Below are 56,227 nucleotides of genomic sequence, written 5' to 3' on the forward strand. Positions count from 1 at the left end.
CGACCTCACCACTCCCCCGCGCAGCGCGACGCCCGCGCGTCCGGCCGACCTCATGGCACTCCTCACGGCCTCCGTGACCGACACCCACGCCCCTCCCGGCGATGCCCCCGCCGAGCGGCCGGCAGCTCCCCGGCGCGGTCGGGAGCCAGGCCGTCGCTGATGATGGAGGCCACCAGCGACGGCCGCGACCGGTCAGGCGACGGGGGTGTAGCGCCGCGAGGCGGTCGACCTGGCGGTCGCCGTAGGCCGACCTTCCCGGCCGCGGTCCACGACCTCACCAGGCAGTGCGAGGCGGACACCCGCGGCGTGCTTGCGGCCTCGTGTGAACAGGCCTTCGGTCCGCACGCCGCCCCGGCACCTGGTCGCGTTCACCGCGCCGCAAGTAGCCCAGCGGATCAGGGACGAACGCCGCGGCCCCGAAGCGGGGCGGCCGTGCTGTAGGTAGGCGTGGCGCTGGTCGTGGCGGAGTCATTCCTTCAAGTGTGGCGAGGCGGCTCCAGCCTCCACGTACAGGGCTCGGAGGTCGTCGGCGAGGCCGGCGTGGTCATGCGGGTCGATGTCCAGGGCGTGGCCCATGGGGCCGAACAGGTCGTGCACGAGCTGCCTTGACGATCTTCGTGACGGTCTCGGCACTACCAAGTGAGGTTTTCTCAGAGAAATGATCTTGCGAACTAGCCTGTCGCGGTGGACGGAATCACACCCCTGACGGGATGGCGAACGGGTCATACCCCTCGGGCATGAAACAGCCGTAGTCCTGCAGTGGTTGCGGATCGTTCAGCACGATGCGCTTCCATTCGCCCGCAGGTGAGAGTCCGTCTGGGCGGTCCAGAACTCGTTGGCCCGGGAGTCCGGCGGACGCTGGTGCGTCGGCTGCGAGTCGACCGAAGCGGTCCAGCAGAGCCCACACAGCGTCGTAGACATCACGGATTTCCTCGGCTGCCCTCTCCTCGGTGATTTCAGGGGAGGCTTCGCGGTACGCCGCGCGGGCCGAAGCGACAAAGCGCTCCGGATCGACGATCACCACGTCCTGGCGCATCCGAACGCTGATCGTCATACCCGGCGTCGGGGCTGGCATCTCATCCACCGGCCCACGGTACTGCGTCGGAAGCACGACCAACCGCGGATTCTCCCTTGTGCACGGCCAGCAGGGCACGCCCCGGCTGTGAGATCCACTGGCATTCGGTTCAAACGCAGACACCGAGCCATCTTGACCGGTACGGATCGGACGGGACCTGGCGGCGGACGGGCGTGAATCCCCTGGCAGGACAAGTCCGCCAAGATCATGTCCGTAGCAACCGGAGGCTGCTCGTTGATCACCTATGTCGCCACGCTCGACGTCCCGCGCCACGTGGCGGAGTTCCTCGCTCGCCTGCTGGAAACCCACCGGCGCCAGATCGGAACTCCCAGACGCTCCCGGGCGCTGGGATCGTTTCGGCAGGCCGTGCTGGTGCTGCGCTGGTTCCGCGACCGCGGCTGTGTGAACTGCTTGGACCGCGACGCCGGTGTCTCCCAGGCCACCGGCTACCGCTACCTGCACGAAGGCATCGACGTCCTCGCCGACCAGGCACCTGACCTGCACGAAGTCCTGATCCAGTGTCAGCTCGAGGGCATGGCACATGTGATCCTTGACGGCACGCTCGTCAAGTCGGACCGCCTCGCGGGCGTCCGCGAGAACGGAAACGACCTGTGGCTCAGCCAGAAGCACAAGGCGTTCGGCGGCAACAACCAGTTCCTGTCGGCCCCCGATGGCACGCCGCTTTGGGTCTCCGGCGTCGAACCGGGCTCCACCCCGGACATCACCGCCGCCCGCATCCATGCCCTGCCCGCGCTCTACCAAGCCGCCGCCCGAGGCCTGCCGACACTCACGGACAAGGGCTACATCGGTGCGGGCATCGGCACCATGTGCCCGTCCGCCGTCCCAAGGGCCAGTCCGAGCAAGCACTTCACACCGACACCCGGACCACGAACACCCTGATCAGAGACCTGCGCGCCCTCGGCGAGCACGCTGCCGCCGAGCTCAAGGAACGCTGGCGCGCACTCAAGCACGTCACGCTCAGCCCGACCCGCATCGGCGACATCGCCCGCGCCGCCCTCGTCCTCAACGGGCAATGGAAGTGATCTTCATTGCGAAAACCTCACTGACTGGACCCGGCGAATCACTGAACTGCGGTTTCACTGTTCGATGCCGCGTTCGATGCCAAGATCGTGAGATTGTGCCGCCAAATCTGAGACAGATGTAGGTTCTCAATTGCGGCATGGTCTCCGTCTCACGGACGTGTCATTTCCTCGGACGTCGGCCACGGTCCTCCCCGCCCGACGCCGTGTAGATCCACTCCAAAGACGTTCTCAGCCCAGCACGAGCCACCGGATGGCCAGGCGGTCGACGTCAAGCGCTTCTTCCTTTGTGATCGGCTCACGCCCGGTCGCCTTGCGCAGGAAGCGAAGCTGCCCCCAGCCCAGCTTCTCCAGCGCCACCAGGCCATCCGGGTCGAGGAGGAGATCCTGCACCAGATCTGCGGCCTGGGAAGTCAGCCACGGCTCGCGTCCCAAGGCGTCGGCCAGGTCCAGGCCGTGCAGGGCGACCTCAACCACCCGCGTCAGCAGGAACTCCGACAGGAGCATCGGATCGCCATGCCTGGTGCAAACCGCACGCCCTTCCGGCTCAGCCCGGCATAGTCGGTCCACACGCTGCCAAGTGGCTTTGAAATCCTCGACGAGTGCGGTGCCACTCAGTTGCTCGGCAGCATGAGCCTGGGCCAGAGCGATCCGAGCCGCGTTGGTTTCCGGAGCGAAACGGTCGTCGGGCCGGTAGTACTCCGCTGCCGAGACCTCGGCACGAGTCGGTGCCGGTGCGGTCAGCATGTCGGGAAGCCAGGCAATCACCATCCGAACGTGCGCCAGCAAGTCGCTCACTTTCCACGGTTCACACCGTGTTGGCAGACGCCACTCGGCCTCCGAGACCTCGGTCATCGCCTGCGCGAGTTGCCCGGCCTCAAGGCGAAACGCTTCAACTACCCGGTCCCGGTTCATGCCGAATCCAGTTCTTTGGGCCCGTAGTGGGCGGCATCCGCTCCTGTCATCATGGCCCAGTAACGGTCTCCGTATGACCAGTGCCACCACTCTGTGGGGTAGTTGACCAGGCCAGCAGCGGTAAGCGCCGTGCCCAGGATGTCTCGATTGGAGCGGGCCTGGTCGCTGATGTTGTCGGCCTGCGTGTAACAGGCGCCCGCGCTCTCCTCAGGAGTCGCGTTCATGCGGGTGCCCATGTCGAGTTCACGGCCGTCTGTGTCTGCGAGCGTCAAGTCAACGGCGGCGCCGGCGCTGTGGGGTGCGATCTCAGGCGGAGATACGTAGCGGCTGGCTGCCGAGCGGACCTGCTCAACGGACCAGTCCGGGTGATCGGCCCGCAGTTGATCTCCGTATTCGTCGAAGTAGTGACGTTGCAGGGACGGCGGGCGATACCCCTCGACGAACAGCAACCGTATTCCTTGAGGCAGTTGCGCCTGGGCCTTGAGGAGTCGGTCGAGCACTCCTTGCCGCAGGTGGGCGAAGGCGCCTGCGGGGTCCCGCCACTTTCGTTCGTCGACCAGCACAGAGTTGTCCCGTCGTACATCGACGAGCCGTTCACCACACTCCTGAACAGGCACGGCGGCAACCCTCGCGTCGGACATCAACACGATCTCAGTCATGACGCGATCATCTCGTGACCTTGTGCCTCCATAGCTCTCTTCCCGTCACTCTCCGAGGAAGGACTCTCGGCCTGCGACTTCGGGACCTCCCCCTGAGTGGTGGACACGCCGATACTGGATCTGCTTGATCCGGAGGAAGCGAGAAGACCGCCGATGGCTATGAAGGACTACTCGGACGAGTTCAAGGCCGATGCCGTGGCCCTGTACGAGTCCACGCCCGGGGCGACGTACAAGAGCATCGCCGCTGACCTGGGCGTCAACCGGGCGACCCTGCGGGAGTGAGTGCTGCTACGCCGCCGCACGCAACGAAGCCGACCACCACGCCATCGCCTGCGAACGCACCATCGAGGCGATGGTCAGGCAGCAGCCCATCCGGGGGCGTCCAGCCAGGCCGGAATGTCGTCGGGGAAGGCCGCGTCGAACGCGGCGCGGCGCCCGCGGCGGCGCCCTGGGGACCGAAAGAGGCTGGTGCCCCCCTTGACGGCAACCGACGAAAAACCGAGCCGCTTCCCTCACAATACGCGAACGATCATTACGCTACGTATCTCTGCCATGGCGAACCCTGGGGCCCCTGTGACACAGATCCGGATTGCCACGTTCAACCTGGAGAACTTCGACGAGACCGCGCCGACCGCGCATCCGTCACGGGCTGAACGCATCACGCTGATGAAACCGCAGATCAGTCGACTGCGCGCTGATATCGCCTGCTTCCAGGAAGTCCACGGCCAAGAGCGCCCCGGCCAGCCTCGTGCGCTGCTGACGCTGAAAGAGCTGCTCGCGGGGACCAACCTGGACGGCGCTGCCCTGATCAGCACCAAACCCGCAAACGACGCGGTCTTCGACGTGCGCAATCTGGTCGTGGCCACCCACCTGCCGGTCATCAAGCCCCAACAGATGAAGAACGAGCTGGTCGCCGCCCCCGCAACCAGCGGCTCACCGCCGCACCCCCCGACGCGGAGCCCGTCCCGATCGGTATCGAGCGGCCCATCCTGCACGCGCAGATCGACATCGACCACGCCGAGCCCGGCCGCCTGCTGCACGTCATCACCGTGCACCTGAAGTCCAAGATCCCCAGCACGATCCCCGGCCAGGTGATCGACCCCAAGAAGGGCATCTGGCGCACCGCGGATGCCTGGGCCGAAGGCAGCTTCCTGTCGTCCATGAAGCCCATGAGCCAGGCCCTGGAAGCCAGACGACTCATCGACCAGATCCTCGACGACGATCCGGACGCGCGCATCATCGTCGCCGGCGACTTCAACGCCGAGCCCGACGAAGTCCCGGTCCTGGCGATCTGCGGAAATATCGAGGACACCAACAACGGCAACCTCGCCACCCGGGTTCTGGTCCCCATCGAACACACCATCCCCAACGAGGCCCGCTACACCCTCTTCCACACGGCCGCGGCCAGACGCTCGACCACATGCTCGTCACACGCAACCTCCTGGCCCACTACCGCGGCTCAGAGATCCACAACGAAGTCCTCCACGACGACTCCCTCGCCTTCGCCACGGACGACAAGTACCCCGAGTCCGACTACGCCCCCGTCGTCGCCACCTTCGACTTCGACTGACCCCACCGGCCGTCAAGCCACCAGCCCGGACCGCGCCGGCCGGACAAGTCGTGCCGACCCGCAGGCACCTCACCCCCGGCCGACAGACGAGCGGCACGGGGGTAGGCCGGCGGTCCGCCATGTCGTGTCGCCGGCCGTGGTCGACACGGAATGTGCACGGGGTGCGACAGCACCGAGCCTTCCTCGCGGGCCCGAGGGTTTGGCAGTGGCTTTTGGTGTAGTGGCTCTGTGTACGGGATGGAGTTGGGGCGGTGGCGTTCGCGGGGTCGGCCGGTGGGGGTGAGTCCATGTCCTCTCCCCAGGCGGCGCCGGAGTCCGAGCGACGGTCCTGGGCGCCGCTGCTGGCGGTGTGCGCGGGATATTTCATGGTGATCCTGGATGTGACGGTCATCAACGTCGCCGTGCCGGTGATCGGCCGGGAACTGTCGGCATCGCTCACCGGCGTCCAGTGGATCACCGACGGATACACCCTGGTCTTCGCCGGGTTCCTGTTGACCGGTGGCGCGCTGGGCGACCGGCTGGGCAACCGGCGGGTCTTCTGCTCGGGCGTAGCGGTGTTCACTGCGTCTTCGGCCGCGTGCGCGCTCGCGCCGAGCGCCCCTTTCCTGGTTGTGGCCCGGCTGGTGGAGGGGCTCGGGGCGGCGCTGATCGTGCCTGGTTCCCTGGCCCTGCTCCAGCAGGCCTATCCGGCGACGGCCGCACGTGCGCGGGCCTTCGGGCTGTGGGGTTCGATGGCGGGCATCGCGGCCTCTGCCGGGCCGCTGCTGGGCGGGCTGCTCGTCTCCACGGTGGGTTGGCGCTGGGTGTTTCTCATCAACCTGCCTGTCGGTGTGGCCTGCCTGGTGCTGACGCTGCGGCATGTGGCACGCTCGCCCCGGCGGGCCACCCGTGCCCTGGACTGGCCGGCACAGTGCGCGGTCGTCGCGGCGGTGGCGCTGCTGACCGCGGCGCTCAACGAGGCCGGGCGGCGGGGCTGGTCCGATGGGGCTGTTCTCGCCGGGATGGGTCTGGCCGTGCTGGCCGGCGCGGCGTTCGTGGTGCGCGAGCGGCTGGCCCGCTCTCCCGTCCTTCCGCTGAACCTGCTGCGTTCTCGTGCGATGAGGGGCGGATCCGTCATCGGCCTGCTGTTCAACTTCGGCTTCTACGGCATGGTGTTCACCGCCAGCCTGGAATTCCAGCACCAGCGCGGCTACAGCGCCCTCGGCACCGGGCTGGCGCTGTTCCCGGCGGTGGCGATGACCATGTTCGCCTCCGTCTTGTCCGGACGGCTGAGCCGACGCACCGGCGACCGTCTCCTGGTGACCTCCGGCATGCTCCTGGCCGCCGTGGGACTGGCCGGCTGGGCCGCGGCGGGAGCCGACCCCGCCTACGCGCTGCTGGTGGCCCCGATGATGGCGGCGGGATTCGGTACCTCCTTCGCCCTCACCGGCTCGACCGCCACCGTGATGGGTGCCGCGCCCCCGGAGTACTCGGGAGCCGCCTCCGCCCTGTTCAACACCGCCCGCCAGATCGGCAGCGCCACCGGCGTCGCGCTCGGCGGCAGCCTGCTCGCCACGGCCACCGACTACAGCACCGGCCTGCGCACGAGCATGGCCATCGGCGCGCTCGCCTACCTGAGTGCCGCAGGCCTCGCGTGGCGGTGCGTGCCGGCGAAACCGAGCGGGTGAACCCGGAGCCGAGCTGCGGCCCCGGGCGCCGCCCCTCACCGGCTGGTGCGGGCCAGTCGCACCCGAGCCAGACAGCGCCGGCAGAGGCGGCGGCAAGAGCCAGGCCCGTGACGCGCATGGCGCCCACCGCGCCATCGACCGGCAGACGAGCTGATGTGGCCGCGTTTCATCGAACGGGTGGCTTCGTACGAGTCCATTGGCCCCACCTGAGCGAGGATCGCGTTGGGTGTCGTCCGCCGGTTCAACCGCCTGCGGTCGTAATCAGGGCGCTGTCGTTCTGGGCTCGCTGATACACATGTGCGATGGCAGGCGACGATTCCGGTGCGTTTCAAGCAGGGCAGTCGGGGCTCATCGTGAGGGTCCCCGAGGCAGAACCTGTTGTTCGAGCGTGGCGTGACCGGCTGGACCCCTCAGCCCGTGCGGGTGTTCCGGCCCATGTCACCGTCCTCTTCCCGTTTCTCGACGAGAGCCGCATCGAGGACGGTGCTTGTGCTGCCATCGGAGAAGTGATCGGGCGTCACCGGCCCTTCGAGGTCCGGTTCGAGCGCTGCGGGCGATTCCCGGGGATCTTGTATCTCGTCCCCGAACCGGACCTCCCGTTCCGTCGGCTCACCGAGGCGATCGCGGACCGGTGGCCGCAGACCCCGCCGTTCGGCGGGCAGTTCGACGAGATCGTCCCGCATCTGACCATTGCCCAGGGGCAAGACGATGCCGTGCTGGAGGAGGCCGAAGCCGACCTTCGCGGTCGGCTTCCCGTCACTGGCCGTGTGTCGTCGGTCGATCTGATAATCCACGACGGAACCAGGTGGCAGCAGCGGGCGTCGTTCGCGCTCCGGTGATTCCTCTGTTGGTCATCTGCTGGACCTCTTTCCGGAAGCTCTCGGGATCGGCACCCCGCCGAACGCCCGGAACGTGGCGTCCAGACACGCCGCCACGGTCGGCAGCGTCTTGTCCATGACCGGGATCACCACCCGGAAGCGGGACCAGGCCAGCCACGCGCACCGCAACGAGGTACGACGTGAGCCGATGCGCGGCCCCTCGCCCCAGTCCCATTGCGCCCAGAGCCCGGGCTCGGCCACCCACGGGCGGTGGACGCGGCGGTGGCCCAGGCGCCAGGATTTCTCGACGGCAGCCACCGCCCGCCGGGCGGCTCGTGGTACGCGTCGCAGCTGTTCGTGACACCCCTGTTGCCGGAACTGTGGGCTCCGTCACGGCCGTTGCGATTTCCTGCTGATGGACTCGGCAGATGGCACTCGTCCTCGTGCTCGTCCTCCCGGCCGGGCTGATCTCTTTCTGCGCCCTCGTCGGCTATGGCCTCGGCACCCTCGGCCGGGTGGGACTCCGTCGTGCCGACCGTCAGAGGTGGCTCCGAAGCAGCGCCGCTCTCCTGGGGGCCGTCGCGGCGGCCTTCTATGCGTGGGGCCTACTCCACGTCGCCGGATCGGTCCTGGACGCGGAAGACGGTGGCACTGACTCGTCCCCGCTTCGGCCCTGTCGGACCCCCGGGCAGTGGGAGCGAGCCTTGAGCGTCGTCGACTACACCGTGGACTACCTGCCCCTCCGGTTCGTCTGTGAGACGAAGGACGGCGGGACCTATGCCGCCGAGTCCGTTCCGGGTTACGTCAACCCGGCCGTGTTGGGCTTTGCTCTGGCCACCGCGGTATCTCTCGGAGCTGCAGCCTTCGAATCAGAGCGTCCCGGCGGAAGCGGGCCGGCCGTGTGAGCCGGGGTGCCCGGCCGAACCCCCGCGACATCCACCGTCAGGGCCAGGCAGCCAGCCCGTGGGACAATGCGACGCTCAGCAGACCAAGTGACGCGCTCACAGGCCAACTGAGGCGCTCCGACCACACACAACTCCGAGCGGCCGCGGGTCCGTGCCGGGCCGTCCTGGCCCTGGGGAAGCCCGGCACGCCCGGGCGGTCAGCCGTGGTAGTTGATGTAGCCGTTGCCGTCCGCGTCGTTGGCACGCTTGGTGTAGGAGCGCACGTCGGCCCGTGACCCGTTGGGCTTGATGAAGTAGATGGTGTCCTTGTCGTTGTTCCAGATGAAGTTGCAGTTCTGGCGGTAGACGACGTTGCCGGAGTCGGAGTCGGTGCCGCGGCCGCCGCGCAGCTTCACGTAGTCGCCGGGCTCGAGCTTGTGGCTGGCGGTGAAGGTGAACTTGTTGCCCGCGGCGTCCTTGACTACGTAGCCCTTGAGGTTCACCGTCGCCGTGCGCGAGTAGTTCTTGATCGTCAGGTACTCGTTCTTGGTGTTGCCGCCCGAGCACCGGTTGGAGTCGCTGCCCGGGGCGTCGTACTGCACCCCTTTGATCTTCAGCGCGGACGAGTACTCGGTGGCCTGGGCCGGACCGGCAGCCAACACCGCGAGCACGCCGGCTGCAGCGGCCGCAGACAGGGCGTGTGGCATACGTATGGACATGAAGAATTCCCCCCTCAATGGTGCGATTGGAGCGCCTGGAGCATACCGAAAGTGAACACCGCGTGCTCCTGATGTGCCCATAGCGTGAAGGCCCGTGCGGGCCGGACTGTTCGGCAGGCCGTCCGGCGAGTGCGAGGCTCCGACGCAGCGGGCGAGCCGTTCACCCGCAAGGCGTAGAAGCGGAACCGGGCCCTGGCCACAGGAGCAAGAGCTCGGCAGAGGTTCCGTCCCTCTTGGCTCCCAGGGTTACGAGCGGGGTCCGGCAGTTCGTCCCGGGACGATGTGGGGCGGAGGGTGGGCAGGGCTCGACGGGCTTGCTGCGGAGCTGGTCCTGGGAAGCGATATGCGCCCAAAGGTTATGGAACAAGCTGAACCCCATCACTGGGCGCAGATCATGTTGATGGGCCGTGGGCAGCTGCTTCTGACCTGCAGGCTGTCGGGCTGTTCCTAAGCGAGCCCCCGGCCTCCAGGCAACTCAGTAAGTTCTCCAGCCGAGCTTCCACGATCGTGAACTACGGCTCTGCGTCGGGTAGTTACGGTGGTACGTCTTCCGCGCTTGTTCGGCTGCCGCAGCAAGGAGCCTTCGCTTATGTTCACCCGAGGTTAGTGGGCATGTACACAACAAGAAGGGGGTTTGATGAGTACTGAGGGCGTGGATCAGGTGTTCCAGTCGCTGAGGGCTGGTGATCCGGCGGCCATCGCGGGGTACCGGATCAGTGCTCGGCTGGGCGAGGGCGGCATGGGCACGGTGTACCTGTCCTACACGCCAGGCGGGCGGCCGGTGGCCATCAAGGTGATTCGTCCGGATCTGGTCGGCGACCCGGAGTTCCGCCGCCGCTTCGGGCAGGAGGTGCGGGCCGCGCAGCTCGTGCAGGGCCTGTACACCGCACCGGTCATCGACAGCGACACGGGGGGGGGGAGCGCCCGTGGCTCGCCACGGCCTATGTGGCGGGTCCCCCCTCCAGGCCGCCGTGACCCGGCACGGGCCACTGCCGGTTCCCACCGTGATGCTGGCCGTCGCCGAGGCGCTGCAGGCCATCGACGGCGCGGGCATTGTCCACCGCGACCTCAAGCCGTCCAATGTGCTGCTGGCGGCCGACGGGCCGCGTGTCATCGACTTCGGCATTGCCCGGGCCGCAGACGCCACCTCACTGACCCGCAGCGGCGTCATCGTCGGCACTCCCGCCTTCATGACCCCGAGCAGGCGTCCGGTGCGGCCTGCACGCCTGCCACGGACATCTTCGCCCTCGGTCAGGTCGCCCTCTACGCCGCCACCGGCACCCCGGCCTTCGGCGAGGGCGCCTCGCACGCAAGTACCGGCGCCTGCTGTGGCGGCGCGGCATCCGCCCGGTCATCGCCGAACGTGGCCAGCCCCACGGCTCCGGCCTGGGCATCTTCCGGTACGTCGTGGAAAGAACGATCGCCTGGTTGCACGGCTTTCGCCGCCTGCGCATCCGATGGGAGCGACGCGACGACATCCACGAGGCCTTCCTCGGACTCACCACCTGCCTCATCACGTACCGGCATGTGCGACGCCTTTGTTAGGACCTCTTTAGCCGAAGGACGTCGCCGGTGATGCCGAACTGCTTGGCCTGGTGGTGAAAGGTGTGGGCGAATTCGGCGTCACGCGGCAGTGCCTCGGACGGAATGCAGCCGACGTCCAGGCACACGTCTCCCCCGTACTGCTTCTCGATCACGGCGACGGTCTTGTCACGTTGGGGCGGCGCGGATCGCGGCGACGTACCCGCCGGGGCTGGCGCTGAGGACGACGACGTAGTGCGTGCTCTTGAAGTGCTCCCTTTTCAGGGTGTTCGATGGCGCGCTCGTGGAGCGAGTGATCATGCGGTGCGGTGTTGGGGCGCCAGGGTGGCGCGGATCTGGTTGCGGACGTCGGCGAGGACCGCTTCGTCGCTGCGGTGCAGGTACACGGTGGCGGTGGTGCTGATGTGGATGACCGCGGTGATCACCCGCGCCAGCGTTGCCGCGTCGGCGGCGTCGATGTAGTCGTCGCGGGTGAGCAGGCCGGTGATGCCTTCCTCGAGGCCGGCGGCAAGGGCGAGGCCCGCACGCCGGTAGGGCTCGGTCGGGTCGCCGAAGACGAGTTCGTGCAGGTACGTGCGGCCGTTCTCGGTCTGCTCCCTCACGCACGCCACCACAGGACCGATGAGAGCGACAACTCTCTCGAGCACACCACCCTGCCCGACGGCGGCGTTCGCGGCGGCGAGGCCGTCGTCGATGGCGGCGGCGAACTTCTCGTTCTGCACCATGATCAGCAACTCCGCCTTCGTGGACGCGTACCGGTACAGGGTGCCGATCGCTACGTCGGCCCGGTCGGCGATCTGCCGCGTCGTGACCCCGCTGACTCCGTGTTCGGCGAACTGCTCACGGGCTGCGGTCATGATGCGCTCGCGCTTGTCCTCCTTGGCCCGCTCCCGGCGCCCGACCGGCGTATGACCGCCTCCCATGAACGACCCCCTCCCTTGCGAAAAATTCTGAGTTCACTCATAATTGAGCCTACTCGGATTTGCCGGGTGAGGCGAGACCCCCAACGGTCCGTTGAACTGGCTGATCTCCCTACAAACCTGGGATAACCAGGATGAAGACAAGGAGCGACGCCCCATGAGAGCGTTCGTCGTCGCCAAGTACAAGGCGCCGCTGCAGGTGGCGGACGTTCCCGAGCCCATCGTCGGGGAGCACGACGTACTGGTGCAGGTGGAGGCCGCCGGGCTCAACCCGCTGGACGAGAAGATCCGCACCGGTGAGTTCAAGCAGATCCTGCCCTACAAGCTGCCGCTGATCCTCGGCAACGACGTCGCGGGCACCGTCATCCGCGTCGGGAAGGCAGTTCGCGGCTTCAAGCCCGGAGACGAGGTCTACGCCCGGCCCGACGCCGGCCGCATAGGCACGTTCGCCGAGCGCATCGCCGTCGCGGAGGGCTACCTGGCGCACAAGCCCGCGTCGATCAGCATGCAGGAGGCGGGCTCGCTGCCGCTGGTGGCGCTCACGGCATGGCAGGCGCTGGTGGAGCGCGGAAGGGTGCGTCCCGGGCAGAAGGTTCTCATCCACGCCGGCGCCGGCGGGGTCGGCTCGATCGCGATCCAGCTCGCCAAGCACCTCGGCGCGAGCGTCGCCACGACCGCCAGCGGTTCGAACGCGGACTTCGTGCGCGAGCTGGGTGCGGACACGGTGATCGACTACCGCACCCAGGACTTCGAACACCTCCTGGCCGGCTACGACCTGGTGCTGGACGGCCTCAGCGGGGAGAACCTCGAGAAGTCACTGCGGGTGCTCAAGCCCGGCGGCAAGGCCATTGGGATCGCCGGTCCCCCGGACCCCGCGTTCGCCCTCGAGGCCGGCCTGAATCCACTGCTGCGGCTGGCGATCGCAGGTCTCAGCAGCAAGATCCGCAAGCAGGCGAAGAAGCTTGGCGTGACGTATGAGTTCCTGTTCATGCGCGCCAGTGGCGACCAGCTTCGCCAGATCACCGCCCTCGTCGACGAGGGCGCGTTGCGCCCGGTCGTGGGGAAGGTGTTCGGCTTCGACCAGACCCCGCAGGCGCTGCAGTCCCTGTCCCAGGGCGGCATCCGCGGCAAGGCCGTCATCACCGGCAACAACTGACCCGCCGCGACAGCGACGGGCGACACGAACCACACAAGGAGAAACCATCATGAGCGACAACGGCACCCCGAACGAACCCGTCATCACCTCGTACGCGCAAGCCCCGGCCCGCACCATCAGCGCCGGTGGCACCACCTACGCCTACCGGGAGCTGGGTCCGAAGGGCGGCATCCCCGTCGTCTTCTTCGTCCACCTCGCCGCGACCCTGGACAACTGGGACCCGCGCATCATCGACCCCATAGCGAAGGGCCGTCACGTCATCACCTTCGACAACCGCGGTGTCGGGGCGTCCACGGGCCAGGTACCGGACAGCGTCGAGGCGATGGCCGACGACGCCTACACCTTCATCACGGCGCTCGGGTACGACAAGATCGACGTCTTCTCCTTCTCTCTCGGCGGCATGGTCGCCCAGGCCCTCGTGGTGAAGCACCCGGCGCTCGTCCGCAAGCTCGTCCTCACCGGCACCGGGCCGAAGGGCGGCAAGGACATGGACAAGGTCGCCGGCACCACGTACTGGGACATGCTGCGCGCCGCCCTGACCCGGTCCGACCCCAAGGAGTTCCTGTTCTTCAACCGCAACGCCGCCGGCAAGCCCGCCGCCCGCGCGTTCGTCAACCGCCTCAAGGAGCGCACCGTCGACCGCGACGCGAAAATCAAGGTCAAGGCCTTCCAGACGCAGCTGAAGGCGATCAAGAAGTGGAGCCGCGCCGCCCCCGACAACCTGTCGAAGATCACTCAGCCCACCCTGATAGCCAACGGTGACAACGACCGCATGGTGCCCTCGGTCCTCTCCGACGACCTGCACCAGCGCATCAAGGGCAGTGAGCTGGTCATCTACCCCGACTCCGGTCACGGCGCCATCTTCCAGTTCCACCAGAAGTTCGCCCCCGTCGCGGTCGAGTTTTTCGCCCGCTGACCACCCCGAACACCGGAATCGCACGTTCCTGACCAGAAGGAGAAGGGCAACACCATGAGCATGTCACCGCCTACCGCGCAACTGCGGGTGAAGAAGCATCTCACCTCCTCGATCCTGCTGTGGGTGCGCACCGATCAGCCCCGCCAGACGGGACTGGACTACTGGAAGGGCCCGCATTCAGGGATCATCTCCGCCACCCCGGGCCTGGAGGAGTACCGGCAGATCCACCTTGCCGAGCACAATCCGGGCCTGTGGCCGGTGACCGACGGGGTCGAGACCTCGATCCCCGACAACCGGAAGATCGACGGTGTCGCGGAAGTCACCTTCCAGTCGGCGCTCGCGCCCCTGCACGGACGCAAGCAGACGCAACTGGCCTACGCGGACGAGATCAACGTGTTCCGCCGCACCCTGCTCCACGCCGGCCCGCCGAACTCATCCCGCTGGTACGACGTCGCAGGCCCGGGAGAGACGGTCGGTGCCCGCGCCCTGGTCTACCTCCGCCGCAGAGACGGGGTCGGCGCCGGCGAGTTCCGGAAGTTCGTCAAGACGCAGCTCGTTCCCGCACTCGCCGGCACCGGAGTGCTGAAGGAACTGCGCACGCAGACGTTCCTGCCCTGGGTCGAAAAGCTCTGGGACACCCCGAACGTCGCCCACGACAACCCCCACGACCAGCACTTCCACGCCTCCCTCGTCCTCGGGTTCAACGACACCGCGTCACGGGCCGCCTTCTTCACCAGCGACGTGATCGAGGAACTGTCCAGCCGGCTGACACCGTTCGCCTCCGCGATCCACGCGTACGACGTCACCGCCGCCCTCACCTACGTCAAGAACGGCGACATCCTCCCGCACTACGAAGAGTGAGCAGCGAAGGCGGGAAGCGAGACCGCCGGATCTGCTCACCAGCGACGACTACGACGCCGACACGACACCGCCGAACGCTGGGGCTGGATCATCCGTGCCTTCCCCGACGGACAACTCGACGCATTCGTCGGCACCGTCGTCGCCCGGCTCACGTCCTTCGACCACACCTCACTCGCCTCAGCCAAAGCCCAGATCAACCGGGCATCCCTGCGCCTGGGCGCGGACCTGGTCGCCGCCTCCGGTGAGTTCGCCCGCTTCCTCACCCTGCCCGGGTTCCTCACCCGCGCCGCCGCGCTGCTGATCGGGCTGTTGCTGGGTCGACCGCCGATATCGTCGGCGGCTCGACGAACGCGGCGGTGCACGCCTCCTCGACACCAGTCAGCCGTTCGAATGCCATGGATCGCGGGGTCCCGACGTGAAGAGATCATGTCGGGATCGAAGGACAGGCTCAGGCGTTCGTGCTGCGCAGGTCCGGGTAAAGCGCCTCGACCGGGCCGCTCAGAGCCGCCTTGACCTGTGCGGTCAACTCGTCGGCCAGGACCTCGTATTCGCCGGCCTCGACAGCGTCGTAGACCGTCGTCACGAGCTGGGCCGGCCCCATCTTGGGTCCGTCGGCGTGCGCGGCCATGGGGGTGTCGACGTAGCCCATGTGCACACCTGTCACGTGGACGCCCTTGGGCGCGAGCTCGATGCGCAATGAGTTGGTGGCCGACCACAGTGCGGCCTTGGACGCACTGTAGATGCCGCCGAAGGCGTACCAGCTGGCAACGGAGTGCACGTCGACGAGGACTGACTCCGGCTTGGCAGTGAGGATCGGTGCGAAGGCGCGGGCGAGGAAGACGGGTCCGAAGAAGTTCGTCTCCATGTTCGCCCGGATGTCCGCCTCGGTGACGTCCAGCAGGCTCGCGCTCGGCGGGTTCGCGCCCGCGTTGCTGATGAGCACGGTGACGTCCGCCGCGGCGGTGACGGCCGCGTCGATCGACGCGGGGTCGGTGACATCGAGAGTCAGGGGGACGATGCGTTCATCGTCCCAGGTGCGGGGGGAGCGGGCGGTGGCGTAGACCTTCGTGGCGCCGCGAGCCAGGGCGTCGTGGACGAAGTGGGTGCCGATACCGCCATTGGCGCCGGTGACGAGGACGACTGCTCCATTGAGGGAGGGCATTGGTGTTCCTTCTTTCCAACGGGGTGTGAAGTGCGTGGCTGTGCGCAGATGGAGCAATGGCTCCTCGCCCTGCCGTGGGAGAATGAGCGGAGCCGGATTCGAGCCCACGCGGTAGCGACTATCGTCATAACTGAGTGCAGTCAGATTCTATTCCCGGAGGATACCGTCATGCCTGTCGCCCCCCAGCCGGTCGGACGGCGCGAGCGGAACAAGCAGGACAAGCTCGACCGCATCATCGCTGCCGCCAGCGAGCTGTTCGCCGAACACGGCGTCGATGAGGTCACGACCCAGCAGATCGCCGACGAGGCTGACATAGGCACCGGGACGCTGTTCCTTTACGCCAAGACCAAGGGCGAGCTCCTCCTGCTCGTGCAGAACACCAAGTACGCCGAAGCGCTCGAGCGGGGTCGGGCGGACGCCGAGACCGTCCCAGGCGTGCTCGACGCGGTGCTGGCAATCGTCCGGCCGATCGTGGAATGCAACCGCGCCCAGATCGACAACGGACGCACCTACCTGCGAGAGATGGCCTTCGGCGACCCCGAGGAGCCCCGGCACGGCGAAGCGCTCGCCATCGTCGCGCAGGCCGAGGAGGCCATCGCCGCCGTACTGCACCGAGACGAGCGGGTCACAGAGGGCGATGCCGCGACGCTGGCACACATCGTGTCCGCCGTGATGTTCCTCAGCATGGCGGCGAGCGTGAACATCGCCTTGAGCGTTCAGGAGATCGTGGACGACATCCGGGGGCAGGTCGACGTCCTGCTGCCTCGCTGAAGCGCGGCCCGGCTCGGGTGCCACTGACGCACGTGTCACCAACCGCAAACGGCGATCCGTAAGCAGCAGCACCGCAGCCCAAGGCGTGTGCGTCGCCGGAGCAGGCCCAGAAGCCGCCAATAGCAGGGTCCACGCCGAGCTGAACCGTCCCGGTGGTGTTCCCCGTGCCCCTGCGGCGGTTTCCGTACGCTGGTGGGACGCAGCGTGTCAGCCGCAGTGTTCTTCCGCGGTCACCTCGCTGAGCACCTCTTCCAGGCGGCCGACGGCCTGGGCAACCTGCCATCGTTCAGCCCAGCAGCGGCTCCGACCAGCCTCACCCTGACGCCGGGCCCCTGAGAACCTTGGCCGGTCGGCTACCAGCGGCGTGGGCGCCGGTGAGCGGCGGGAGGTGTGCGCGGTGTGCTGGTGCGGCGCCGTTCGGCCCAGTAGGCAGCCAGGGCAGGGCCGTGCGGAGACGCCGAGCCGTGAACCATCTGGTGTCGGACGATCTTCGTCCAGGCGAATTTCAGCAGGTAGGCGCCGCTGTCGCGGTCGCAGGCAGTCTCGAGCGGAATCCGAGCTGCCGACCGGGCAACATCAGGCGCACCGGGATCTACGTGTTGGGCACCTCTGGCAAGTTCCCCGTGACTGTCAGCCGGTCATCCGGTCATCCGGTTGAGTTTGCGGACGCTCTTGTCGAAGGTCCGGGCGGGGACAATGCGGCGCAGCATCTGTTCCTCCACCACCTCGTCGAAGACGGCCCGTCGCTGCGCGTACAACGTCGGAATAGCCCTCGACCGCATGCTTGCTCGCGACGTAGACGGCCGTGAAGGGGTTGGGGACGAACCCGCCCACGGAGGAGATGTTGATGATGCGTCCGCGTCCCCGGCCGCGCATGTGCGGCAGGACGGCCTTGGTCATGCGCATGAGGCCGAAGACGTTCACCTCGAAGACGGTCTGCGCCTGGACGACGGAGATTTCCTCGGCGGCGCCGTTGGCGCCGATGCCGGCGTTGTTGACCAGGACGTCGATGCGCCCGAACCTCTCGATCACCTACCGAGTCGTCGCTGGTCACGTCGAGGCCGAAGAACGTAACACCGCCGCGAGAAGTGCTCCCCGACGGCTTCCGGCTCGTCCCCACCACGTCACATCCCGCCTCGGCAGGCGCATGCGCTGCCGCCTTGCCGATACCCAGCCGACACCCGGCGGGCACCTCTGGTCGCGATCGGAGGTGCCCCCGCACGCACTTCCAGCCCTGCACGCCTCTTTCCGTGCCCGTCCCGGGACTGTGCCGCCGCCGTCGACAAGAGGCGGGAGAGGGAACGAGCGGGAGACGGACCTCGCCGGCGGCACATGGACCGATTACCGGTTCACCATGTGCCCGCACCGCGACGGCAGGCGCGCTCAGACAGCCTTGAGCTGCCCGCCGTCGATCAGGTAGTCCGCACCCGTGACGCTGGCGGTGGTGTCGGAAAGGAGGAAGGTGATGAGGGACGCGACTTCCTTCGGCTCGACCAAGCGGCCGGTGGTGATGCCGAGAGCTCCGGGTGCCTGCTCGACGAAGGAGGCGATGTCCATACCGAAGGCCGCCGCCACCTGCCCACCGAACTTCTCCGGGCTGTCATAGATGGAGCTGCGCACCAGTCCGGGAGAGACGGTGTTGACGCGCACGCCCTGGGGGCCGAACTCCTCGGCCAGGGTCTTGCCGAGTGCGGTGAGTGCCGCCTTGGCCGTGGAGTAGGCGACGGGGCCGAGACCCGGCAGGTGCGCGACGACCGAGGACACGTTGACGATCGCCCCCTTGCGCTCGATGAGGCTGGGGAGGGCGGACCTGCTGACCCGGACGGTGCTGAGCAGGTTGATGTCGAGAATGGACGTCCACTGCTCGTCGTCGGTGTCGAGGAAACCCTTGACGGCGAGGTCGTCACCACCACCGACGTTGTTGACCAGCAGGTCGATTCCGCCCAGCTCCGTGAGGGCTGCGTCGATCAGGGTGCGCGCCCCCTCGGCGGTACCGAGGTCGGCGCTCACGGTGAGGGCGCCGGTCTCCTTGAGCTCGCTGGTGATCGTGCGGGCGGCACCGAGGACGCGGACGCCTTCTGCTGTCAGCGCCTGGACGGTGGCCAGTCCGATTCCCCGGCTGGCTCCGGTGACGACTGCGGTCTTGTTGGTGAGGTCGAGATTCATGGTCATCCTTTTCTTGAACTGTAGGTACAAAATTTGGCCATGAAGCGGCATGTCCGAATCCATACGTGCAGCAGGAGTCAGAGGTCTGCGGCAGGAGTCAGAGGAGGTCGATGGTGGTGTCGATCACCCTGAGGAGGCGGTCGGGCACCGACTCGACACGGGCCGTGAGCCGCATGCCGTTGACGGTGTTCAGCAGCATGCTGGCGAGGGCCTTCGCATCACGCCCGGCATCGATCTCCCCGGCGCGCTGGCCCTCCTCGATCAGGGCGCGGAAGGCGCCCTCCATGCGGTCGAACATGCCCTGCACCTGCACCGTCACGGATTCGTCCGTGCGGCCGAACTCCATCGCGGCGTTCAGGCCCAGGCAGCCACGGCGGTCGGGGTCGGCGAGGTCTGTCTGCGCGATGAAATGCAACGCCTTGCGCAGCCGCTCCCTCACGGGCCCGGAGCCCTCGAGCACCTCCGTCACGGCCGAGTTCTGCAGGTCCAGATAGCGCCGCAACGCTCGGTCGAACAGTTCGCGTTTACTCCCGAAAGCGTTGTAGAGGCTGCCCTTGCCGATACCCAGGGCGTCGACCAGGCATTGAGGCGTGGTGGCGCCATAGCCCTGACGCCAGAACACCTGCATCGCCTGCTCGACCGCCGCGTCAGGGTCGAACTGCTTGGGCCTTCCCATGGCACAGACCCTAGCACCATTCTGGACCTACGAGTCAAATACCCGTCCGCGCTCGGCCGGGCATGCGAGCGCCTTGGGGCGGTACTACTGAGCCGAGTCGCCGGACCGGAGCGTGAGGGCTCCGACCCACAGCACGCCCGGGTTGATGCGCTCGGGGTGGAGGCTCGTCATCCCCTACGACGTCACCGGCGACAGCCAGCTTCAGGCTGGGCACCCAGAGCACGGTGGTGTCGTCGCTGTCGCTGTGCCCGACCTCGACGGGGATGAGCGTGTGCCCCTCCAGGCTCAGTCCCTCCTCGCCGAGGACCTGCACGTCGACGGGGGCCGTCGGGATCCGGCCGGGGAACTGCCGTCAGAACATCGTGTTGGCGTTGGCGGAGGCCTCCGGCACGTCCTGCGTGGCGTCCCAGTGCTCGACGATCTTTCCGTCCCGCACCCGGAAGAGGTCGATGACCGCCCGCCCGCGCTCGCCCGGTGCGTCGACGTAGTGGCTCTGGACGGCCACCAGATCGCCCTCGGCGACGACCCGCTTGGGCACCACGCTCAGCTGCGGGAACCGCTCGAAGTACGCGCCAAGGCCGGTCTTCACGCCCACCGCGCCGTCGGGGACGTTCGGGCTGTGCTCGTGGTACTCGGTGCCCAGGTACGTGTCGACGGCGGCCAGGTCCTTGCGGACCAGGAGCTGGTCCACGTAGTCGGTCACGATCTTCTTGTTGTACGCAGTGAACCACCGCTGCCCCGGCGCCCCGACCTGCGGACGACTGAGGGTGGAGAACATGTCGTTGCCGTTGGCCGTGGTCGCCGGCACCTCCTGCAGGATGTCCCAGTGCTCGGCGATCCTTCCGTCCTGGAAGCGGAAGATGTCGAAGACGGAGAGCCCGGGGGTGCCGGGGATCAGGGCGCCGTGGGAGTGCAGAAGCACCAGATCGCCCTCGGAGACGACCCGCTTCTCCTCGTACGTGGCGTCCGGGAACTGCTGCTTCCAGGCGGCACCGAAGGCCTTCATGGCCTCGGGGCCGTCGGGGGCCAGCGGGTTGTGCTGGATGTAGTCCGGCCGTACGTGACGGTCGATGACGGCCGTGTCGCCTCCCTCGAACGCGGCCCTGAGAACCTTGACGGCGATCTGCGCCTTCCCGCTCCCCTCCACGGTCAGCACGATCTTGCCGGTGGTACGGCCGGTCTCGCCGAGGGCGTGGGCCTTGGCGGCCTCGGCGAGCGGGAAGGTGGCCTCGATGTGGGCGCGCAGGGCGCCGGTTTCGACGAGGCCGGCGATGGCCTGCATGCCGGCCTGGTCGGCCTCGACGAGGAGGGACTCGTAGCGGATGCCCCGCTCGGCGATCTCCGCCAGCTCGTCGGGGCCGATGGGCACCGGCAGGATCGAGACGAGGGTGCCACCCGGGCGCAGAACGGCGAGGGAGCGGGCGCGGGCTGCGGTGTCCAACGAGATCGGGTCGAGGACGACGTCGATGTCCTTGACGGCCTCCGCGAAGTCGACGGTGCGGTAGTCGATGACCTCGTCCGCTCCGAGGTCACGCAGGAAGTCGTGCTTGGCGGCGCTGGCAGTGCCGATGACGTACGCGCCACGGGACTTGGCGATCTGGACGGCGAGGTGACCGACTCCGCCGGCCGCCGCGTGGATGAGGACGCGCTGCCCGGGCCGGACGTCGGCGGTGTCGACGAGTGCCTGGTAGGCGGTGAGGGAGGCCAGCGGGAGGGCACCGGCCTGGATGTGGTCGATGCCGGCGGGCTTGTGGGCGAAGGAGCGGGCAGGGGCGGTCACGTACTCCGCGTGAGAGCCGACCCCGTAGGGGTAGGGCAGCATGCCGAAGACCTCGTCACCCGGCTTGAACAGGGTGACGCCCATGCCGACGGCCTCGACCACTCCGGAGACGTCCCAGCCCAGGACGAGCGGCAGGCGGTCGATGGTCCGGGGCTGAGCCCGGTTCCACCAGTCGGTCGGGTTGACGCCGGCCGCGCGGACGGCGACCAGGATCTCGCTCAGGCCCGGCACAGGCCTGGGAAGTTCGACCTCCTTGAGTACCTCGGGGGACCCGTGGGTGTCCTGGCGGATGGCGCGCATGGTGGCGGTGTCGGAATTCGTCATGCGCCCAGCGTCGCCGCCTGCCCCCTTCGACACCATGGCATGAATGCCAACTTTCAACGGGATCACGCCATGGCGCATGCGTGCCAAGTCGCCCGCCGAGCGGGCGCGGTCGCGCACGTTGCCCCGGCGAGTCGGCACCGACGACATCAGAAGCGGTCCCGGTCGGGCCGATCGGCCCGCTCGGTGTGGCCGCAGCGCGGACAACGCCGCGAGGTAGGGGCAGCGTCCGCCTCAAGGCACGGCACCCCGGCCTGGCGGACCTGGCTCGGCCAGGTCCTGTCCGAGCCGGCACAACGGCCAGGAGGAGAGGGTGGCCCGCTGATCGCGACGAACCCGTACTCGCTCACGGATCGCCACCGAGTGCCCCGACGGCGATCGCGCGACCGCTGCTCCCCCGCGCTCGGCTTCGCTCGCGCGGGAGGTGCCCCCCATCGCGACGGACACGATCTCCTGTCCCTGCCCGTCACCGGATGCGCCGTCAGGTCGGTGGTGAAGCAGGCACAGGGCTACCGGCCACCCGGGGACGGGCCCTCGACTCCGGGGCCCGGGAGATCGGCCTCGCCAGAGATCTCGCGCCCCGGCGTGATCTCCCCGGAGGCGAGGCGAAAGCCGGTCTGCTCACCGTCGATGAGATGCGGGTCCGAGAGGCAGACACCGGCGGCTCTCACTTTCACGCGTACCCACCCGGAGGCCGCAACTCCGGGTGGGTACCTCCTTGACCAGAACCGGAGCGCGTCGACGCCCAGTCGTGGCACATACGTCGTTGCGCCTTCCGTCGAACGGATCTCGCAACTGGCGAGCCCGGACCGGTCAGATCTTGGTCTTCTCGCGAACCCACGCGCCGATCTGCGCGATTGCGGCGTCGGCCTCCGGAACGCGGCCGGCGCCGAAGACGTACGAGTGCTGGCCACCGGGGACCACCACGGTCGCCGTGTCGATTCCGGCGTCCTTGACGCGGGCAGCGAACTCCCCGTCCTCGCCGGCGAGGATCTCGTACGTTCCCCAGGAGACGAGAGTGGGGGGCAGACCACTCAGGTCCGCCCGGTTCAAGTTGATCCTGGTGTCCGTGAACGCGATGCCCGTGCCGCCGACCCAGGACTCCCGGAAGAACTCCAGGATCCCCTTGCTGAGTATCTTGTCCGTCTCGGCGTTGGTCTCCATGGTCTCGTTGGAGATTTCGAGGTCGCACCAGGGAGAAATCGACACGATGGCACCGGGCAGAGGCTGCTTCTTGTCGCGGAGGCGAAGCGCCAGCGCGACCGCGAGGAACCCACCGATCGAGTGGCCGACCGTGATGATGTTCCCCGGCGCATACCCTTCGGAGAGCAGCCAGTTGAAGGCCGCCTCCACATCGTCCAGCTGGGCCGGGTACTTGTGTTCCGGCGCCCGCCGGAAGTCCACGACCAGTACGGGGGCTCCAGCGGCCTTGGCGATATGGCCTGCGAGCTTCCGGTCGACGAATGCCGACGACACAACGGAACCGCCGGCATGACCGTGCAGGAGGACATGGTCGGTATTGGATTCGACCGGTTCGCACCAGATCCCCCGAACACCCCCGGCATCCACCTCCCGATAGGTGACGCCTTCCGGCTCCCGGGCCTTGAGATGGACACTCTCCACCCGGGTGCGCGTCGCGTCCAACTCCGACTCGGGAACCCCCAGTCCGGCCATCCAGTCCGCAAATTCGATCGCTTCTGGGCTCAGCTCAACAGCGTCATCAGACACACGGCACCTCCATGGGGCCTTTGTTGGGCACACCCGGCCCGCATGGTCGTTCCCTTCGAGAACGCGTCAGGAGCGAGGACCTCTTGAGGGGTGTGCAGCCGATTCGAACGTCGCACCCGAACGCCAAGTTGATAAAATCAACCCAGTGTTGGCGTTGCAACGATGTGGGCACCGCACAACCGGAGCCGTGCGGCGGTCACGGCCTGGCGGCCGTCAGAACATCGTGTTGTCGTTGGCGGAGGTCTCCGGCACGTCCTGCACGACGTCCCAGTGCTCGGCGATCTTCCCGCCCCGGAAACGGAAGATGTCGATGGCCGCGATCCCGCGGGTGCCAGGGGTCAGGACGACGCTGGAGTGCAGGAGCACCAGGTCACCCTCGGAGATGACCCGCTTGATGTCGTACGTGGCGTCCGGGTACTGCTGTCGCCACGCGGACTCGGGGAAACCGCAGGCATCTTGACGAACGACCCGCATGTGCGGCGGTGTTCGTCATGCGTCCAGCGTGGCTGCCGCCGCCGTTCGATACCATGGCATGAACGCCAACTTCCGACGGGATCGTGCCATGACCCTCGTTCACCGCATCGTCGTTCTGGCCGTCGACGGGGTATACCCCTTCGAACTGGGCATTCCCAGCCGGGTCTTCGGGGCCGCGGACGGCCGCTACGAGGTCCTCACCTGCACCGTCGACGGCCGCCCGGTCCGCACCAACTCCGACTTCTCGATCACCGTCGAGCACGGCCCGGAGGTACTGCGCACCGCCGACACCGTCGTCGTCCCGCCCTTCGTCACCACCGCCGTCACCCGGGAAGTGCCGCGGGCCGTGGTGGAGGCACTCGCGTCCGCGGCTCCCGGCACACGCCTCGTATCGATCTGCACCGGCGCCTTCGTCCTCGCCGCCGCCGGGCTCCTCGACGGCCGGCCGGCCACCACTCACTGGGTGGTCGCGGACCTCTTCCGCGAATGGTTCCCCAAGGTCCAACTGGATCCCGACGTCCTGTTCATCGACGACGGGGACGTGCTGACCTCGGCCGGCGCCGCCTCCGGGCTCGACATCTGCCTGCACATCATCCGCAAGGACCACGGCAGCGAAGTCGCCAACCAGGTGGCCCGCATGTGCATCGTCCCCCCATGGCGCGACGGCGGGCAGGCGCAGTACATCCAACGCCCGGTGCCGGAAACCACGGCCAGCGGAACGGCCACCGCGCGCCAGTGGGCGCTGGAGAACCTCCACGAGCCGATGACCCTGGCGGACCTCGCCAAGCACTCCCACATGAGCCTGCGCACCTTCGCCCGCCGCTTCACCGACGAGGCGGGCATGAGCCCGGGACGCTGGCTGATCCAGCAGCGCGTGGACCGGGCACGACACCTCCTGGAGACCACCGACCTGCCGGTGGACGAGATCGCCGGCCAGGTCGGCTTCGCGGGCGGCACGTCACTACGAGAACACCTGCATGCCGCCATCGGCGTCTCACCGCTGGCCTACCGGCGCACCTTCCGCGGCGCCCCGTCGGCCAACCCACCGGGCACCACCACACACACCGCTCTGCGAACGCAGTGAACGCAGTGATGATCCGGCCCGGCATCGGGGCCGCGCCGCAAACCGGCACCGCGCCTGAGTCGCTGCGGCAGTAGGCAGCGACTCAGGCACACCGGGCACCGAACTCGCTGCGGGCGGGCACCTCTCTTGCGGCCGTCGCCCCCTCCCATTTAGCATTATGATCGTAAGTTAATGAGTTCGGGAGCCGGGCAGAACACGGACGGCGGGCCGGCCACGACGGCCTGCCGCCTCGCTCGCGACCTCGGCCGCGTTCGCCCTTGCGACGTTCCTCGACCTCGATGTGGCCCTGGACGAGTAAGGCGGAGGTCCCTGCGAATCATGTCGAGCCATGACACACCCAAACCCGTCCGTGCGGACGCGGCACGCAACCGCACCCGTCTGCTCGACGCCGCGCGCATCGCGTTCGCGTCGGAGGCACCGGTGTCCCTGAAGCGGATCGCGCGGGACACGGGTGTGGGGATCGCCACGCTCTACCGGCACTTCCCCACGCGGGAAGCGCTGGTCGAAGCGATCTACCAGCATGAGCTGACCCAGCTGTGTGCCGACGCCGAGGACCTGCTCGGCGGCGCGGAGGATCCGGCCCACGCACTGCGCAGTTGGATGGACCGCTTCGCTGACTACGCGAGTACGAAACGAGAGACGGCAGACGCGCTACGCGCAGTTCTCGCGTCCGACATCGTGACCGCGTCACAGGCACGCGAGCAGCTCTGCGCCGCGGTGCAAGCCCTTCTTGACGCCGGAACAGTCACCGGGACGCTGCGCGGTGATGTCCACGCCGACGACATCGTCGTCACCCTCGTCGGTATGTTCACGACGACGTCACTGGCAGGCGGGCGCGACCAGTTGGGCCGCATGCTCGACCTGCTGATGGACGCCGTCCGACGCCCGGCCCCATGACGTACGGAGGCAGGGCCCCTTGGCAGCTCGAGCTGGTGAAACCGGTCCGAATGCCAGGGGATCCTGTTGCCCCGCTACATGTTGATCATGTGGCCGGCGAGGCCGTGCACGGCTTCCTTCACGGCCTCGCCCAGCGTCGGGTGGGCGTGGACGTTGCGGGCGACCTCGTGGACGGTGAGGTCCCACTGCTGGGCCAGGGTCAGCTCGGGGAGGAGTTCGGTGACGTCCGGGCCGATGAGATGGGCTCCGAGGAGCTCGCCGTACTTGGCGTCGCTGATCAGCTTCACGAAGCCGGTCGCGTCGCCCAGACCGTGGGCCTTGGCGTTCGCGGTGAACGGGAACTTGGCGACCTGGACGTCGAAACCCTTCTCCCTCGCCTGGGCCTCGGTGTAGCCGAAGCTGGCGATCTGCGGCTGGCAGAACGTGGACCGCGGGATCATCACGTAGTCCAGCTCCATGGTTTCCGCGTCCGCGATCGTCTCGGCGGCGACCACGCCCATCGCCTCGGCGGCGTGCGCGAGCATCAGCTTCGCGGTGACGTCGCCGATGGCGTAGATGTGCGGGACGGAGGTGCGGCAGCGGCCGTCGACGTCGATCGCGCCGCGCTCGGTGACGCGCACGCCGGTGTTCTCCAGGCCGTAGCCGGCGACGTTCGGGGCGAAGCCGATCGCCTGCAGGACCTTGTCGGCCTCTAGGATCTGCTGGGTGCCGTCCTTGCCGGTGACCGTGACGCGGACCTGCGGGCCGGACTCGTCGATCGACTCGACGCGGGTCGAGGTGAGAACGTCGATGCCCAACTTCCGGTATTGCTTGGCAAGTTCGGCGGAGACCTCGGCGTCCTCCAGCGGGGCGATCCGGTCCAGGAACTCGACGACGGTGACCTTCACGCCGTAGTTGTGCAGCACGTAGGCGAACTCGACGCCGATGGCCCCGGCGCCGGCGATCACGATGGACTGCGGCAGGTCCTCGGCGAGGATCTGCTCCTCGAACGTCACCACGCGCGACGTACGGCGGGTGCCGGGCAGCAGCTTGGGGCTCGCCCCGGCGGCGATGATGCAGTGATCGAAGCCGATGGTGCGGGTGTTGCCCTCGTAGTCGGCCACCTGGAGGGTGTGCGGGTCGAGGAACGTGCCGCGGCCGCTGATCTCCGTGATCTTGTTCTTCTTCATCAGGTAGTGGACGCCCTTGACCCGGCCGTCGGCGACCTTCCGGCTACGACGGAAGGCCTCCCCGTAGTCGAAGGAGACCTCACCGTCCACCTTGATGCCGAAGGTCTTCGCCTCGCGCGTGAAGAGGTGCGCGAGCTCGGCATTGCGCAGCAGGGCCTTGGTGGGGATACAGCCCACGTTCAGACAGACGCCGCCCCAGTACTTCTCCTCGACGACCGCGACGCGCTTGCCCAGTTGGGCGGCCCGGATGGCGGCCACATATCCGCCGGGACCCGCGCCGAGTACGACGACGTCGAAGCGCTCACCCTGCTCGTCCATGGACGGTTCCTTTCCGCTGGGGCGGCCAGCTCCTCTGGGGGGCCGACCCTCTCCCGATCGAACAACCTGTTCATCAACTCGACAGCGGCGCATCCGCCACCGCCCGCCACAGGGGCGCCGGTGGCGGACGAGGGAGGCGACCCTATGGTTCGCCACCTCGCCGGCGGTTCCCCGGACGTCCGCTTCAGCGCCTTGGCTCCGTGATCTATGCCCGCGCGGCCATCATCGACGGCGGGCCGACGCCCCGTCGACTTCGTGTACTCCGGCCTCGGCGGCGCCGAGCCTGAGGGTCTCGAGGCCGAAGGCGGCAACCGGGCCGTGCGCACCGGGCTTGAGGACGGCATCCGGCTGTGCCGCGCGGGCGGCGCCCCACGCCAGGAGGGATCCCGTCATCTCGTACGGATCGGGTCCGTTGAGGGCTGTCGTGGCCAGGGGCCGACCGTGGCCGTCGCGGGCGACTGCGATCACCAGGGAACGGCCATCGGGGTCCGGCTCACGCTGTGATCCCGGGAGCCGCTCGGACCACCGTGCCAGAGCGGCCCGCACCTTCGCCGAGCGCAGCAGGGGTACCTGGATCGTGGCGGCGATCTGCACCGGGCGCGTCCACCGTCCGAGCCACCCCAGGCCCACCTCGACGCTCTCCAACTGGGGGAAGACCTCCGGCAGTCCGAGATGCTCCGTGCCCGGGACGGTCATGGCCGCACGTTTCACACCGCTGTAGTGGAAGGTACGCACCCGCTTGCCGGCGCGCTCGTCGACCATCCGGGCGGCAGCCCAGGGGCGCGGTCTGCGGTACGCGAACCCGTCCTCAGCCGCCGCACCGACCAGCGTCTGACGTGTGCCTCCCGTGGTCAGGGTGAACGCGTCGCGCAGGGTGCTGCGGTAGAGCAGCTCGGCCCCGTGTCCGGAACGGGTGATGAAGTAGCCGGTCTCCACGTGGCGTGCCCGCTCACCCGCCCGCGTCAGGGCGAGCGCGCCGGCCAGGTTGCCCGGCACGTAGTCGTAGCCGAACGCGGGCACGAGGGTCGCTCCCCGGACGGCCGCGACGGCGTCCAGCTCGAAGAGGACGCGGCGGGCGAAGGTCCCCTCCCCCGTCGAGTCGAAGTAGTGCGCCCCCGCCCGCGCGGCAGCCGTGACCGTGGCCATACCGAGCCGCATGAACGGCCCGACCGTGGAGACGACGACATCGCCGGGCTCCACGAGGCGCGCGAGGTCGGCCGCCGAGGTGACGTCGACCTCGGCCACCGGCAGCTCCGCCTCGTAGCGGTCGGCCAGGGTCAGCATCCTGGTCCGGCTCCGCCCGGCCAAGGTCGGCTTCTCACCTCGTGCGAGCAGTTCCCGGAGCACACGCTGCCCGGTGTACCCCGTCGCACCCAGCAACACGATCCTGCGCTTCTCCACGGCTCCGCCTGCCTTCCGGAGAGCATTGTCACGACGACCTTCGACTGACCGTGAGTCATTCACTGACCTCAGGTCATCGAATATACGATGGTGTACATGCGAGGGCCAAACCGACGACAGATGTATGCGGAGCAGACCCGGGCGGACCTGGTGGCGGCCGCGCGGAAACTGTTCGTCAACAACGGGTTCGCGGACACGTCGGTCGAGGCCATCACCGGGGCGGCGCTGGTGAGCAAGGGCACCTTCTACCACCACTTCCCGGACAAGAAGGCGATGTTCGCCGAGCTCTACACGGAGCTGATTCAGCAGGTCGGTGTCCTGGGAGACGCGACGGCCGAGGCGATCCGTGCGACACCGGACCAACCCGCTATGACCGCGGTGGCCAACCTCACGCACGCCTTCCTGCGGCGGACCATCGACGACCCCCTGCACCGGGAGCTGATGGCCCAGGCACCCTCGGTCCTGGCAGGGCAGTACCGGCACATCAACGACACCGTCGCCCAGCCGCCGATCGAACGGCTGCTGACCGTTCTGGCCGAACGCGGTGACCTGCAACCGGACGTTCCCGTCGCCACTGTCGCCCGGTTGCTGTTGGCCGGCCTGTGTGAGGGCAACCAGATCATCGCCGCCGCGGCGGACCGGGAGGCCGCCCTGAACAGGACGTTCCGTGCGATCACCCTGCTGATGTCGGGCCTGGCGGCCGACGGCATCAGCGCCCGCGGTTGACCTGCACCGGGGCCTGATGGACGGCGTCGGCGTATGGCTACCCGCCTCGGCCGCCATGGCCTGTCGCTACCGTCCCGCCTCGTCCTCGATGTCGCGGACCAGGTCGATGGCCCGGCCCAGGGTGGCGAGCCGGGCGTCGAGGGTCTCGCCGGCGGGATAGAAACGAACGGTGTCGACACCGGCGTCGCGCCACACACGCAGCCGGGCGCGCACCATGCCCTCGGTTCCGATCAGTGTGGTCGCCAGGACCATCTCGTCGGTGACCAGGCCGGCAGCGCCGTCCCGGTCCCCGGCCTGCCAACGCGTCCGGACCTCGGCCGCCACCTCGGCCCAACCCTGGCGGCTGTAGGCGTTGTTGTAGAAGTTCGTGGTCGCGGAGCCCATGCCGCCGAGGCTGAAGGCCAGTTCCTTCTTGCGTCCGGCCACCATCGCGCGCAGCGCGTACTCGTCGTCCGCGAAGGCGACCTCGGCGCCCTGGCAGATGTCCAGGTCCGAGCGGGTGCGACCGGCGGCGGTCAACCCCTGGTCAAGGTGGTCGAAGTACGCCTCCTTGGCGCCTTCGGGTACGAAGCTGGTGCCCAGCCAGCCGTCGGCGATCTCACCCGTCAGATGCAGCATCTTCGGCGAGAGGGTGGCCAGGTAGACGGGGATGTCGTACTCGGCGCGCATCGACAGACGCATGGGCTTCGTCTCGCCGGGCAGCGGGATCCGGAATCGGCAGTCCTGGATGCTGCACGCGAGCGGCCTGGCCGTGCCACGGTCGCCCCGAGTCCGCCTCCGGCTCAGCGCCTTCGGGCCCCCGAGGCTCCGCGCTGGCCGTGGGAGAAGTCCGACGGCACCACCCAACGAATCACTCAGCGCACTCTTGCCAACCCTCGACGCAGCCACATAAGATTACGAACATAATTTAATAGGCTTACGGTTCACCCCCCGGAACGCCGAGGAGTTCGCCACTCAGGCAACTTCCTCACCGGCTCACGACACTCGAGCGCAGCCCGACACTCGCCTGGCGGTCTGCGCAGGGCGACGGCGCATCACGGTACGGCGATCGCACCGACGGTCCGGGAGCGCGTCGACCCGCCATCCGACCGCGCGCGCCGCAAGGAGTTCTGCGGCCACGGCTCTTGTCGTGCCAGTTGTTCACAAAATTGATCAGAGAGAGAATAATATGACCAGCAAATTGACTCTGAGTGTCTTCACCGCGCCGTCCCGCCCCGTGAATGGACCCCCCGCCATACCTGCGCCGCAGGGAGGCTGGACCTGGCCGCCGACGGCAGCGACTTTGATTGCCGGCGAACGTGAAGCCATTCTTGTCGATACGGTTCCGACGGTGGAAGACTCACGGAAACTGGCAGACTGGATCGAAGCCAGCGGCAAGGAACTGACCACCATCTACATCACCCATGGTCACATCGACCATTACCTCGGCTCGTCGACTCTTGTCGACCGGTTCCCTCGAGCCCGACTGGTGGCCACAGAAGCCGTTGCACGTGACATCAAGACAGAAGCTGAATCCGGCAACGATCGAGACTTCTATGGCCAGATGTTCGTCGACGAACTCTGCTCGACGGTAATTGAGCCGGAGGTTCTCGCAGACCATCGCCTCGAACTGGAAGGTCACGATGTAATCGCCGTGGCGACCGGACAGTCCGATGTCAAGGATTCCTCGTACATACATGTTCCAGATCTCTCCGCTGTAATCGTCGGCGATATCGCATACAACGACGTACACCCCACCCTCATCGGCAGTGACCACGAGTCGCGACTGGCGTGGATCCAGACGTTGTCACAGATCCAGGACCTGAAGCCAAGCATTGTCGTCGCCGCTCACCGGCGCTCGGACGCCACGAACAATGCTGAAGTTCTCGCCGACACAATCGCCTACCTTCAGAAAGTGGACCGCTTCTTGCCGGGGAACCGACTGCAGTGCAGTTCATTGAGCAGATGATCGAGGCCTATCCCACCCGGCTCAATATCAGCACCCTGCTCTACGGGGCGGCACTCCTCGGACTGAAGATGCCGTAGCCGGCACGGTCGAACAGAAACTTCCCTGGGTGGTGGCTCCCAGACACCGCTTCACCAATGTCAGCTGTATCCACCGTAAGGGCTGACTCGCATTTCAGGAGGCAGTCATGGCAGGTTTGCATTCCTTGGGCAACAGGTTCCGATTTTTGAGGCCCGCCACCTTCGGTGCACATCCGAGCGGAAATCGACTGGAGAGAATCCAGCGATCGCCAAACTTCAAGAACGGGTCATTCCGTAATCTCTTGGAGACGCACACACGTCCCTCCGGACCTATCCGCGAGCTCGCAAAGAGCGCCTTCAGCAAAGAAGAACGAGTACTTCGCGCCCCCGCCAGTCAGGTCCCAATGCACCCCAAGACCCTCGCGGACATCGCCAAGCCACCGGCTTCGGGGCTCCGCCTGACCTGGATGGGGCACGCCAGCGTACTCGCGGAGATCGACGGGCATCGCGTGCTCTTCGACCCCGTCTGGGGCGAGCGCTGCTCGCCTTTCGCGATCTCGGGCCCCAAGCGGCTGCACCCGGTGCCCCTGCCGCTCGCCGCACTCGGCGCGGTCGACGTGGTGATCATCTCGCACGACCACTACGACCACCTCGACCTGCCCACCATCCGAGCACTGGTCGGTACGGACACGACGTTCGCGGTGCCGCTGGGCGTCGGCGCCCACCTGGAGCACTGGGGGGTCTCGGCAGATCGCATTCGCGAGCTGGACTGGCACGAATCGACGCAGGTCGGCGGCCTGACCCTCACCGCGACACCCGCCCGCCACTACTGCGGCCGCGGCCTGCGCCTCGCGCGGCACACGCTGTGGGCCTCCTGGGTCGTGGCCAGCGACGAACACAGGATCTACCACAGTGGGGACACGGGCTACTTCGAAGGCTTCAAGGACATCGGTGCCGAGCACGGTCCGTTCGATGCCACGATGATCCAGATGGGCGCCTACAGCGATTTCTGGCCCGACATTCACATGACGCCCGAGGAGGGCACGCGGGCCCACCTGGATCTGCACGGCGGACTGCCGGGAGGCGTCATGCTGCCGATCCACTGGGCAACCTTCAACCTGGCCCAGCACCCCTGGGCGGACCCTGGCGAACGCGCACTTGTCGCCGCCCATTCGGCCGCCGTGAAGCTCGCGCTACCCCTTCCAGGCGAGCCCTTCGAACCCACGGCCGGGATCATCCCATCGCAACCTTGGTGGCGTGACGCGGCCGTCACGCCAGCAGGCGGTTGGGCCCAGCTCAACGCACAAGCCTCAGGCAGAACGGACGACGTAGCGGGTGGATTCGAGGATCCGGAGACCGTTCCCGTCTTGTGATAGAGCTCGTCGGCGTGCAGCTGCCAGAAGGTCGTGTCCCTTGTCGTGGTGTAGCCGATCATCCGGCGGTCGTGTTGGTGGTGTTGGGTAGCGCGGGGGCGCTTTCGGGGCGCTCGGCGGGGTAGAGCTGGTCCATGCTTCCCTCGGGCAGGTAGCGCCGGGGGAAAGCGATCCACTCGTCGTGCAGTTCGAAGAGCACGGCGGTGACGAGTCGCAGGAGTGCGTCGTCGTTGGGGAAGACCTGGACGACGTCGGTGCGGCGCTTGACCTCGCGGTTGATCCGCTCCAGCGGGTTCGTGGACTGGATCTTCTTCCAATGTCGCTCGGGGAAGGCGGCGAAGGCGGTCAGGTCGTCCTTCGCCTCCAGCAGCATGTCTTTGACCTTGGGGAACTGCTTTCCGAGCATGTCGGCGACGGTGCCGAGCTGGGTGCGGACCGCATCCGCGGTGGGCTGGGCGAAGATCGTGCGGATCGTGGCGGCAGCCATCTCGGCCGCTTCCTTGTTGATCACGCTGATGACGAGCCGGACCCCGGTCAGACCGCGTTCGCGCAGGTGACGCAGGAACTCGGTCCAGAACACCTCGGTCTCGCTGTCGCCGGCCATCACACCCAGTACCTCCCGGCCGCCGTCCTCGGTGATCCCGGTGGCGATCACCACGGCGCGGGACACGATCTGGTGCTCGACCCGCGCCTTGCAGTAGGTCGCGTCCAGGTAGACGTAGGGGAAGCGGACGTGGTCCAGGGGCCGGGCACGGAACACGGTCAGCCGGCCGTCCAGGTCCTGGCAGATCCGCGAGACCTCGCTCTTGGAGATCCCGGTGTCCGCGCCGAGGGCCTTGACCAGGTCGTCGACCGACCGCGTGGACACGCCGTGGACGTAGGCCTCCATGATGACCGCATACAGGGCCTGGTCGATGCGGCGGCGCCGCTCCAGCAGGGCGGGGAAGAAGCTCCCGACCGGAGCTTGGGGATCGCGAGGTCCAGGTCGCCGGCCTGAGTGCTGAGCGTCTTGTCGCGGTGGCCGTTACGAAGCGCGGTGCGCAGGTCGGTGTGCTCGTTCCACTCCGCGCCGATCCGGACCGTGGCCTCGGCCTCGATCAGCTCCTGGAGCATCCGCTCGGCCACATTGCGGACGAGTTCGAGCCCGTCCGCCGACGTAGTGACTCAAGCAGCCGGAGTAAGTCATGCTGAGACAGGGCCATCCTGCACCTCCCGCGTTGAACTGCCCGTTCACTACGGAGAGTTGCACGATGGCCCACCTTGCGGGCAGGGAGCGAAAACCCATCGGCATACGCCCCCGGCGCACTCCCCAACCTTGATCGGCTACACCACGTCAAGGGACGCCATCTGCCAGAAAGGATGCCGCTCCGGGCGGAAGGGCTGAACCACCTGCTGTGCGAAGCAAATTGACGAGGTCGCACGGCCGCCATGCTGGCATCCAGTTGTCCGGCGTGACGGACAACGCACTGTAGCCGACGGCGTCGAACCCGCTGAAGGAACTCACGGTGGCACCCGGCCATTGGTCATCACCGGCACCTGGAACACGTTCGCAATACCACGCAATGGGGGAATCGATGGAGGGCGTGCTGCCCTTCGGATGGGTGAGGGATCGTAAGGTGCGGTACGCGAAAGAGTACAAGCAGGATATGCGGCAGCTGATCATCGACGCCGCCGGACGTCGACTGGAGCAGGACGGCATCGACGGATCGGGCATTTCCACGCTCATGAAGGACGCGGGACTGACCAACGGTGCCTTCTACATCCACTTCGCGTCCAAGGACGATCTCGTCGCCACCGCCGTCGCCGACCAAGTGCGCGCACAGCACGAATACATTGACGCGCATTCCCCGCCCGGCCGTGCCGGCCTGGAGCAGATCGTGCGCCAGTACCTTTCGGGCACCGCGGCTGCCCCGTGGACGGCTGCCCCCACGCCGCCTTGTTGGACGAGATAGCGCGTTCCACGAACGCCACCAACCAGGCGTACACCGACGGCACTCTGGCCCGCATCGACGACACCGCCGCACGCATAGCCCCCCACGTCCACTGTCGGCCCGTGTGAAGGCGCTCGGCCTCCTCGCTGCCCTGGCTGACCGCCAACTCGCCGACGAACTCCTCGAACAGGGCGTCCACAACGCCCTCGCACTTCTTGGCACCGAGCAGTACAACTGACACGTTGCGACACCTCAGGGGAACTACCGGACGTTCCGAAGCCCCCCTGGAGCCATCTGTGCGTCCGCCCCTTCCGTCGCCCGTCGCTATCTCGACGCGCTCCGGGAGGCATGGCGGAAGATCGAGAAACATGCCACGGAGCCGCAGCAGGTGGCAGCATTGATGGCGCGACACTCGACTCGTCAGATGGTCTATGAGCGTGGCATGGGTATCACGATCGTCGAGCTGCAGTTGGCGGCGGCGCTCTATGAGGAGCTGCGCCCGGTGATCCGCGAATGGGGCCGTGCGTACGCGCAGATCGTGCGCAAGACACTACTGGCTCTGGGGTCGGCCGATCCCTACGCGGACGCGGCTCTGCTGATGAACACGATCAGTGGCCTTGTACTGGGGCAACTCGCCTTACCTAACGGCGATTTCGAGAACGGGAATGTCCGGCCGACCCTTCTGAGGCTGCTCCACTTGATCCGCGGCGAGCCTGCGCGCGACGTCTCCCACCAAGCTTGATCTTTTTCTCAGGTTGCAGATCAAGCCAGACGGCAGCCGACTGCCCAGAGGTACGGGCCCCCGCGGACTGGGGCGGTGGGGCGGCACCTTCGTGAATGGCCTGGCCCCCGCAACCCGCCTGGTCCCTGCGTGGCCGCCGCGGCCCTGGACTGGGGTGACATCGGCCGAGCGGCCCTTGGCCGTGAGACAGGGCGCCGGGGACGACATCTGCCTGCCGTGCGGAGCCCCCGGGTCCTGCGCCAGACCGGGCCGGGGGTGAAGCCCGTGCAGGCAGCTGTGCAGTATCTGGTCGCAGAAGCCGCGAGCCTGCCCTGCCGGTCACTCCCGGGCGGTCCCGAGGGTCAGGTCAGCTCGCGCTTGAGGATCTTGCCGGTGGCGTTCATGGGCAGTGTGTCCACGAATTGGATGATGCGTGGATACTTGTTGGCGGCCATGGTGGTGCGGCACCAGGCGATGAGATCGGCCTCTGTCAGCTCGGCGCCTGGCTTGAGGATGACGAACGCCTTGACCTCCTCGCCGTGGCTGGGGTGGGGGACACCGATCACAGCGGAGAGGCTGACCGCAGGGTGGGTGAGCAGGACTTCTTCCAGCTCCCGCGGGTAGACGTTGTAGCCGCCGCGGATGATCATGTCCTTCTTGCGGTCGACGATGTAGAGGTAGCCCTCTGAGTCCCTGGTGGCGATGTCGCCGCTGCGCAGCCAGCCCTGTGCGTCGACCGCCTCGGCGGTCGCTTCGGGGCGGCCGAGGTAGCCCTTCATGACGTTGTGGCCCCGCAGCCATATCTCGCCGGACTCGTCGACGGCGGCCTCGGTGCCGTCCTCACGCACCACTCGGACCTCGACACCCCAGAGCGGCACGCCGACCGAGCCCGGCTTGCGGGGCCGGTCCCGGTGGTTGAAGGTGGCCACCCCGCTGGTCTCCGACATACCGAAACCCTCCAGGATCGGGACGCCGAAGCGTTTCTCGAACTCGGTGAGGACCTCGACGGGCAGCGATGACCCGCCCGCTACCGCGACCCGCAGGTTGGCCGCGATCTTCGCGAGGTCGTACCGGTCAGCATCCGGGTAGTTGAGGAGGGCCCAGTACATGGTGGGCACACCGGCGAAGACGGTGACGTCCTCACTCTCCATCAGGGCCAGAGCGTCCGACGGGGTGAACCGTGCCTGCAGGACCAAGGCCGCGCCCACGGCGAGGCCGGCGTTCATCAGTACGCACTGGCCGAAGGTGTGGAACAGCGGCAGCGTCACCAAGTGGACGTCGTGCGGCCGGCTGCCGAGAAGCCGGTTGCACTGCAGAGCGATATGCACCAGGTTGCTGTGCGTCAGCTCGGCGCCCTTGGGCTGTCCGGTGGTGCCGCTGGTGTACACCACCACCGCAGTGTCCGTCTCCGCCGTCCGACGTGAGACAACCTCGGCGGGTTGCCCCTCGGTGAACCGGGCCAGTGTCTCTCCGGCCGTTCGGCCGCTCGTCGCCTGCGCGTCCTCGGTGAGCAGGACGAAGAGTTCACAGCCCGGTGTGGCCTCGAAGGCGGCCCGTCCCCGCTCACCCATCGGCAGGTCGTCGCTGCCCTCGAAACAGAAGTACGCCCGCGCCTGTGAGTCGCGCAGGTGATAGGCCACCTCCCGTTCCGTCAGCAGAGTGCTGAGCGGGATGACGGCGGCACCTGCCTTGAGGATCCCGTAGTAGACGATCGGGAAGTACGCCAGATTGGGGCAGCTGAGCGCAACCAGGTCTCCGCTCCCGATGCCACGGGCCAGCAGAGCGGCGGCCACGCGGTTTGCCTCCGCGTTGAGCTCGGCGTAGGTCCACCGTTCCTCTCCCTGTATCAGCGCGGTGTGGTCGGGGCGGGTGCGTGCGGTGTCCTCCAGCAGGACAGCGAGGTTGAGCATGTGTACCTCCACGAGGTCACATCGTCGGGACACCCCGCCGGCCGGGGCGCGTGGTGGTGGCATTCAGCGATCGAGCCGGTCGGCGCTGCCTCACCCGGCCCGGGGACGCGGCGCCGGATCCGGAGTGCCACTGGACCGCCGCCCTGAATCGACTGGTGTCGGCGGGCCGTTCGGTGGCGTCAGGCGGCGAGGAAGTTGGTCACCTGAGCGACGAATTCCTTCGCGTACTGAAAGAGGAAGGCGTGGCCGGCGCCGGTGTAGAGCACGAGAGTGGCGTCGGCGAGGTGCTGGACCGCCACGTAGGAGTTGTGAGCGGGGATCATCACGTCGTGCAGGCCGTTGGCGTAGAGGACGGGCTGCTTGATGGCCTCCAGCTCCGCCTGCACCTCGTCGAAGGGGACTGCAAGAAGCATGCCCACCGCGGCGAGCTGGCCGTTCGCCGCCGCCTCGGAGATGCCGGGGCCCCCTGCGCCGAGCCGGGTGGAGACGTGGGTGAAGTGGTCGCGCCCGGCGGCGCGGGCCGCGTCGGTGTCGGGGTAGAACAGGTACGTCATGTCGTCCTGGTCGCCGCCATCGGGTTTGGACATGATGCCCAGGACCTTCTCGCTCATGGGCGGTGCGCCGGGCACCCAGCCAGCCGGGCCGCTGCCCGCCACGACGAGCCTGCGCACCAGCTCGGGGCGCCGCACGGCCACCCGCTGGGCGACGATGCCGCCCAGAGACCAGCCGAGCAGGTCGGCCTGCACGAGGCCGAGCGCGTCGATGAACTCGATGGCTCCCTCAACGAATCCTTCGAGGGAGTCGCGCGGCTCACCGTCGGTGTAACCGACCCCGACGTTGTCGAACACGATCACGTCGTGGTCGGCGGCCAGGTAGTCCAAAAATTCTGGATCCCACCAGTCGATGGTCCCGCGGAAGCGGTTCAGCAGGACCAGCGGGACACCGCCCTGCGACCCCACCCGCCGGTAGGTGAACGTCGCGGAGGGACCCTCCACGGAGAGGCCCTCAGCCTTGTCTGCCAGATACGGGCTCATGACGGCCTTCCTTACTGGTAGGTGTGCTTGAGGTTTCGCGGGTGCCGTGAGGCGTTGTTGCCGTTGTTCTGCCGATCTCAGCTGGCGAGCTTGTTGGTCTTGCGGATCTGTCCGTCGAAGGCTCCGGCGGGAATGAAGCGGCGCGCCGTGCTGATGCGCCGGGCGTTGCGGCTGGCGCCGTACCGCAGTTGCGGTTTGGCGTCGGTGGCGGCCGCGACGATCGCCTTCGCGACGGTGGCGGGGTCGTCGCCGTCCTTGTTGAACGCCGCCGCCACCTGGTCGGCGATGCGCCGCTGCTCCGCGTAGATCTGCAGGGGCATGTCGGGCTCGACGGCGTTCGCCTCGAACGGGGTGTTGGTGCCGGCCGGCTGGACGAGAAGGGCCCGGACCCCGTGCTCGCGGATCTCGTGGTCCAGGGACTCGGTGTACCCCTCGACCGCGTGCTTGGACGCCGCGTAGGCGGCCATGTAGGGCTGGGGGATGAAGCCGAGGATGGACGAGATGTTGATGATGCGCCCGCTCCCCTGGGCGCGCATGTGCGGCAGGACGGCCTTCGTCATGCGCATCACGCCGAAGACGTTGATGTCGAAGACGCGCTGGGCCTGCGCGACGGAGTTCTCCTCGTCGGCGCCCGAAGAGCCGATGCCGGCGTTGTTGACCAGGACGTCGATCCGCCCGAACCGATCGATCACCTCCCCGACCGCGGCAGCGACCGAATCGTCGCTCGCCACGTCGAGACCGAGGAAGGTCACACCGTCACGACGGGCGCCCCCCGACGCCTTCCGGCTCGTGCCCACCGTCTCGAAGCCCGCTGCGGCGAGCGCGAGCGCAGCCGCCTTTCCGATACCGGAGGACGCACCCGTCACGAGTGCCACCGGCCCAGTTGTTGTCATCACGGTCTCCCAGTTCATTGGATTACGTTCATAATTCTATGCATGAAGGATCGGCGATTGGCAAGTGGTCTGAGGTGGCGAGAGGAAGGACGGCACGTGGGAAGGCCGACAAGTGGTAAGCGGTGGATCATCATGGCGGCCGGATACCGCTTCGCCTCAAGCGGTACTGCAGGACGGCTCGCGGATCTCCACTGACAACCGCGAGGCCGACCGACCGCAGTCCCCGCCCAATTTCCCCGCGGTACCTGTGCTCACAGGGCGACGCCGACGCCGATGACGGTGCATTCGGCGACGACTGGATGTGCGGCCAGAGCCACTGCCAGACCGCCGGTGTTCGTCAACAAGATCGCGGCGACCGGGCTCTTCCTGCTCGACGCGATCGCTTTCGCCGGCAATTTCGATTCGTCGCGACAGTCTTCAATGCCGAAGACGGTCGCCGGGCTCACGCCAGTCGGCAGTCCACACCCTGTCGACGCCGGCTCTCTACTGCGTCGGCATCAGCACGCGCGCCAACTGCCGTGACTGCGCGACCAAGCGGCCTGCGGAGTCCCACACCTCCGCGTCCTCCTCCAGGTAGCCGTGTGCGAAGTTACGTGTCGACTGCTTCAGCCGGAGCCAGCCAGGCGCGGGCTTCGCCCGCACGTGCACCGTGAGTTCCAACGTCGGCGTCCAGCCGGCTATCCCGAAATCGAAGCTGGTAGGCGGCAGCGCGTCCGCCGCGAGCAACAGCAGCAGCAGGTCCGGCTCGCGCCCGTCCGGCAGCCGGAACCAACCCTGGACCAGGCCCCGCCCGGTCGGCCGTCCTACCGTCCACCCTGCTGTCGCCGGGTCCAGGCGCAGGTCGATCCGGTCAAGGATCGGGGCCTGCTTGAGGAAGTCCGGCGGCGCTGCCTCCCTCCCGGCGCATTCCTCCGGGGGCGGCATCTCGGGAGGTGTGGCCGAGGTCCGTACGTCGGAGGCGTCATGACTGTCCAGGTCGCCGTAGGTCGCCATGACACGCAGCCGCTCCTCGCCACCCTGGAGTATGGATGCCACTCCCGTTGAGAGGCTCCGTCCGCGTTTCAGCGTCTCGGTACGCACCGTCGCCGGGCCCGGCAGGGCGGCGGACATGTAGTAGGCGCTGATGGCGAACGGATCCGGGTGTCCTTGACTGCTGCCGCCGAGTTCCGCAGCGAGTACGCGCCCGGCGAGCGCCATGAGCAACCCGCCGTTGACCGCCTTGTGCATACGCCAGCCCTCATGCAACTCGGCGTCGTACGCGGAGGGATCGCCGGGGCGCGGCACCACCGCGGTCGCCAGGTCGAACCCATACAGATCAGTCATGTTCTGCCTTTCACAGGGTCAGTGCTTATCTAGCCCGGGGATGACCAGGCACGTTTCAGTGGCAGCGCCGTCGCCATCCGGCAAAGACGCGAGGGTCGGTCGGCGGCTTCGCGACAAGTACGTCTCTGGGACTGTCGACGTTGCCGGGCCCGCCGCCTTGTGGTCCGTCGCCCGTCATGCAGCCACTTGGACCCCGACCGCACCGGACTCCCGCCCGTCCGTGTCGTGGTGGATCGGTGTGTGCGAGCCGCTCAGCGGAACGCCTGTTCCGCCCTGCCGAGCCGCGATGATCTCCGCCGCGATGGACAGGGCTGTCTCTTCGGGCGTACGGGCGCCGAGATCAAGACCGATGGGCGAGTGGAGCCGGGCCAGTTCGCGTTCGGTGAGTCCTGCCTCGCGGAGTCTGCGGTCGCGGTCCTCGTGGGTGCGGCGCGAACCCATCGCGCCGACGAACGCGAGCGGCAGCCGCAGAGCCACCTCCAGCAGGGGTATGTCGAACTTGGCGTCGTGGGTGAGCACGCACACCACTGTGCGGGCGTCGGTCTCGGTGCGCCGAAGGTAGCGGTGCGGCCACTCCACGATGATGTCGTCGGCGTCGGGGAAGCGCGCTCGAGTGGCGAAGACCGGGCGGGCGTCACACACCGTCACGTGGTAGCCGAGGAACTTGCCTACCCGCACCAGCGCTGCGGCGAAGTCGATGGCACCAAAAACGATCATGCGGGGCGGTGGCATGTTCGACTCGACGAACAGCGTCAGGCCGACCTCGCAGCGGGATCCGTTCTCCGCGATGTCGAACGTGTCCGTACGACCCGCGTTCAGCAGGGAGCGGGCCTCCAGCACGACAGTTCGGTCCAGGTCCGGATGCCCGCCGAATTCGCCTTCGTACGATCCGTCGGGGCGAACGAGGAGAGCCTTGCCGAGCAGTTCGGCAGGCCCGCGGACCACGCGCGCGAGGGCCGCCGCCTCACCCTGGACGGCGGCCGACAACACTGCCTGGAACACCTTTCTGCCCGGCGCGTCGGCAGGTATCGGCGTGACCAGGACGTCGATGACGCCGCCGCAGGTCAGCCCGACGGCGAAAGCATCCTCGTCGCTGTAGCCGAATCGCTCACGCACCGCCTCGCCGTCCTGGAGGGCCTGGGCGCACAGGTCGTACACCGCTCCTTCCACACAGCCGCCGGAAACCGAGCCGATGGCCGTGCCGTCCGCGTCGACGGCGAGTGCGGCACCCGGCCCGCGGGGTGCGCTGCCGCTGACGGCCACGACGGTGGCGACGGCGAAGTCCCGGCCCTCCTCGACCCACCGGTTCAGCTCGTCCGCGATATCCAGCATGTGACTTTCTTTCTTCTCGTAGTTCGCTTGCTCGGGTGGGACGAAGGACGGCACTCAGGCGTCGGGCTCGGGGGACCGGGTCGTCGTTGCGCCCGCGGCGCCCGAAAAGCCGAGCCGCCCGGTTACTTCACAGGGTCGGCCGGCACCGCTGTTCCTGGGTTCACAGAAGCTTGTCCAGCGTGATCGGCAGGTCTCGCACCCGCTTGCCGGTCGCGTGGTAGACGGCGTTCGCGACGGCCGCGCCGACGCCCGTGACGCTCACCTCTCCTCCGCCGACGATGCCGAGCGGCATGGTGGGATCCGGATCGTCCAGGAAGGACACGTCGATCGGCGGAATGTCCGCGTGCACGGGAACGTGGTACTCAGCCAGGCTCGGGTTCATGATCCGTCCGGTGCGGGGGTCGATGAGCGTCTCTTCGGCCAGCGCCAGGCCCAGACCCATCACGATCCCGCCGCGCATCTGGCTGGCCGCCGTCTTCGGGTTGATCACCCGACCGATGTCGAACACCCCGACCCACCTCGACACCCGTGTCTCGCCGGTCTCGGCATCGACCCGTACCTCGCAGAACTGCACGCCGGAGGCGGCCCTCACCCATCGCTGGTTGTCGCGCCCGAAAGGCACCAGGAACCGTGCCCGGCCGGCGATCCGGCCGAGCCGCGTCTCCGATCCGACGCGAGCCTCGACGTGCGGCACGTTCGCTCGCCGGAGAATCGCCTCATAGCCCTCACCGCCTGTCTTGCGTGCCATGATCTTCAGCGACCGCTTCAGCTCCTCGCACGCCTGGACCACGCTGGCGCCGACGCTCGCGGTCTGCGGAGATCCGCCGGCGGTCGGCCCCATCGGCAGCGCGGAATCGCCGTACTCCACGCGGACGGCTTCGAACGGCACGCCGAGCGCGTCGGCCGCGATCTGCGCCTGGACCGTCGCCGCGCCCATGCCCATCTCCTGGAAGCCACAGCGCACCAGCACGCTTCCGTCGGCCGACAGACGCACGGTGACGTTGGCGGGCAGGGTCAACGCCGGGTGGTACGCCGTTGCCACACCCATGCCGACCAGCCACCGGCCGTCGCGCATCGACCGCGGCTGCGGGTTCCGCTCGTACCAGCCGAACCTCTCTGCCCCCAGCGTGTACGCCTCGTACAGCATCCGGTGCGAGAACTTCTTCTTGCCGTCGATCGGGTTGACCGCGGGCTCGTTGCGCAGGCGCAGCTCGATCGGGTCGATGCCCAGTTCGCAGGCCAGCTCGTCGATCGCCGACTCCAGGGCGAAGGTGCCGATTGCCTCGCCCGGTGCCCGCATGAAGGTGTTCGGCAGCAGATCGAGCTGCACGACATCGTGCCGCACCAGAATGTTCTCGGCGGCGTAGAGATGCTGGGACTGGGAGGTGACCGGCTCGGAGTAGCCGCCGACCCGGCCGGTGCGGGTGATGCTGGTGTGCACCAGGGCGGTCAGCTTGCCGGCACGGTCCGCGCCCAGTGCGACCCGCTGAATCGAGGGGGTGCGCCCGCCCACGGTGCGATAGACCGCCTCCCGCGACAGCACCAGGCGGACCGGCCTGCCGATCGCACGCGCCGCCAGCACGGCGAGGACGGTACCGGGCCACATCGCGAACTTGCCGCCGAAAGCGCCGCCGACGAACGGCGCGAGCACACGGACGTTGGTCATCGGGATCCCGAAGCGCAGCGCGAGGTGGGTGCGGAACCAGTCGATCGACTGCGTCGCGTCGTGCACGGTGAGCCGGTCGCCGTCCCAGACGGCCGTGGTGGCGTGCAGTTCGAGCGCGTTGTGGTTGTGCGGCGGGGTGGTGTAGCGCAGGTCCAGCGTCACCGGCGCGGCGGCGAGCGCAGCCTCTGCGTCGCCCTTCTTCGCGCCCCTGGGGAAGATGGGGTTGTTCGGCTGCGGCTGCGCGTCTTCCTCGGCCGCAGCGAAGTCCACCACGGAGTTCACAACGCTGTACTCCGCATGCACCAGGGCGGCGGCCTCCCGCGCGGCGGCAGAGGTTTCCGCGATGACGACCGCGATCGGCTCTCCCTCCCAGTGCACCTCGTCGCTCTGCAGGTAGTTCACCGAGGTACCGGAGAACCACAGCGCGAGGTTCAGAAGGCGTGGTTTGGGCGCGGGTTTCAGAGCGGGAGCGTTGAGGTGGGTGAGGACGGTGATCACTCCCGGCACCGCACGCGCCTTGTCGGTGTGCAGGGTGGTGATCCGGCCGCGGCTGACCGTGGAGTGGACGAGCGCGGCGTGCGTGAGGCCGGGATAGAAGTGCTCGGCGGCGAACCTGGCCGCACCAGTCGTCTTGACGTTGCCGTCGACGCGGTCGAGCGGCTTTCCGATCGCGGTCATGCCGCGCTCCCTTCGGTCAGCAGCTGCCGCAGCGTCGCCACGATCGTGCGCCGCGCGAGTTCGATCTTGAAGACGTTCTGCGGTCCGGGCACGGCTTCGGCGAGTTCGGCCATGGCCGCCCGCCGGAAGGCGTCCTCGGTCGCCGGTTCACCGAACAGCGCGCGTTCGGCCTCGGTAGCGCGCCACGGCTTCGTGCCGACGCCGCCCAGTGCCAGCCGGACTTCGGTGACGACTCCGTCGTTGACGTCCAGAGCGGCGGCGACCGAGACAAGGGCGAACGCGTAGGAGGCGCGGTCGCGCACCTTGCGGTACCGGGAGTTCGCCGCGACCGGCACGGACGGCAGCTCCACGGCAGTGATCAGCTCATCGGCGGCCAGCACCGTCTCGATATGGGGTGTGTCGCCGGGAAGGCGATGGAACTCGGCGACCGGGATACGCCGGATGCCGCGGACGCTCTCCACCTCGATGACCGCGTCGAGCATCGTCAGTGCCACCGCCATGTCCGAGGGGTGGGTCGCGATGCAGTGGTCGCTCACGCCGAGGACCGCACCGCTGCGGGAGAACCCGCCGATCGCGGCGCAGCCACTGCCGGGTGCGCGCTTGCTGCACGCGGCGGCCTCGTCGTAGAAGTACATGCAACGAGTGCGCTGCAGCAGGTTCCCACCTACCGTCGCCATGTTCCGCAGCTGGGCGGACGCCCCGTGCAGGATCGCCTGCGCCAGCACCGGATAGCGTGTTCTGACGAGGGGATCCGCCGCGAGCCGGCTGTTGCTCACCAGCGAGCCGACGCGGATCCCGCCGTCCGGCAGTTCCTCGATCCCGGCCAGCGGCAGCCGCGTGATGTCGACGACCGTCGTGGGCTGTTCGATCCCCTCGCGCATCAGGTCGACGAGATTCGTCCCGCCGGCCAGGAATTTCACGCCCTCGCCGTCCGCGATCGTGTGCAGCGCGGTTCCCACATCTGGGGCGCTGACGTAGGAGAACGACTTCACTTCGCGACCTCCTTGATCGCCGCGACGATTCCGTTGTAGGCACCGCAGCGACAGAGGTTGCCGCTCATCCGTTCCCGGATCTCGAGGTCGTCCAACTCGCCGCCCGGGTCGGCCAAGTGCTCGGTCGCCGCGCTGGGCGCGCCTTCCTTGTGTTCGGCCAGCATGCCGATCGCCGAACAGATCTGGCCCGGTGTGCAGTAACCGCACTGGAACCCGTCATGGCGGACGAACGCCTCCTGCAGCGGGTGGTCCACCCCTTCGATGGTCGTGATCTCCCGCCCCGTGTACTGCACCGCAAGCGCAAGGCAGGAGTTGATCCGTTCGCCGTCGGCGAGCACCGTGCACGCACCGCACGCGCCCTGATCGCATCCCTTCTTCGTGCCCGTCAGGTCGAGGTGCTCACGCAGCGCGTCGAGCAGACTCAACTGCGGCGGGGCGTCCAGCCTTTGGGCGGATCCGTTGATCCGCAGCTCTATCTCCACCGTGTCATTCCTCCGGTTCGCCCGTGGGCTCGTTCTCTCGGCGGCCGTCAGGTGCCCCGAGCCGACGGCCCTTTTGAACTTGCGAATGTGCTGGTCGAGGGCCCGAGTGGGAACGATGCGACGCAGCGTGCCAAGGCGTCCGGCGAACGGGCTCCACAAACACCTCCGGCTGGGCGAGGAGAACCCCGCCATGGCCGCCACGAAGCTGCGGCAGGATGGCCTTCGTCTTGCGGATGACGCCGATGATGTGGGTGTGGGAGAACGCCTTGATCCCGCTCCACGGAGCGTTCCTCGGCTGCGGCCGACGCATAACCGGCCGTGCTGTTGCCATCAGGGTCCCGCCTCATTGAAGCATGCTCATAATCTTAAAACAGGACCGTACCAGTTCGTGGCACTATCCGCATCAGTGGAGTCGCCTTTGTGGATATCCCTGCAACATTAGTGATGCCGATAGGCGAGGATCCGCAGCTCAGGCGTATGGTCTACCGTGCAGTAACGTTGAACGACGGGAGCGGAGGAATCATGAGGCGAGCACTGCGGGCCGATGCCGAGCGCAGTGTCCGTGCGATTCTGGAGGCGGCAGAGCGTGTGCTCGCTGAAGATCCCGGCGCATCCATGGAACAGATCGCCGAGGCAGCGGGCCTGGCCAGGACGACCGTGCACAGGCGGTTCGCCAACCGCCAGGCCCTCATCGAAGCGCTCGCCGCCTCCGCGAAGCGGCAGCTCACCGAAGCCATCGAGGACGCCCGTCTGGACACCGCTCCCCCGCTCGTGGCCCTGCATCGCGCCACCGCGAACACACTGCGAGTCAAGGGTGCCTGGCGATTCACACTTGGCCACCCCTTGGCCGATACCGCTCTCACCACAGCCGTCTGGAGCGAGCTCAACGTCCGCTGCCTCGAATTTCTCGCCCGGGCACAACGCGAGGGACTACTCGCCCCGGACGCGGACCTGGAATGGACACGGCGGGTGTATTACGCCCTCGTCGGCGAGGCCCTGCACGGGAGCGGTGCGGACCAAGACGACCCGCAAGACCCGGACGTACTGGCCACCCTCGTTGTCGACACGCTGCTGCGCGGCGCGGGCCCGCGTGCCTGAACCGCACATGTCTGACGGGTTTCTGGCCTCGCCTGGCCATCAGAAATGTGTGCGCCTTGCGGGCACGCCCGATCGCGAACGTCAGCCCCGTCAGCGTGTCGGCCGGCGGCCGCGGCAAGGCAGCCATTCTGTGCGAGTTCGACCGCGCCTGCGGACAGGAGCGGACGCCTCACCTTGGCCTGGTGACGACGCCATCCCGTCTTGCCCTCGGCCGCACTTCGGACGATCGTGGGTAGTGCCTGTCATGGGGCAGGAGGGCCAGGTACGCCATGCATCACACCAGCGGGCTACCCGAGCGACGCAACCGCCACCCGGACGAGGCCCACCGTGATGAGTCCGTCACCATAGCCGTGACGGACGGGAACGGATGTGTGGCCTATTGGAGCCGCGAGGCTCAGGAACTTATGGGGTACACCCCTGCGGAGATCATCGGCAGCCCGTTGGCCGAGCTGTTCTCCACCGACGGGACAACGTTCCGGCATCGCGACGGCAGCCTGCTGGAGACAAGAGCTCATCTGAGCCCGTTGCTGGGCGCCACGCAGCAGCAGGGCTTCCTTGTGACGATCGTGCCGTCACCGGAAACGGGGAAGCTGCAAGACCTCATGTGGTGGATGCTGGAGCAGCAGTCCCCTTCCCTCTCGATCTACGATCGTGAAGGGCGGTTGCTGTGGGCGAACGAGGCCACACGGCAAGCGGTGGGCTTCGGCCAAGGCGAAGTTCGCGGCCGGCGTCTCACCGAATTCATTCAAGGATCTGCGTTCGAAGAGGCAGAACGGCGGATCCTTCGGGTCGTCGAGACCGGAGAGCCCGAGTACACCGAACTCTTCGTAGCGCTCCCGCGTGAGACCAGGGCACACGCCTGGGCCGTGGACGTCTTCCCTCTCAAGGACGGAAACGGCCGAGTGCACGCGGTGGGCGTGGTGGGGAACGACTACTCCGAGCAATACCACAGCCGCGAGCGGCTGGCCCTGCTCAACGAGGCCAGGACCCGCATCGGCACGAGCCTGGATGTGACGGGCACCGCCCAGGAGCTCGTCGACGTGACGGTGAGAGTGTCCCGCTTCGCAGACTTCGTCAGCGTCGACCTGCTGGACGAGGTCTTTCATGGTGCCCTGCCCGGTCCCGGTCCCCATACGGGCCCCATCGCGCTGCGACGGGCGGCGCACGGGGGCACCGCCCCTCTCCCACCCGACGCGGTACTCGGCGTCGGAGCGATCCACACCCATCCCCCGTCGTCCCCGATCGCCCGGTGCCAGGCCACCGGCCGCCCGGTGCTGCACGGCATCAAGGATCCCGACATCGTTCGCTGGCTTGCCGAGGACGCCGTCCAGGCGGCGTACGCGGACGCCTTCGGGACGCACTCGCTGCTCGCGGTGCCCATCCGAGCCCGCGGCCTGATCCTTGGAGCGGCCCTCTTCCTCAGACATTCGTCCTCCCCCGACCCCTTCGGACCCGACGACCGGACCGTCATCGAGGACCTTGTGGCCAGGGTTGCGGTCTGTCTGGACAATGCCCGTCGGTTCACCCGCGAGCGCGGCATCGCGCTCGCCCTTCAGCGATCCCTGCTGCCTCGTAGGCCGACCGCCCACCCGACCGTGGAAACAGCGTCTCGTTACGTTCCTGCGGGCGGCAGCGCCGGAGTGGGCGGCGACTGGTTCGACGTGATCCCTCTCCCCGGGGCACGAGTCGGCCTCGTCGTCGGCGACGTCGTAGGGCACGGCATCTCCGCCTCAGCGACCATGGGCCGCCTCCGCACGGCGGTGCGCACCCTCGCCGACATCGACCTGCCACCCGACGAACTCCTCACCCACCTCGACGACATCGTCACCCACTCCGGGCTCCCACAGGACATCGATGACGACCAGGACACCTCGGAGATCCCCGGTGACGTCGGCGCCACCTGCCTGTACGCCGTGTATGACCCCATCTCCGGTACCTGCTCGCTGGCCCGGGCCGGCCACCCGCCTCCGATCCTGGTCGGACCGGACGGAACGGCCCGTGTCATCGACCTGCCTGCCGGCCCTCCCCTCGGGCTGGGCAGTCTGCCCTTCGAGGCGGCGGAGATCGCCCTGCCCGAAGGAAGTCTCCTGGCTCTGTTCACCGACGGCCTCATCGAGAGTCGCCATCACGACATCGACGAAGGCAACCGCAGCCTGTGTCAGGCACTCGCCCGGCCAGAGCCCTCGCTCGAAGCCGTCTGCGACACCGTCCTTGAAGTGCAGCACCCCGAAGTCGACGCCGACGACGTCGCTCTGCTGCTGATGCGTGCTCGGACCCTCGGCCCGGAGAGCCTGGCCTCCTGGGACCTGTCCAGCGACCCCGCAATGGTGGCCGAGGCGCGCAGGCGCGCCTGCGAACGCCTCACCGCGTGGGGGCTCGAGGACGCCGCATTCGTCACGGAACTCGTCGTCAGCGAGTTGTTCACCAACGCCATCCGCTACGCCACCGGCCCGATCCGACTGCGGCTGATCAAGGACCGGACGCTTACCTGCGAGGTCTCCGACGGCAGCAGCACGAGCCCTCACCTGCGGCGGGCCCGGCTGAGCGACGAGGGCGGCCGCGGGCTGCTGCTGGTCGCCCAGCTCACCGAGCGATGGGGTACTCGATATACAGGTACGGGCAAGACCATCTGGGCCGAACAACTCATCCAGGCGATGTGAGCGTCTCCCGGGACGGCGCACGGATGAGAGCGCCAGAGATCGGGACCGGACACTCCCTCGGCCGAGGGGCCATGGCCTCGGATGTCGTCCACCTGCGTGTGATGCCGTGTCCGACCGGCAGGGGGCTCCTCCGGTCCCGCAACGGCACTCCGACAACTCGCCGCCCCGCTCAGCGCCTTGGTCACGACCAGCCGGCAGGAGCTCACGAGCAGGCGCTCACACCACCCTCGCGAAGTCGAGAAAACGAGCGGAGTAGTCGACATCGCCGGAGATCCGCAGGTCCCGATCGCGCCAGTCGGCCCGGTGAGTGGCCCACTCCGGGAAGTCCTCGGCCCGTCCGGTGATCGTGGCCGCCGACTTGTCCGACGGTCCGACCGTGACAACGCCGCCCGGGCCCACTGACCAGGTGCCGCCGCCCAGCCCTTCCAGCTCGATCGTGAGGGGATCAACGAACCAGGCCGGCTGAGCCGACCGCACCTGATTCCCCAGTACGGCGAACATCCACTCCAGCACGGTGGCCATCCGGTTCGCGTCGGTGCCCGGAACCGGCCGCCCCAGTGCGGGGACGATGTCGAAGCGCAGGTGGGTGTGATGATCGAACGTCATCGCCCCGCCGATCATCAGCCCGGCCGGGAACCGGCCGAGCTCGGCCATCGGCACACGGACCCAGTCAAGTGGCAGCCGAGCGGCCACGCCCATCACCCGGGTCCATCGTTCGTACTCGGCGACCGTCTGCGACGGTGTCCGTCCTCGACGCTTGTCGACGAACAGGTCGTTGGTTCGCTCCAGGTCGTTCATCCGCATCATCGTGACCATCGAGGGAGTGAAGAAGGAGCGACAGGTGGCACCGATGTGCGCCACCACATCCTGCACGCTCCACCCGAGCGCTTTACTGGCCGTGCCCCACTCCTTTTCGTCCAGTTCTCCGCACAAGCGCAGCATCTCCGCGCGCTCCGTGCGGAAAGCGTCCGCGCGATCAGGTTTCATCGGTGATCCTTTCGACGGCCCCCGGGGTCCGCTCCCGCGAGAGGCGGGTGCCGGGCGCGTTCTGCGGCACTGGTCGGCCGACTTGTTGAAGGTGCGAATGTGCTTGTCGAGAGCTCGGGCGGTGTACCGCGGCTTCGGCTCGCGAGCGGTGATTGCCACAACGGTCGTCTCGGCGACGGTGGCGGGACCGGCGGTGTCCGTGCCGGTCGGCGAGGTGCTCCTGCTCAGCCTAAATCTGCAGGAGCGTGTCGGGCGGCGAGCTCCCGACGTCGACGAACCCGTGTTGGTCCTGCCGGGCGCGAGTGGGGCGACCCGACGGTCGTACTCGCGATCCGAGCCCCGAGACCGCGAGGGATTCCTCGGCGGCAGGCCGGCTCCTTGCGTGTGCGGCTCACACGAGCCGTCGCAGTAGGCGGTCCTTGTGGCGAGTGAACGGCGGATAGGTCACACGCATGGTGTCCGGCTTGAGCGGCTTGTCGAGGATGGACTTGGTGTGGCTGAAGGTGTCCAAGGAGTGTTCGCCGTGGTACTGGCCCATGCCGCTCTCGCCGACGCCACCGAACGGCAGACCGGGCGCGGAGAGCTGAGCGGTCGGGACGCCAAAGGTGATGCCGCCGGAGGACGTCTCCGCGATCAGCCGCTGCTTGGAGCGCTTGGAAGCAGTGAAGGCGTAGAGAGCCAGGGGCTTGTCCCGCCCGGTGATGAAGGCGATCGCCGAGTCCAGGTCGGGGACACGGACGATGGGCAGGATGGGTCCGAAGATCTCGTCGCGCATCACGGGCGAGTCCGGGTCGACATCGGCCAGAACGGTGGGGGCCATGTAGCGGGTGGGACGGTCGTGGTCGCCACCGACGACGGTCCGGCCGTCCTTCAGCAGACCGGCCAGCCGGTCGAAGTGGCGCTCGTTGACGATGTTGCCGTAGTCGGCGCTCCGGGCCGGGTCGGTGCCGTACATCTCGCGGATCGCCGCGGTCAGGTGCGCTTCAATGTCGGCACTCGCCTCGCCGATCGCGAGCACGTAGTCGGGTGCGACGCAGGTCTGGCCGGCGTTCATGAACTTGCCCCAGACGATGCGCCGGGCGGCCGTCGCGAGGTCGGCGCCGGGTTCGACTACGGCGGGGCTCTTGCCGCCCAGCTCCAGGGTGACCGGCGTGAGATGCCGGGCCGCTGCGGCCATGACGATGCGTCCGACGGTGCCGTTGCCGGTGTAGAAGATGTGGTCGAACCGCTGTTCCAGCAGGGCGGTCGTCTCCGGTACGCCTCCCTCGACGACGGCGACGGCCTGCGGATCCAGGACCCGGGGCAGCCAGTGGGCGAGCGCGGCCGAGGTCGCGGGGGCGACTTCGCTGGGCTTGAGGATGACGCAGTTCCCCGCGGCCAGTGCGCCGACGAGTGGCGCCAGCGCCAGATTCAGCGGGTAGTTCCAGGGGCTGATGATCAGCACCGTGCCCAGCGGCTCGCGAACGGTCCAGGCCCGGGCCGGCGCGAGCGACAGGGGCACGGAGACCTTACTCGGACGCGTCCACCGGTCGAGGTGGCGCAGGGTGTGGTCGATCTCCTTGATGAGGAAGCCGATCTCCATGACGTGCGCCTCGGTCGCGTTCTTGCCGAGGTCGGTGTACAGGGCGTCTGCGAATACGTCCTGGTGTTCGGCCAGCAGCTGCCGCAGCGCGTGCAGCTGCTTTCTCCGCCAGGACAGGGGCTTGGTGTGGCCGGTGTTGAAGGTGGCGCGCAGGCGGGTGACGGTTTCGGCCGCATGCTCTGTCGTGGAGTCGATGTCCACATGGCTGTTGGTGGTCATGTCCTGGAGCATATACGAAACGAAAGTATTTCGTTTCGTATCGATGTATGCTTTGTGGTGTGACCCCTCCCACGCTTCCTGAACTCTTCGAACGACCCCTCCGGCGCTGCGACCCGCATGTGTCCCGCCGTGTCTCTTCGGGGGGTGGCCGATGACCGGGTCGGCAGCACGCCGGGGACGTCCTCGCGATGCCGCCCGGGACCGTGCCCTGCTGGATGCGACTCTGGCCGTCCTGGGCGAGAGCGGCTACGGCGGCTTGACCACCGCCGCCGTGGCGGCCCGCGCCGGAGTGTCCACCGCCACCCTCTACCGCCGCTGGCCGTCCAAGGAGTTCCTGGTCGTCGACGCTGCCACGGCCTACGCCCAGGAGCTCACGGCATCCGTCGACACCGGCACTCTCGAAGGGGACCTGCGTGCCCTGCTCCGGGACAAGGCAGCTTCCCTGACCGGGAAGGAGGGAGGGGTGTTGCGGTCCTTGATCGCCGAGGGCGCGCACAACGCGCCCCTGGCCGAGGCCCTCACGAACGCGTTCGTGCTCCCCGTTCGCCGACGTATGGAGGAGATCGCACAACGTGCGGTGGACCGGGGTGAAATCTCGCCCGTCGAGCACGCCGATCTGCTCGGCGACCTCGTTATCGGTCCCATGATGAGCAGGTTCTTCCTCACCCCGCTGCCGCCGGACGAAGTGGACGCGGGCTCCGCGGCGGAGACGGCCGACCGCCTACTGCCCTTCCTCATCCGCGCCGTCGGAGGCAAGGGAAGCCATTGAGCCGGCAGCCCGCTCGCCTTCGCGGAGCAGGTACTTCTGGATCTTCCCGGTCGAGGTTCGGGGCAGTTCCCCGAATACGACCCGCTTGGGCGCCTTGAATCGTGCGATGCGGGTTTTGACGTGGTCGATGATCTCCTGCTCGGTGACGACCGCATCGGGCCGCAGGACGGTGTACGCGACCGGCACCTCGCCCCAGCGATCGTCCGGGGTACCGACGACGGCGACTTCGAGGACTGCCGGATGGCTGGCGACAGCCTGCTCGACCTCGATCGAGGTGATGTTCTCTCCACCGGAGATGATGACGTCCTTGCTGCGATCCCTCAGCTCGATGTAACCGTCGGGGTGGCGAACACCGAGGTCGCCGGTCCGGAACCAGCCGTCCGGGGCGGCTGCGGCCGTGGCGGCGGCATCCTTGAGGTAGCCCAGCATGAGGTTGTTGCCGCGCAACCTGATCTCACCGATCGTGGTGCCGTCCGCAGGCACGTCCGCTCCGTTGCCGACCACACGGGCGGTGAGACCGATGATGTTGGACACTCCCTGACGGGCGCGAAGCCGGGACTGTTCCTCAGCGTCGAGGCTGTTCCATTCGGGGTGCCAGTCACACAGCACCGACGGCCCGTACGTTTCGGTGAGTCCGTACAGATGCGTGACATCGATACGCAGTGCGTCCGCGGCGGCGAGCAGGGTGGGGCTCGGCGGCGCCCCGCCGGTCAGGAAGCGGATGACGCCGTCCGCGTCGCGCTTGGCCTCCGGGGCGTTCACCACCATGGAGAGCACAGCAGGGGCACCACAGAGGTGTGTGACGTGTTCGTCGTGAATGAGCCGCCAGATCTCGGAAGCCTCCACTTTCGGCAGGCATACGTGGGTGCCGCCGGCGGCGGTGACCGCCCACGGGAAGCACCAGCCGTTGCAGTGGAACATCGGCAGGGTCCAGAGGTAGACGGAGGCCGTGCTCAACTGGGTGTGCGTGACCATCGCGAGTGCCTGGAGATAGGCACCACGGTGTTGGTACATGACGCCCTTGGGACGACCGGTCGTTCCGGAGGTGTAGTTGATGGACAGCAGCGCGCGCTCATCGGGCAACGGGACGGCCGTCGGTACGGCGGCATCGAGGAGTTGTTCGTAGGCACCGTCGTCGCCGGGGCCGGCACGGACGATCAGGGGCGGATGCGGCATCCCGTCGATCGCCGTGGCCACGAGGTCGTCGAACTGCGGGTCGTGCAGGAGCACCGCACTTTCCGAGTGCTCGAGGATGTGACGAACCTCGGGGGCGGAGAGTCTGGTGTTGATCGTGACCAGGGGCGCACCGGCCCACGGGGCCCCGTAGTGGGCCTCGAGCATGATGTGCGTGTTGGGTGCCAGTACCGCGACCGGGTCGCCGTTCGCGAGCGAGGCCAAAACGCCCGCGAGCCGACGACACCGGTCGTGCAACTCGGCGTACGTGAAACTCCGATCCCCGTCGATCACAGCCGTGCGGTCGGGAAACACCGCGGCCGACCGGTCCAGGAACGACACGGGACTCAATGGCTCGAATGACAGGGCGGGATTCAAGGCCTGCTCCGTTCGGTTGGTCCTGCCTGGAACATCGCCGCACTCCACGGCGGCGTGTGCCGGTTCAGAGGGAATCAGCGAAGTTGGCTCTTGAGGATCTTGTTCGTGGGGCCCTTCGGAAGGGTCTCGACGAATCGCACGACCCTCGGGTACTTGTAGGCGGCGAGGTGCTGCCTGCAGTAGCCGATGACGTCTTCGGCGCTGATGTCGCTCCCGTCGCGCAGGGCGACAACCGCGACGACCTCTTCCCCGAGCCGGTCGTCGGGGGTTCCGATGACGGCGGCCTCGAGGATGTCGGGATGTCCGTAGAGCACGTCCTCGATCTCACGCGGGTACACGTTGTATCCGCCGCGGATGATCAGGTCTTTGATCCGGTCGACGACGAAGTAGTAGCCGTCGTCGTCGACGTAGCCCAGGTCGCCGGTGCGGAACCAGCCGTCCCGGATGACTTCGGCGGTTTCGGCGGGGCGACGCAGGTAGCCCTTCATCACCGAGTGTCCGCGGGCGAGGAGTTCGCCGATGTGGTCGGCACCCGGAGGGAGCCGGTTGCCGTCGTTGTCCACCACTCGCATCTCGGTCCCCCAGAGGGGCTGGCCCACGGACATGGGCTTGCGTCCGGCCGCTCTGTTGAACGTCACAGCGCTGGCCGTCTCGGTCAGCCCATAACCCTCCAGAACCGGGATGGCGAACCTCTCCTCGAACCGGGTGAGGACATCCGGGGCGATCGGCGAACCGCCGGACAGCGCCATGCGCATGCTGCTGAGATCACGGTCGCGGTCGGGGGTCTCCAGCAGGGCGTGCAGCATGGTGGGCACACCGGCCACCACGGAGACGCGTCTTTGCTCGATGACATCGAGTACGGCAGAGGCTTCGAAACGGGGCACGAGTGCGAGCGAGGCGCCGCGCCGGATCGCGGAGTTCGCGAGCGAGGAGAGCCCGAAGACGTGGAACAGCGGCAACGCGAGAAGGATGACGTCGTCCTGCCTCGCTTCGAACACGTCAGCACTGGCCGTGCAGTTCATGAACAGCTGGAAGTGGGTGAGTTCTGCTCCCTTCGGTTTCCCTGTGGTGCCGCTCGTGTAGAGCAGAACCGCGGTGTCCTCAGGTGCCGTGGCGGCGACCTCCGCTCCTCCGTGATCGTGATCCGACAGGAAGTCCGAAAAGAACCTGCCGTCGTCACCGTCGTGACGTATCCCTGCGGAAACCGTCACGAGAGAAACGCCCGCTTCCTTGGCACCGAGAACGGCGCCGACGGCGAGTTCGTGCGCGAAGACCACGACCGCACGGGCATCGGTAAGCAGGAACGCGGTCTCTGTGGCGGTCAGCAGGGGGTTGAGAGGCAACAGGACCATGCCGGCGCGCAGCGTCCCGAAGTAGGCGACCAGGAACTCCGGGACGTTGGGCAACTGGATCGCCACCACATCGCCCCTTGAACAGCCGCTCTCGATGAGTCCGTTCGCGAAGCGGGTCGACTCGGTGTCGAGTCGCTGATAGTCCCAGCTGTCATCGCCGGCCCAGAGGGCCGGGCTCTGCGGTTGTGCGCGCGTTGCCTCGACAAGCATCGCCGCCAGGTTGAAGCTCATGGCCTCTCTCCTTCACGCTCCGGCGGCAGGAGCGCTCGCGCGCTACATTCCCACGTACACCGG

At 67.8% G+C, this 56,227-nt stretch carries 48 protein-coding genes and 10 pseudogenes (1 of these 58 cut by a window edge); 22 read left to right on the forward strand and 36 right to left on the reverse strand.

Features of this window, described 5'->3' with window-relative positions; translation table 11 throughout:
* Positions 1-468 precede the first annotated feature (468 nt).
* Together ACFPIH_RS51200 and ACFPIH_RS51205 are read right to left on the reverse strand one after the other, a co-directional pair.
* A complete protein-coding gene (locus ACFPIH_RS51200; protein ID WP_381188033.1) occupies positions 469-597 on the reverse strand; it encodes a hypothetical protein in 129 nt (42 codons plus the stop codon).
* 97 nt (positions 598-694) lie between these two features.
* Entirely contained in the window at positions 695-1,084 is a 390-nt protein-coding gene (locus tag ACFPIH_RS51205; RefSeq protein WP_189717740.1) for a hypothetical protein, read from the reverse strand.
* Between the two features lie 225 nt (positions 1,085-1,309).
* On the opposite strand from ACFPIH_RS51205, the pseudogene ACFPIH_RS51210 reads away from it, so the two are divergent.
* A pseudogene (locus ACFPIH_RS51210) lies at positions 1,310-2,118 on the forward strand (transposase family protein).
* Between the two features lie 228 nt (positions 2,119-2,346).
* Here ACFPIH_RS51210 and ACFPIH_RS51215 read toward each other — a convergent pair.
* Positions 2,347-3,030: a maleylpyruvate isomerase family mycothiol-dependent enzyme gene (locus ACFPIH_RS51215; RefSeq protein WP_381188031.1), complete on the reverse strand. Its 684-nt coding sequence runs from the start codon at positions 3,028-3,030 to the stop codon at positions 2,347-2,349.
* Complete coding sequence (locus ACFPIH_RS51220) at positions 3,027-3,689, reverse strand: M15 family metallopeptidase (RefSeq protein WP_381188028.1); 663 nt, start codon at positions 3,687-3,689, stop codon at positions 3,027-3,029. Before ACFPIH_RS51220 ends, ACFPIH_RS51215 begins: the two co-directional genes overlap by 4 nt.
* A 153-nt stretch (positions 3,690-3,842) precedes the next feature.
* On the opposite strand from ACFPIH_RS51220, the pseudogene ACFPIH_RS51225 reads away from it, so the two are divergent.
* The 5 genes and pseudogenes from ACFPIH_RS51225 to ACFPIH_RS51245 form a co-directional block, all read left to right on the forward strand.
* Positions 3,843-3,962: pseudogene (locus tag ACFPIH_RS51225) on the forward strand (transposase); the annotation flags it as partial.
* 300 nt (positions 3,963-4,262) lie between these two features.
* Positions 4,263-4,748 (forward strand): hypothetical protein, encoded by a 486-nt coding sequence (locus ACFPIH_RS51230; RefSeq protein WP_381186788.1) that lies wholly within the window; start codon positions 4,263-4,265, stop codon positions 4,746-4,748.
* 361 nt (positions 4,749-5,109) lie between these two features.
* Positions 5,110-5,259 carry a hypothetical protein gene (locus tag ACFPIH_RS51235; RefSeq protein ID WP_381186791.1) on the forward strand — a complete coding sequence of 50 codons (150 nt, stop codon included), beginning with the start codon at positions 5,110-5,112 and terminating at the stop codon, positions 5,257-5,259.
* 287 nt (positions 5,260-5,546) lie between these two features.
* Positions 5,547-6,926: an MFS transporter gene (locus ACFPIH_RS51240; protein WP_381186794.1), complete on the forward strand. Its 1,380-nt coding sequence runs from the start codon at positions 5,547-5,549 to the stop codon at positions 6,924-6,926.
* Between the two features lie 302 nt (positions 6,927-7,228).
* A complete protein-coding gene (locus ACFPIH_RS51245) occupies positions 7,229-7,765 on the forward strand; it encodes a 2'-5' RNA ligase family protein (protein WP_381186796.1) in 537 nt (178 codons plus the stop codon).
* Positions 7,766-7,810: 45 nt separating this feature from the next.
* On the opposite strand, the pseudogene ACFPIH_RS51250 reads toward ACFPIH_RS51245, so the two are convergent.
* Positions 7,811-8,080: pseudogene (locus tag ACFPIH_RS51250) on the reverse strand (IS21 family transposase); the annotation flags it as partial.
* A 92-nt stretch (positions 8,081-8,172) separates the two neighbouring features.
* Between ACFPIH_RS51250 and ACFPIH_RS51255 the strand changes: the two are divergent.
* Positions 8,173-8,649 (forward strand): hypothetical protein, encoded by a 477-nt coding sequence (locus ACFPIH_RS51255; protein ID WP_381186798.1) that lies wholly within the window; start codon positions 8,173-8,175, stop codon positions 8,647-8,649.
* A 197-nt stretch (positions 8,650-8,846) separates the two neighbouring features.
* On the opposite strand, the gene ACFPIH_RS51260 is transcribed toward ACFPIH_RS51255, so the two are convergent.
* Positions 8,847-9,347, reverse strand: coding sequence for a lamin tail domain-containing protein (locus ACFPIH_RS51260; RefSeq protein WP_381186801.1), 501 nt, complete (start codon positions 9,345-9,347; stop codon positions 8,847-8,849).
* A gap of 637 nt (positions 9,348-9,984) precedes the next feature.
* On the opposite strand from ACFPIH_RS51260, the pseudogene ACFPIH_RS51265 reads away from it, so the two are divergent.
* Positions 9,985-10,656: pseudogene (locus tag ACFPIH_RS51265) on the forward strand (serine/threonine-protein kinase); the annotation flags it as partial.
* Here ACFPIH_RS51265 and ACFPIH_RS51270 read toward each other — a convergent pair.
* The 3 genes and pseudogenes from ACFPIH_RS51270 to ACFPIH_RS51280 form a co-directional block, all read right to left on the reverse strand.
* Entirely contained in the window at positions 10,611-10,874 is a 264-nt protein-coding gene (locus ACFPIH_RS51270) for a hypothetical protein (protein ID WP_381186931.1), read from the reverse strand. The pseudogene ACFPIH_RS51265 and the gene ACFPIH_RS51270 sit on opposite strands and share 46 nt — an antisense overlap.
* A gap of 38 nt (positions 10,875-10,912) precedes the next feature.
* Positions 10,913-11,189: pseudogene (locus ACFPIH_RS51275) on the reverse strand (FAD-dependent oxidoreductase); the annotation flags it as partial.
* Positions 11,186-11,812: a TetR/AcrR family transcriptional regulator gene (locus ACFPIH_RS51280; RefSeq protein ID WP_381186804.1), complete on the reverse strand. Its 627-nt coding sequence runs from the start codon at positions 11,810-11,812 to the stop codon at positions 11,186-11,188. The pseudogene ACFPIH_RS51275 and the gene ACFPIH_RS51280, both read right to left, overlap by 4 nt.
* Positions 11,813-11,966: 154 nt before the next feature.
* Between ACFPIH_RS51280 and ACFPIH_RS51285 the strand changes: the two genes are divergently transcribed.
* From ACFPIH_RS51285 to ACFPIH_RS51295, 3 genes are read left to right on the forward strand one after another with little or no spacing between them, the layout of a single operon-like run.
* Complete coding sequence (locus tag ACFPIH_RS51285) at positions 11,967-12,965, forward strand: NADP-dependent oxidoreductase (RefSeq protein WP_381186806.1); 999 nt, start codon at positions 11,967-11,969, stop codon at positions 12,963-12,965.
* A 49-nt stretch (positions 12,966-13,014) separates the two neighbouring features.
* On the forward strand, positions 13,015-13,881 hold the full coding sequence (locus ACFPIH_RS51290) for an alpha/beta fold hydrolase (protein WP_381186809.1): 867 nt from the start codon (positions 13,015-13,017) through the stop codon (positions 13,879-13,881).
* 54 nt (positions 13,882-13,935) lie between these two features.
* The gene (locus tag ACFPIH_RS51295; protein ID WP_381186811.1) at positions 13,936-14,742 is read left to right on the forward strand and encodes a strictosidine synthase; all 807 of its coding nucleotides are present in this window, start codon (positions 13,936-13,938) and stop codon (positions 14,740-14,742) included.
* A gap of 448 nt (positions 14,743-15,190) precedes the next feature.
* On the opposite strand, the gene ACFPIH_RS51300 is transcribed toward ACFPIH_RS51295, so the two are convergent.
* Positions 15,191-15,904: an SDR family oxidoreductase gene (locus ACFPIH_RS51300; protein WP_381186814.1), complete on the reverse strand. Its 714-nt coding sequence runs from the start codon at positions 15,902-15,904 to the stop codon at positions 15,191-15,193.
* A 168-nt stretch (positions 15,905-16,072) separates the two neighbouring features.
* Here ACFPIH_RS51300 and ACFPIH_RS51305 point away from each other — a divergent pair, with 168 nt between their 5' ends.
* Positions 16,073-16,675 (forward strand): TetR/AcrR family transcriptional regulator, encoded by a 603-nt coding sequence (locus ACFPIH_RS51305; protein ID WP_381186817.1) that lies wholly within the window; start codon positions 16,073-16,075, stop codon positions 16,673-16,675.
* Between the two features lie 753 nt (positions 16,676-17,428).
* On the opposite strand, the pseudogene ACFPIH_RS51310 reads toward ACFPIH_RS51305, so the two are convergent.
* The 8 genes and pseudogenes from ACFPIH_RS51310 to ACFPIH_RS51345 form a co-directional block, all read right to left on the reverse strand.
* A pseudogene (locus ACFPIH_RS51310) lies at positions 17,429-17,867 on the reverse strand (SDR family NAD(P)-dependent oxidoreductase); the annotation flags it as partial.
* Between the two features lie 191 nt (positions 17,868-18,058).
* Complete coding sequence (locus ACFPIH_RS51315; protein WP_381186819.1) at positions 18,059-18,841, reverse strand: oxidoreductase; 783 nt, start codon at positions 18,839-18,841, stop codon at positions 18,059-18,061.
* Positions 18,842-18,938: 97 nt separating this feature from the next.
* Complete coding sequence (locus tag ACFPIH_RS51320) at positions 18,939-19,517, reverse strand: TetR/AcrR family transcriptional regulator (protein ID WP_381186822.1); 579 nt, start codon at positions 19,515-19,517, stop codon at positions 18,939-18,941.
* 352 nt (positions 19,518-19,869) lie between these two features.
* On the reverse strand, positions 19,870-20,673 hold the full coding sequence (locus ACFPIH_RS51325; protein ID WP_381186922.1) for a nuclear transport factor 2 family protein: 804 nt from the start codon (positions 20,671-20,673) through the stop codon (positions 19,870-19,872).
* Positions 20,659-21,597 (reverse strand): annotated as a pseudogene (locus ACFPIH_RS51330) (NADP-dependent oxidoreductase); the annotation flags it as partial. The pseudogene ACFPIH_RS51330 and the gene ACFPIH_RS51325, both read right to left, overlap by 15 nt.
* Before the next feature lie 530 nt (positions 21,598-22,127).
* On the reverse strand, positions 22,128-22,532 hold the full coding sequence (locus ACFPIH_RS51335) for an alcohol dehydrogenase catalytic domain-containing protein (protein WP_381186825.1): 405 nt from the start codon (positions 22,530-22,532) through the stop codon (positions 22,128-22,130).
* Positions 22,432-23,346: an alpha/beta hydrolase gene (locus ACFPIH_RS51340; protein ID WP_381186828.1), complete on the reverse strand. Its 915-nt coding sequence runs from the start codon at positions 23,344-23,346 to the stop codon at positions 22,432-22,434. Before ACFPIH_RS51340 ends, ACFPIH_RS51335 begins: the two co-directional genes overlap by 101 nt.
* Positions 23,347-23,559: 213 nt before the next feature.
* Positions 23,560-23,820, reverse strand: coding sequence for a nuclear transport factor 2 family protein (locus ACFPIH_RS51345; RefSeq protein ID WP_381186831.1), 261 nt, complete (start codon positions 23,818-23,820; stop codon positions 23,560-23,562).
* Positions 23,821-23,908: 88 nt separating this feature from the next.
* Here ACFPIH_RS51345 and ACFPIH_RS51350 point away from each other — a divergent pair, with 88 nt between their 5' ends.
* Both ACFPIH_RS51350 and ACFPIH_RS51355 read left to right on the forward strand, forming a co-directional pair.
* On the forward strand, positions 23,909-24,904 hold the full coding sequence (locus tag ACFPIH_RS51350; protein WP_381186834.1) for a GlxA family transcriptional regulator: 996 nt from the start codon (positions 23,909-23,911) through the stop codon (positions 24,902-24,904).
* A gap of 318 nt (positions 24,905-25,222) precedes the next feature.
* Positions 25,223-25,801: a TetR/AcrR family transcriptional regulator gene (locus ACFPIH_RS51355; RefSeq protein WP_381186838.1), complete on the forward strand. Its 579-nt coding sequence runs from the start codon at positions 25,223-25,225 to the stop codon at positions 25,799-25,801.
* A gap of 74 nt (positions 25,802-25,875) precedes the next feature.
* Here ACFPIH_RS51355 and lpdA read toward each other — a convergent pair whose 3' ends face one another.
* A complete protein-coding gene (gene lpdA, locus ACFPIH_RS51360; protein WP_381186841.1) occupies positions 25,876-27,288 on the reverse strand; it encodes a dihydrolipoyl dehydrogenase in 1,413 nt (470 codons plus the stop codon).
* 222 nt (positions 27,289-27,510) lie between these two features.
* Positions 27,511-28,689: a saccharopine dehydrogenase NADP-binding domain-containing protein gene (locus tag ACFPIH_RS51365; protein WP_381186844.1), complete on the reverse strand. Its 1,179-nt coding sequence runs from the start codon at positions 28,687-28,689 to the stop codon at positions 27,511-27,513.
* Between the two features lie 96 nt (positions 28,690-28,785).
* On the opposite strand from ACFPIH_RS51365, the gene ACFPIH_RS51370 reads away from it, so the two are divergent.
* Complete coding sequence (locus tag ACFPIH_RS51370; RefSeq protein WP_381186847.1) at positions 28,786-29,415, forward strand: TetR/AcrR family transcriptional regulator; 630 nt, start codon at positions 28,786-28,788, stop codon at positions 29,413-29,415.
* 66 nt (positions 29,416-29,481) lie between these two features.
* Here the strand turns inward: ACFPIH_RS51370 and ACFPIH_RS51375 are convergent.
* Positions 29,482-30,129 (reverse strand): annotated as a pseudogene (locus ACFPIH_RS51375) (LLM class flavin-dependent oxidoreductase); the annotation flags it as partial.
* Between the two features lie 454 nt (positions 30,130-30,583).
* Here ACFPIH_RS51375 and ACFPIH_RS51380 point away from each other — a divergent pair.
* The gene (locus ACFPIH_RS51380; RefSeq protein WP_381186850.1) at positions 30,584-31,363 is read left to right on the forward strand and encodes an MBL fold metallo-hydrolase; all 780 of its coding nucleotides are present in this window, start codon (positions 30,584-30,586) and stop codon (positions 31,361-31,363) included.
* A gap of 184 nt (positions 31,364-31,547) precedes the next feature.
* Positions 31,548-32,753 (forward strand): MBL fold metallo-hydrolase, encoded by a 1,206-nt coding sequence (locus ACFPIH_RS51385; protein ID WP_381186852.1) that lies wholly within the window; start codon positions 31,548-31,550, stop codon positions 32,751-32,753.
* A gap of 58 nt (positions 32,754-32,811) precedes the next feature.
* Here the strand turns inward: ACFPIH_RS51385 and ACFPIH_RS51390 are convergent.
* Positions 32,812-33,866, reverse strand: a pseudogene (locus ACFPIH_RS51390) (IS256 family transposase).
* A gap of 461 nt (positions 33,867-34,327) precedes the next feature.
* On the opposite strand from ACFPIH_RS51390, the pseudogene ACFPIH_RS51395 reads away from it, so the two are divergent.
* Together ACFPIH_RS51395 and ACFPIH_RS51400 are read left to right on the forward strand one after the other, a co-directional pair.
* Positions 34,328-34,922, forward strand: a pseudogene (locus ACFPIH_RS51395) (TetR family transcriptional regulator).
* Positions 34,923-35,072: 150 nt separating this feature from the next.
* Positions 35,073-35,426 carry a hypothetical protein gene (locus ACFPIH_RS51400; protein ID WP_381186855.1) on the forward strand — a complete coding sequence of 118 codons (354 nt, stop codon included), beginning with the start codon at positions 35,073-35,075 and terminating at the stop codon, positions 35,424-35,426.
* A gap of 341 nt (positions 35,427-35,767) precedes the next feature.
* Here ACFPIH_RS51400 and ACFPIH_RS51405 read toward each other — a convergent pair whose 3' ends face one another.
* The 9 genes from ACFPIH_RS51405 to ACFPIH_RS51445 form a co-directional block, all read right to left on the reverse strand.
* Positions 35,768-37,315, reverse strand: a complete 1,548-nt coding sequence (locus ACFPIH_RS51405) for a long-chain-fatty-acid--CoA ligase (RefSeq protein WP_381186858.1) — start codon at positions 37,313-37,315, stop codon at positions 35,768-35,770.
* A 179-nt stretch (positions 37,316-37,494) separates the two neighbouring features.
* Positions 37,495-38,349 carry an alpha/beta fold hydrolase gene (locus ACFPIH_RS51410; RefSeq protein WP_381186861.1) on the reverse strand — a complete coding sequence of 285 codons (855 nt, stop codon included), beginning with the start codon at positions 38,347-38,349 and terminating at the stop codon, positions 37,495-37,497.
* A 77-nt stretch (positions 38,350-38,426) separates the two neighbouring features.
* Positions 38,427-39,242, reverse strand: a complete 816-nt coding sequence (locus tag ACFPIH_RS51415; RefSeq protein ID WP_381186924.1) for an oxidoreductase — start codon at positions 39,240-39,242, stop codon at positions 38,427-38,429.
* A 251-nt stretch (positions 39,243-39,493) separates the two neighbouring features.
* The gene (locus tag ACFPIH_RS51420) at positions 39,494-39,688 is read right to left on the reverse strand and encodes a hypothetical protein (RefSeq protein ID WP_351915964.1); all 195 of its coding nucleotides are present in this window, start codon (positions 39,686-39,688) and stop codon (positions 39,494-39,496) included.
* 37 nt (positions 39,689-39,725) lie between these two features.
* Positions 39,726-40,565, reverse strand: coding sequence for a thioesterase family protein (locus ACFPIH_RS51425; protein WP_381186863.1), 840 nt, complete (start codon positions 40,563-40,565; stop codon positions 39,726-39,728).
* 174 nt (positions 40,566-40,739) lie between these two features.
* Positions 40,740-41,897: an XdhC family protein gene (locus ACFPIH_RS51430; RefSeq protein WP_381186866.1), complete on the reverse strand. Its 1,158-nt coding sequence runs from the start codon at positions 41,895-41,897 to the stop codon at positions 40,740-40,742.
* Positions 41,898-42,057: 160 nt separating this feature from the next.
* On the reverse strand, positions 42,058-44,241 hold the full coding sequence (locus ACFPIH_RS51435; protein ID WP_381186868.1) for a xanthine dehydrogenase family protein molybdopterin-binding subunit: 2,184 nt from the start codon (positions 44,239-44,241) through the stop codon (positions 42,058-42,060).
* A complete protein-coding gene (locus ACFPIH_RS51440; protein ID WP_381186871.1) occupies positions 44,238-45,233 on the reverse strand; it encodes an FAD binding domain-containing protein in 996 nt (331 codons plus the stop codon). Before ACFPIH_RS51440 ends, ACFPIH_RS51435 begins: the two co-directional genes overlap by 4 nt.
* A complete protein-coding gene (locus ACFPIH_RS51445; RefSeq protein ID WP_381186926.1) occupies positions 45,230-45,715 on the reverse strand; it encodes a (2Fe-2S)-binding protein in 486 nt (161 codons plus the stop codon). The genes ACFPIH_RS51440 and ACFPIH_RS51445 overlap by 4 nt, the downstream gene beginning before the upstream one ends.
* A 522-nt stretch (positions 45,716-46,237) precedes the next feature.
* Between ACFPIH_RS51445 and ACFPIH_RS51450 the strand changes: the two genes are divergently transcribed.
* Both ACFPIH_RS51450 and ACFPIH_RS51455 read left to right on the forward strand, forming a co-directional pair.
* On the forward strand, positions 46,238-46,813 hold the full coding sequence (locus tag ACFPIH_RS51450) for a TetR/AcrR family transcriptional regulator (protein ID WP_381186873.1): 576 nt from the start codon (positions 46,238-46,240) through the stop codon (positions 46,811-46,813).
* Between the two features lie 269 nt (positions 46,814-47,082).
* Positions 47,083-49,473 (forward strand): ATP-binding SpoIIE family protein phosphatase, encoded by a 2,391-nt coding sequence (locus ACFPIH_RS51455; protein WP_381186876.1) that lies wholly within the window; start codon positions 47,083-47,085, stop codon positions 49,471-49,473.
* A 216-nt stretch (positions 49,474-49,689) separates the two neighbouring features.
* Here ACFPIH_RS51455 and ACFPIH_RS51460 read toward each other — a convergent pair whose 3' ends face one another.
* Positions 49,690-50,460 (reverse strand): maleylpyruvate isomerase family mycothiol-dependent enzyme, encoded by a 771-nt coding sequence (locus ACFPIH_RS51460; RefSeq protein ID WP_381186879.1) that lies wholly within the window; start codon positions 50,458-50,460, stop codon positions 49,690-49,692.
* Positions 50,461-50,851: 391 nt separating this feature from the next.
* Positions 50,852-52,261, reverse strand: a complete 1,410-nt coding sequence (locus ACFPIH_RS51465; RefSeq protein ID WP_381186882.1) for an aldehyde dehydrogenase family protein — start codon at positions 52,259-52,261, stop codon at positions 50,852-50,854.
* Positions 52,262-52,412: 151 nt separating this feature from the next.
* On the opposite strand from ACFPIH_RS51465, the gene ACFPIH_RS51470 reads away from it, so the two are divergent.
* Complete coding sequence (locus tag ACFPIH_RS51470; RefSeq protein ID WP_381186884.1) at positions 52,413-53,030, forward strand: TetR/AcrR family transcriptional regulator; 618 nt, start codon at positions 52,413-52,415, stop codon at positions 53,028-53,030.
* Here the strand turns inward: ACFPIH_RS51470 and ACFPIH_RS51475 are convergent.
* The 3 genes from ACFPIH_RS51475 to ACFPIH_RS51485 all read right to left on the reverse strand — a co-directional run.
* Positions 52,983-54,545 carry an AMP-binding protein gene (locus tag ACFPIH_RS51475; protein WP_381186887.1) on the reverse strand — a complete coding sequence of 521 codons (1,563 nt, stop codon included), beginning with the start codon at positions 54,543-54,545 and terminating at the stop codon, positions 52,983-52,985. The genes ACFPIH_RS51470 and ACFPIH_RS51475 overlap by 48 nt on opposite strands.
* A gap of 110 nt (positions 54,546-54,655) precedes the next feature.
* Positions 54,656-56,164 carry a long-chain-fatty-acid--CoA ligase gene (locus ACFPIH_RS51480; protein ID WP_381186890.1) on the reverse strand — a complete coding sequence of 503 codons (1,509 nt, stop codon included), beginning with the start codon at positions 56,162-56,164 and terminating at the stop codon, positions 54,656-54,658.
* Positions 56,165-56,206: 42 nt separating this feature from the next.
* Positions 56,207-56,227: the final stretch of a winged helix-turn-helix transcriptional regulator gene (locus ACFPIH_RS51485; RefSeq protein ID WP_381186893.1), read on the reverse strand. 669 nt of this gene lie beyond the right edge of the window; 21 of the gene's 690 nt are visible here — the last part of the coding sequence; its start codon lies beyond the right edge, outside the window — the gene reads right to left on this strand; its stop codon occupies positions 56,207-56,209.

The sequence above is a fragment of the Streptomyces vulcanius genome, from assembly GCF_042653945.1.
GTDB lineage: Bacteria > Actinomycetota > Actinomycetes > Streptomycetales > Streptomycetaceae > Streptomyces > Streptomyces mangrovi.

Bases quoted from the DNA above. Each gene is read 5' to 3' on its own strand.
- ACFPIH_RS51465 (WP_381186882.1), bottom strand. From the start codon at position 52,261: ATGACCACCAACAGCCATGTGGACATCGACTCCACGACAGAGCATGCG.
- ACFPIH_RS51380 (WP_381186850.1), top strand. From the start codon at position 30,584: ATGACCAGCAAATTGACTCTGAGTGTCTTCACCGCGCCGTCCCGCCCC.
- ACFPIH_RS51255 (WP_381186798.1), top strand. From the start codon at position 8,173: ATGGCACTCGTCCTCGTGCTCGTCCTCCCGGCCGGGCTGATCTCTTTC.
- ACFPIH_RS51215 (WP_381188031.1), bottom strand. From the start codon at position 3,030: ATGAACCGGGACCGGGTAGTTGAAGCGTTTCGCCTTGAGGCCGGGCAA.
- ACFPIH_RS51455 (WP_381186876.1), top strand. From the start codon at position 47,083: ATGCATCACACCAGCGGGCTACCCGAGCGACGCAACCGCCACCCGGAC.
- ACFPIH_RS51470 (WP_381186884.1), top strand. From the start codon at position 52,413: ATGACCGGGTCGGCAGCACGCCGGGGACGTCCTCGCGATGCCGCCCGG.
- ACFPIH_RS51305 (WP_381186817.1), top strand. From the start codon at position 16,073: ATGCCTGTCGCCCCCCAGCCGGTCGGACGGCGCGAGCGGAACAAGCAG.
- ACFPIH_RS51280 (WP_381186804.1), bottom strand. From the start codon at position 11,812: ATGGGAGGCGGTCATACGCCGGTCGGGCGCCGGGAGCGGGCCAAGGAG.
- ACFPIH_RS51240 (WP_381186794.1), top strand. From the start codon at position 5,547: ATGTCCTCTCCCCAGGCGGCGCCGGAGTCCGAGCGACGGTCCTGGGCG.
- ACFPIH_RS51480 (WP_381186890.1), bottom strand. From the start codon at position 56,164: ATGAGCTTCAACCTGGCGGCGATGCTTGTCGAGGCAACGCGCGCACAA.
- ACFPIH_RS51235 (WP_381186791.1), top strand. From the start codon at position 5,110: ATGCTCGTCACACGCAACCTCCTGGCCCACTACCGCGGCTCAGAGATC.
- ACFPIH_RS51220 (WP_381188028.1), bottom strand. From the start codon at position 3,689: ATGACTGAGATCGTGTTGATGTCCGACGCGAGGGTTGCCGCCGTGCCT.
- lpdA (WP_381186841.1), bottom strand. From the start codon at position 27,288: ATGGACGAGCAGGGTGAGCGCTTCGACGTCGTCGTACTCGGCGCGGGT.
- ACFPIH_RS51270 (WP_381186931.1), bottom strand. From the start codon at position 10,874: ATGCCGGTACGTGATGAGGCAGGTGGTGAGTCCGAGGAAGGCCTCGTG.
- ACFPIH_RS51290 (WP_381186809.1), top strand. From the start codon at position 13,015: ATGAGCGACAACGGCACCCCGAACGAACCCGTCATCACCTCGTACGCG.
- ACFPIH_RS51430 (WP_381186866.1), bottom strand. From the start codon at position 41,897: ATGCTGGATATCGCGGACGAGCTGAACCGGTGGGTCGAGGAGGGCCGG.
- ACFPIH_RS51370 (WP_381186847.1), top strand. From the start codon at position 28,786: ATGCGAGGGCCAAACCGACGACAGATGTATGCGGAGCAGACCCGGGCG.
- ACFPIH_RS51300 (WP_381186814.1), bottom strand. From the start codon at position 15,904: ATGCCCTCCCTCAATGGAGCAGTCGTCCTCGTCACCGGCGCCAATGGC.
- ACFPIH_RS51435 (WP_381186868.1), bottom strand. From the start codon at position 44,241: ATGACCGCGATCGGAAAGCCGCTCGACCGCGTCGACGGCAACGTCAAG.
- ACFPIH_RS51315 (WP_381186819.1), bottom strand. From the start codon at position 18,841: ATGAATCTCGACCTCACCAACAAGACCGCAGTCGTCACCGGAGCCAGC.
- ACFPIH_RS51460 (WP_381186879.1), bottom strand. From the start codon at position 50,460: ATGAAACCTGATCGCGCGGACGCTTTCCGCACGGAGCGCGCGGAGATG.
- ACFPIH_RS51245 (WP_381186796.1), top strand. From the start codon at position 7,229: ATGGCAGGCGACGATTCCGGTGCGTTTCAAGCAGGGCAGTCGGGGCTC.
- ACFPIH_RS51405 (WP_381186858.1), bottom strand. From the start codon at position 37,315: ATGCTCAACCTCGCTGTCCTGCTGGAGGACACCGCACGCACCCGCCCC.
- ACFPIH_RS51355 (WP_381186838.1), top strand. From the start codon at position 25,223: ATGTCGAGCCATGACACACCCAAACCCGTCCGTGCGGACGCGGCACGC.
- ACFPIH_RS51350 (WP_381186834.1), top strand. From the start codon at position 23,909: ATGACCCTCGTTCACCGCATCGTCGTTCTGGCCGTCGACGGGGTATAC.
- ACFPIH_RS51385 (WP_381186852.1), top strand. From the start codon at position 31,548: ATGGCAGGTTTGCATTCCTTGGGCAACAGGTTCCGATTTTTGAGGCCC.
- ACFPIH_RS51320 (WP_381186822.1), bottom strand. From the start codon at position 19,517: ATGGGAAGGCCCAAGCAGTTCGACCCTGACGCGGCGGTCGAGCAGGCG.
- ACFPIH_RS51285 (WP_381186806.1), top strand. From the start codon at position 11,967: ATGAGAGCGTTCGTCGTCGCCAAGTACAAGGCGCCGCTGCAGGTGGCG.
- ACFPIH_RS51425 (WP_381186863.1), bottom strand. From the start codon at position 40,565: ATGACTGATCTGTATGGGTTCGACCTGGCGACCGCGGTGGTGCCGCGC.
- ACFPIH_RS51345 (WP_381186831.1), bottom strand. From the start codon at position 23,820: ATGCGGGTCGTTCGTCAAGATGCCTGCGGTTTCCCCGAGTCCGCGTGG.
- ACFPIH_RS51260 (WP_381186801.1), bottom strand. From the start codon at position 9,347: ATGTCCATACGTATGCCACACGCCCTGTCTGCGGCCGCTGCAGCCGGC.
- ACFPIH_RS51415 (WP_381186924.1), bottom strand. From the start codon at position 39,242: ATGACAACAACTGGGCCGGTGGCACTCGTGACGGGTGCGTCCTCCGGT.
- ACFPIH_RS51295 (WP_381186811.1), top strand. From the start codon at position 13,936: ATGAGCATGTCACCGCCTACCGCGCAACTGCGGGTGAAGAAGCATCTC.
- ACFPIH_RS51450 (WP_381186873.1), top strand. From the start codon at position 46,238: ATGAGGCGAGCACTGCGGGCCGATGCCGAGCGCAGTGTCCGTGCGATT.
- ACFPIH_RS51410 (WP_381186861.1), bottom strand. From the start codon at position 38,349: ATGAGCCCGTATCTGGCAGACAAGGCTGAGGGCCTCTCCGTGGAGGGT.